This is a genomic window from Pseudomonas graminis (genome assembly GCF_900111735.1).
GTDB classification, from domain to species: domain Bacteria; phylum Pseudomonadota; class Gammaproteobacteria; order Pseudomonadales; family Pseudomonadaceae; genus Aquipseudomonas; species Aquipseudomonas graminis.
This window is the reverse complement of record NZ_FOHW01000021.1, coordinates 1-57671: the sequence shown is the minus strand read 5'-3', so window position 1 is coordinate 57671 and position 57671 is coordinate 1. Positions and strand designations below refer to the sequence as shown.

Sequence of the window (57671 nt, the reverse complement as noted above, 5' to 3'; positions counted from 1 at the left end):
CCTTCGGCTATCAGGCGCCGTTTTCGATGATTCTGCGTCGCGGGCGCAGCCGTGAGCCGCTGATCCAGACCTTTCGCGATCTGCTGAAAGCGCAGCTCAATCCACTGTAGGAAGCCGACGATGTCCCGTGCCCGCTGTGAACGCTGCCTGCGTCCGACCGATCATTGCCTGTGCGGACTGATTCCCGCGTTGGGCAGCCGGACGCGGGTGTTGATCCTGCAGCATCCCAGCGAAGTCAATCACGCACTCAACACCGCGCGCCTTGCAGCCCTTGGCCTGATGAACGCGGAGTTGCACGTGGGGGAGGTGTTCGAGGATCTGCCGAAGTGGCTGAGTCGGCCCGGTTACCGAGCGTGTTTGCTGTTCCCGGGGGAGGAGGCCATTGCGCTGACGGCCAGCAGTGGCGAGGACGTGCCGTTGCTGCTCGTCGTGCCCGATGGCACCTGGCGCAAGGCTCGCAAGCTGCTGCACCTGAATCCGTCGCTGGCGGCGCTGCCCAGAGTGGTGCTGACGAATGCGCCGCCGTCACGCTACCGATTGCGCAAGGCGCCGGGTCCCGATGCGCTGTCCACGCTGGAGGCCATCGTCCATGCGCTGCACACGCTGGAACCGGAGACGTCATTCGAGGGCTTGTTGCGTCCGTTCGATGCGCTGATCGACGGACAGATTGCGGCAATGGGCGAAGAGACGTTTCGCCGCAATCATTCGTAAAGGCGGGTTGAGTCAGCCGTTAAGCGAGGACGGCATGCCTGATTGATAAGGGCTGGCTGACTGCAGGCGGCGGATGTAAGCCTCGGTTTCCCGCGCGGCGTCTTCCTTGCTCATGAAGGGACCTTCCAGGGTATTTTCTCGCGTGCTGAAGAAATACAGGCCATTGACACGGGAAACGCGGTCGCTGCGAAAACGAACGGTGGGGGCTGGATCTTGTTCACGCTTGCTTAACATGGCCTTCTCCGGGCATTGGGTCGGTACGCGAATGATCTAAAGGGGCGACAGGCGTCGCCACAGCGTAAGTCAGAGCATTTGAATAGTAGCGTTCTTAACGGTTCCATCAACTTGCAAGCCCGCGCCGCGTTCCTGGCAGTGCGGGCACCGGATTTCAGCGTTTCCCCAGCGCCTCGGCCTGACGAATCCACTGCTGACGCTGCTCTTCGCTAGAAGTGCGCACCGGCGAGAACTCCGTCAGCCGTGTGGTCTTGATCCCGCAGAATTCAAGGATCGTTCTGACCATCTGCCGATGGGCCGGGGCTTTGAAGACCCAGCGGAAGTAGCGCGACGGCGTGTCCATCGTCACCAGCAGTTCGGCTGTCCGGCCCTTCAACAGCTCATTGGAAGGGTGGTGCCTGCCATGGGCCTTGAAGGCAAAACCGGGCATGAACACCCGGTCGAAGAATCCGCCGAGCAGGCTCGGCAAACCGCCCCACCACACGGGGTACACGAACACCAGATGCTGCGCCCAGTGCACCTCGCGCTGAGCTACAAGCAGATCGTGTTCCAGTGTCTGGGCTGACTCATAGCCACCGCGCAGCACCGGGTCAAACTCCATTTCGTCAAGCTTGAGCACCCGCACCACATGACCCTGACTGCGCGCGCCCTGGGCATAGGCCTCGCCCAGCGCGTGGCCGAGGCTGATGCTTTTCGGCGTGGCGATGATCATCAAAATGCGTTTGCCATAGCCTTCCAGTGGCGTGGCGCCGCTGATGGATTCAGCCATTGCTGCCGGCCTCGAGCATTTTTTCCGGGCGCACCCAGGCATCGAACTCGGCGTCGGTGAGGAAGCCCAGTTGCAGTGCCGCTTCGCGCAGGGTCAGGCCTTCGCTGTAGGCTTTTTTGGCGATCTGCGCTGATTTGTCGTAGCCGATGTGCGGGTTCAGCGCGGTCACCAGCATGAGGCCGCGTTCCAGATGCTCGGCCATCTTGGCGGCATCCGGTTCCATGCCGGCAATGCAGTGCTCGTTGAAGTTGCGGCAGCCATCGCCGAGCAAGCGGATCGATTGCAGCAGGTTGTGGATGATCACTGGCTTGAACACGTTCAACTGCAGGTGGCCCTGACTGGCGGCGAAGGTGATCGTGGTGTCATTGCCCATGACCTGACACGCCAGCATCGACAGCGCCTCGCACTGGGTCGGGTTGACTTTGCCCGGCATGATCGAACTGCCCGGCTCGTTGGCCGGCAGCTTTACTTCAGCCAGGCCCGCACGTGGGCCGGAACCCAGAAGGCGCAGGTCGTTGGCGATCTTCATCAGGGTCACGGCCAGGGTTTTCAGTGCGCCGGACAGCGCGGTCAGCGGCTCATGGCCGGCCAGCGCGGCAAACTTGTTCGGCGCGGTAACGAAGGGCAGGCCGGACAGCGCGGCCAGTTCGGCGGCGACTGCTTCGGCGAAGCCGTGGGGCGAGTTCAGACCGGTGCCGACGGCGGTGCCGCCCTGGGCCAGTTCGCACACCGCTGGCAATGCGGCGCGGATGCTTTTTTCGGCGTAATCGAGTTGAGCGACGTAGGCCGAGAGTTCTTGGCCGAAGGTGATCGGCGTGGCGTCCATCATGTGCGTGCGGCCGGTTTTCACCAGTTTCATGTGCCGCGAAGATTGCTCGGACAGACCGCTGGACAGTTCGGCGATTGCCGGCAGCAGTTGCTCTTTCACCGCCTGCACGGCCGCGATGTGCATCGCGGTGGGGAAGCAGTCGTTGGAGCTTTGCGAGCGATTGACGTGGTCGTTGGGGTGAACCGGCGACTTGCCGCCGCGAACTCCACCCGCCAGCTCGTTGGCACGGCCGGCGATGACTTCGTTGACGTTCATGTTGCTTTGCGTGCCGCTGCCGGTCTGCCAGACCACCAGGGGAAACTGGTCGTCGAGCTGGCCGTGCAGCACCTCGTCGGCGGACTGCTCGATCAGGTTGGCAATGTCGGCGGGCAAGTCGCCGTTGCGGTTATTGACCCGGGCGGCGGCTTTTTTGATCAATGCCAGCGCGTGCAGCACCGGCAGCGGCATGCGCTCCTGGCCAATGGCGAAATTGATCAGAGAGCGTTGCGTCTGCGCCCCCCAGTAAGCGTCTTCGGGGACTTCGATCGGACCTATGCTGTCGGTTTCGGTACGGCTCACTGGACTCTCTCCTTAAGATCGATTTGCGCAGTTTAGTAACCGGGGGAGCCGGTGGGTTCCCCGTGGCTGCTGTGCGGTCGGAACAGGTGCGGACAGTGTGCGACAAAAGGCCCGGGCCGGTCGCCCTAAACCTGCGTGTGGGGAAGTCCTTCAGGTCCTCGGGATAACCGCTCGTAGGTTCAGGGGTTGAGGGAAATGCGCAAAGCGGGGCAGAATGGCCGGCCTTGGGGTTCTGCCTCGCTTGCTAGATAAGGAAACTCGATGACCCGTCTTCGTGCCATTTGTGCTGCGGTTGCTCTGGTATGTGCCAGCGGCCAGGTTCTTGCCGATACCGCCAGCCATGAAGCCAGTGCTGTAGCGTTCCTCAAACTGGCTCACGCCGATCAACTGGGTGCGCCGGTCTACATGCAAGTCCAGCAGATGTTTGCTCAGCGTTTCGCTGAAACCAAAGCACCTGCGTCCAAGCAAGCCACCCTCGAAACCTATCAGGGCAAGGCCAACGCCGCGCTGGATCAGGTGATCAGCTGGCCAAAACTGCAGCCTGACATGGTCAAGCTGTACACCTCCAACTTCACCGAAAGCGAGCTGAAAGACCTGGTTGCCTTCTACCAGTCCCCACTGGGCCAGAAAGTCCAGGCCAAGATGCCGCAGATCAGCCAGCAGTCCTTCCAGCTGACCCAGAGCAAACTGGAAAGCGCGGTGCCTGTGGTCAACAAGCTGCTCGCCGACATGACCAAGGAACTGACCCCGGCCGGCGCCAAGCCTGCTGCACCGGCTGCTCCTGCCAAGAAGCCATAAGCGAAGCCTGACATGAGCATGCAACAGCGAATCGAATCCGCGTTGACGGTCTTTCAGCCCGAGTACCTTCAGGTGCTCAATGAAAGCCACATGCACAGTCGCGGCACGGACACTCACTACAAGGCGGTAGTGGTCAGCGAGCAGTTCGCTGGCCTCAACGCGGTCAAGCGTCACCAGAAGGTCTATGGCCTGCTCGGTGGCCTGATGGGTGAGTTCCACGCGCTGGCGCTGCACACCTACACCCCGGAAGAATGGGCGAAGCTCGGCGCCGCGCCGTCTTCCCCGACCTGTGCGGGTGGGCACGACTAAAGCGCGACCTTTGTAGGAGCGCGCTTGCCCGGGACTACGATTTGTCTGGTACATCTCGATGTCTGACACTCCGTGATCGCCGGCAAGCGCGCTCCTACAGGTTGGGTGTCGCTGCTAACTCTTTGATGACCCCGCCTCATTCACGCTGATCACGACCCTGAGTGCCCGTCGTCGATTCTTGATAGAATCCGCGCCGCGTTGCCCGGTCGGCACGCGTTCATCTGAATCATTCACCCGGTAGGCCCTTTGCGAGGGTCACCACCTGGAGACGCTACATGACCCAAACCGCCCCCATCGTCGTCGCGGCGCTGTACAAATTCGTCACCCTTTCCGATTACGTCGCGTTGCGCGAGCCGCTGTTGCAAGCCATGGTCGACAACGGCATCAAAGGTACGCTGCTGATCGCCGAAGAGGGTATCAACGGCACGGTCTCCGGCAGCCGCGAGGGCATCGACGGCTTGATGGCCTGGCTGAAGAACGATCCGCGAATGGTCGACATCGACCACAAGGAATCGTACTGCGACGAGCAGCCGTTCTATCGCACCAAGGTCAAACTGAAGAAAGAGATCGTGACCCTGGGCGTGCCGGGCGTTGACCCGAACAAGGCCGTTGGCACCTACGTCGATCCCAAGGACTGGAACGCGCTGATCGCCGACCCCGAAGTGCTGCTCATCGACACGCGCAACGATTACGAAGTGTCCATCGGCACCTTCGAAGGCGCGATCGACCCCAAGACCACTTCATTCCGTGAGTTTCCGGACTACATCAAAGCCCATTTCGATCCGGCGAAGCACAAGAAGGTCGCCATGTTCTGCACCGGCGGCATTCGCTGTGAAAAGGCGTCCAGCTACATGCTCGGCGAAGGCTTCGAGGAGGTCTATCACCTCAAGGGCGGCATTCTCAAATACCTGGAAGAAGTCCCTCAGGAAGAAACCCGCTGGCAGGGCGACTGCTTCGTGTTCGACAATCGCGTCACTGTGCGCCATGACCTGACCGAAGGCGACTACGATCAATGTCATGCCTGCCGCACGCCGATCAGCGCAGAGGACCGTGCCAGCGAGCATTATTCGCCCGGCGTCAGTTGCCCGCATTGCTGGGATTCGCTGAGTGAGAAAACCCGCCGCAGCGCCATCGACCGGCAGAAGCAGATCGACTTGGCGAAAGCACGCAATCAGCCGCACCCGATCGGTCGCAATTATCGCGCGCTTGACGGCCAGGCGACTGAAACCCCAAGCAACGAGGCCTGAACCATGTCCACCCGCCTGCTGTACGTGATGGACCCGATGTGTTCCTGGTGCTGGGGATTTTCTCCGGTGGCCGAAGCATTGGTCGAGCAGGCGGCAGCGGCGGGGGTGCCGTTGCATCTGGTGGTGGGCGGATTGCGCACCGGCAGTGGCGCAGCGCTGGAGCCGGCGACCAAACGCTACATTCTCGAACACTGGCAAGCGGTGCACGAGGCCACGGGCCAGGCTTTCCGTTTTGACGGCGCCTTGCCCGACGGTTTTGTCTACGACACCGCGCCCGCCTGCCGGGCCATCGTTGCGGCGCGCAGCCTGGCGCCGGACGTCGCCTGGCGGCTGGTCAAAGAAATCCAGCAGGCCTTTTACCTTCACGGCCGCGACGTCACCCACGGCTCGGTGCTGGCGGAGCTCGCCGAAAAAGCCGGCTTGCCGCGCATCGAGTTCGCCGAAGCCTTCGACAGTGTCGAGCAGCACACCGCGACCGCGTCGGATTTCTCCTGGGTTCAGGACCTCGGCATTGCCGGGTTTCCGACCCTGCTCGCCGAGAACAACGGCCAACTGGCGTTGCTGACCAACGGCTATCAACCCCTCGATGTCCTCGGGCCGCTGCTCGGTCGCTGGCTGGAGCGCAACGCCAGTGCCTGACGTCCCCGACCTGGAGCATCGCAATCCTGCCGCATCGGCCAATGAACGTCCTGCCGTTGATCGCCTGAACTGGGCGCAGATCCGCCGCCTTGCCCTGCAACACCGAAAATCGCTGTGGGTGGCCAACGGCTTCGCTGTGCTGGCCGTGCTCTGTTCGGTGCCGATTCCTCTATTGCTGCCCCTGCTGGTCGATGAAGTACTGCTGGGCAAAGGCAATTCGGCGCTGATCTTCATGAATCAGTTTTTGCCCGAAAGCTTGCACAAGCCCGTCGGCTATATCGGGCTGATGCTGTTGGCGACACTTTGTCTGCGACTGGGCGCGCTGGTGTTCAACGTCATTCAGGCGCGTCTGTTCGCCGGGCTCGCCAAGGACATCGTCTATCGCATCCGCACGCGGCTGATCGAGCGGCTCAAGCGCATCTCCCTGAGCGAATACGAGAGCCTCGGCACCGGCACGGTCACCGCGCATCTGGTGACGGATCTGGACACCGTTGACAAATTCGTCGGCGAGACGCTGAGCAAGTTTCTCGTGGCGATGCTCACCCTCACGGGGACCGCTGCCATTCTGATGTGGATGCACTGGCAACTGGCGCTGCTGATCCTGCTGTTCAACCCGCTGGTGGTGTTCGCCACGGTCAAGCTCGGCAAGCGTGTCAAACACCTCAAGAAACTGGAAAACGACAGCACCTCTCGCTTCACCCAGGCGCTCACCGAAACCCTCGAATCCATTCAGGAAATCCGTGCCAGTAATCGTCAGGGTTACTTCCTCGGATTGCTCGGCCTGCGCGCCCGGGAAGTGCGCGACTATGCGGTGTCGTCTCAATGGAAAAGCGACGCTTCGGGTCGGGCCAGCGGCTTGCTGTTCCAGTTCGGTATCGACATCTTCCGCGCTGCCGCCATGCTCACGGTGCTGTTCTCCGACCTGTCCATCGGCCACATGCTCGCGGTGTTCAGCTACCTGTGGTTCATGATCGGGCCGGTCGAGCAACTGCTGAATCTGCAGTACGCCTACTACGCGGCCGGCGGCGCACTGACCCGTATCAACGAACTGCTGGCCCGGGCGGACGAGCCTCAGTACCCGGGCCAAACCAATCCATTCGCGGGTCGGCAGACCGTGAGCATCGACGTGCGCGGCTTGAGCTTCGGCTATAACGACGAATTGGTCCTCGATCAACTGGATCTGTCGATCAATCCAGGGGAAAAAGTCGCGATTGTGGGCGCCAGCGGCGGCGGCAAAAGCACGCTGGTGCAATTGCTGCTTGGCCTGTACACCGCCCAGTCCGGGGTCATTCGTTTCGGTGGTTCAAGCGTGCAGGAGATCGGCCTGGACACTGTTCGCGAGAACGTCGCCGTGGTCTTGCAGCATCCGGCGTTGTTCAACGACACCGTCCGTGCCAACCTGCTGATGGGCCGCGAGCAGGACGACAAGGCCTGCTGGCAGGCGCTGGAAATCGCCCAGATGGATGCCACGATACGTGCGCTTCCGCTGGGGCTGGACAGCGTGGTCGGGCGCTCGGGGGTTCGCCTGTCCGGCGGCCAGCGCCAGCGGCTGGCCATCGCGCGCATGGTCCTGGCCGACCCCAGGGTGGTGATTCTCGATGAGGCCACTTCGGCGCTGGACGCTGCCACCGAGTACAACCTGCACCAGGCACTGAACCGTTTTCTCAGTGGCCGTACCACGCTGATCATTGCCCACCGCCTGTCGGCGGTTAAACAGGCGGACCGTGTATTGGTGTTCGATGGCGGTCGTATCGCCGAGGACGGTGACCATCAGCAACTGATTGCGGACGGCGGGCTGTACGCTAGGCTCTACGGACATCTGCAACAAGTGTGAGACAGCCTGTCATGTTGTGGAGGTCCGCGTCGAAATGGCTTATCGCCACTGAGCCACGTCAATTCTTGGGCTATGCTCTGCAGAGCCAATTGCTGGAAATGTGAGAAGCGTCATATTTACGTCTCTCGACCCAATTGGCTGGTTACGTCTTGTAAAAGATGTGAGAGATTGTCTGCCGCATCGTGGAAATTAGCGAAGTCTCTCAGGCTCCAGGAAGGTTGCCTGGCGTGGGGAGACTGAGTATCTGGTAGTGCTGATCAAAGGGACACCATGAAGCAAAAGCGGACTCTCGAGAAGCCTCGTCTTCTGGGCATCGTTTGGCCATTTATCGCCGTCGTGCTGTTACAGGCACTCCTTGGCTGCGTCAGCCTGTACATGATGTCGGCGGTGCGCAGCTACATTGGCGGCGAGAGCCTGTGGTCGAAAGGGCAGAAAGATGCCATCTATTACCTGAACCTCTACGCCAACAGCCGCGACGACATCGATTACCTCAGATACCAGAAAGCGATTGCCATTCCCCAGGGCGGGCATGATTTGCGTCTGGCGATGGATCAACCGGTGCCCGACATCGCCCGCGCCACTGCGGGGATTCTGCAGGGTGGCAACCATCCCGACGATGCGCAGAGCATCATCTGGCTCTACCTGAACTTCCAGCACTTCAGCTACCTGGAAAAGGCCATTGACCTGTGGAAGGTCGGTGACAATTACCTGGTGCAGCTCGATCAAGTCGCCCGCCAGATGCACGCAAGGATCCAGGAAGGCAACGTCAGCAACAGCGATGTCATGGGCTGGCGCCAGCGCATCAGCGCCATCAACGAAGGCGTCACGCCGGCGGCCATGGCCTTCAGCGACGCGCTCGGGGAGGGCTCGCGGGTCATCTTGCGGATTCTGCTGGTGGTCAACCTCGCCACCGCGCTGTTCCTGATCATCCTTGCACTGCTGCGCACCCATAAACTGCTGGAGCAGCGCCATGGTTTTGCGATTGCGCTGCAGATGGAAAAAGAGCGCGCTCAGATCACCCTCGAGTCCATCGGTGACGGCGTCATCACCACCGATGTCGACGGCTCCATCGTTTACATGAACCCTGCCGCCGAGCACATGACTCACTGGAAAAACGAGCAGGCAGCCGGTCTGCCGCTGGCCGCGCTGTTCAGTCTGCTCGACGAGAATGACCAGAAAGACACCTCAACCCTGATCGAGCGCATGCTCAGCGGCAATCTGGGCGGGGGCAGTGAATGCTCAAGATTGATTCAGCGCCTGGACGGCAGCACGGTTTCGGTTGCGCTGGTCGGTTCGCCCATCCGCACCGAAGGCGAGGTCAGTGGCGCGGTGCTGGTGCTGCATGACATGACCCAGGAGCGTCAGTACATCGCCAATCTGTCCTGGCAGGCGACCCACGATGCGCTGACCGGCCTGGCCAACCGCCGCGAGTTCGAATACCGCCTGGAACTGGCCCTCAACGGCCTGGCGGAGCAGCCTGCACGGCACGCGCTGATGTTCCTCGACCTCGATCAATTCAAGCTGGTCAACGACACCAGCGGGCATGCCGCAGGGGATGAACTGCTGCGGCACATTTGTACCCTGCTGCAACAGGGCGTGCGCGAAGGCGACACGCTCGCGCGCCTGGGCGGTGACGAGTTCGGCATCCTTCTGGAACATTGCGCGCCGGAGGCGGCCGAGCGGGTCGCCGAAAGCCTGCGCCAAACCGTGGAAAGCCTGCATTTTGTGTGGAAAGGCCGGCCGTTTGTCACCACCGTCAGCATCGGCCTGGTGCACATCGACGACGTCCCGACCACGCTCGAGACTTCGCTGCGCGCCGCCGACATGGCCTGCTACATGGCCAAGGAAAAAGGCCGCAACCGGGTTCAGGTCTACCACGACGACGACTCCGATCTGTCCACCCGCTTTGGTGAAATGGCCTGGATCCAGCGCCTGCACATGGCCCTCGAGGACAATCGCTTCTGCCTGTATTCCCAGGAAATTGCAGCCCTGGGCCGCAATACCGAGCAAAGCCACGGCCATATCGAGATTCTGTTGCGGCTGCGCGACGAGTCCGGGCGCATGATCCTGCCCGACAGTTTCATCCCCGCTGCCGAGCGCTACGGCATGATGACCACTCTGGATCGCTGGGTTGTGCAGCACGTCTTCATGATCATTGCCGACTGTCTGAAGTCCGGACACGGCAAAGGGCCGATGGCGGTGTGTGCGATCAATCTGTCCGGGACCAGCATCGGCGACGACGCTTTTCTCGAGTATTTGCGACAGCAGTTCCAGATCTACGCAATCCCCCCTGAACTTATCTGTTTTGAAATCACCGAAACCAGTGCGATCGCCAACCTGGGCAGCGCCATTCGGTTCATCAATGAACTTAAAAGTCTGGGATGCCGTTTCTCTCTGGATGACTTCTGTGCAGGCATGTCGTCATTCGCGTACTTGAAGCACTTGCCTGTGGACTTCCTGAAGATTGATGGCAGTTTCGTAAAGGACATGCTCGACGATCCGGTCAACCGGGCGATGGTAGAAGTGATCAACCATATCGGGCACGTAATGGGCAAACAGACGATCGCCGAGTTCGTCGAAAGCCCTCAGATAGAGCAGGCGTTATTGGAAATCGGTGTGGACTACGCTCAGGGGTACGTTATCGAGCGACCGCAATTATTCACCTGCGAATCTCTGCACGCACGGCCCGCGAGGCAGACCCCCCTGTTATTCAGCGCTCCCGGGACTTTTCGCTGAATACACCCTTAAGCCACTCACATAAGGAGCTACACAGTGATCGATATGTTCATTAGAACCGGTCCGCTGATGGATGCCAGCAGTTACCCCGCTTGGGCACAGCAATTGATTGATGATTGCAGTGACGCCAAGGCCAAGGTGGTAGGGCATGAACTTTATCAACGCATGCGTGACGGGCGGCTCAGTTCTAAGACCATGCGCCAGTACTTGATTGGTGGCTGGCCGGTCGTCGAACAGTTCGCGGTCTATATGGCGCACAACCTGACCAAAACCCGATTCGCCCGACACCCGGGTGAAGACATGGCGCGACGATGGTTGATGCGCAACATTCGGGTCGAACTCAACCACGCCGATTACTGGGTCAACTGGAGCGCCGCCCACGGGGTGACCCTGGAAGACCTGCAGGCCCAGCGCGTACCGTCTGAACTTCACGCGTTGAATCACTGGTGCTGGCACAGCTGTTCGTCTGATTCGCTGGTGGTGGCCATCGCGGCGACCAACTACGCCATCGAAGGCGCCACCGGTGAATGGTCGGCCGTTGTCTGCTCCCAGGACACTTACGCGGATATGTTCCCTTCGGAGACACGAAAGCGTGCGATGAAGTGGCTGAAGATGCATGCGCAGTACGACGACTCCCACCCCTGGGAAGCGCTGGAAATCATTTGCACCCTGGCCGGCAACAACCCCAGCGAACAATTGCAGAGCGACCTGCGAATGGCGATCTGCAAGAGTTACGAGTACATGTTCCTGTTCCTTGAGCGGTGCATGACGATGGAGCGATCGCAGGAAGGTAACGGCCCTGTCCGCGAGCACCGGGTCGCAGAGCGCGCCTGATCGTTCAGCCCGCCATTTCCAGGCGGTTGCGGCCCTTGCGCTTGGCGGCATAAAGGGCCGTGTCAGCACGGCGCAACATGCTGTCGGACGATTCGCCCGGCAGCAGCGTAGAGCAACCAAGGCTGACCGTCAGGTCCACAGCCCGTCCCTTTACCGGATAAGTGAGTTGCAGCGCGGCGCTGCGCAGGCGTTCGCCCACCAGGGCGGCTGATTCACGGCTGGTGTTAGTCAGCACGATGAGAAACTCCTCACCGCCAAACCTGAACACCTGATCGATGTTGCGCAGGCGATCCTTGACCACGTTGGTCAGGGCCCGCAGCACTTCATCGCCCGTGGCGTGGCCGTGGGTGTCGTTGATGCCTTTGAAGTGGTCGATGTCGAGCATCAGCACCGACAGCGGTTGCTGCTGACGGCGTGCGATGTCGAATTCGCGAACCAGCGACTGTTCCATGGCAATCCGGTTGCCGGCACCGGTCAGCGGGTCACGCAGCGCACTCAGGCTGGCGTGGCGGTACAGCAGGGCATTGCGCAGGGGATACAGCAGGCTCGACAGCGACGACTCGAGTTGCTCCAGCTCATGCTCGGCAAAACGGTGATCGCGCTGGAACGACAGCTCGCCCAACTGCTCGCCTTCATGGGTCATGCTGTAGGTGGCGTTATGTCGGGCCTGTTCGCCCAGTTCCAGGCGCAGATCGGTGGGCAGATGTTTATAGCTGAGGGCATTCAGCGGGATGAGCTGCTGAACACTCTGGAAAAGCATCGACAGGATCTTGTCCGCTTCGAGACTGGTCTGCAGTTGCAGATCGAGCTGACGCCTGAGCTGTTCGTAATCGAGGGCAGGCCGGGCGAGGCTGTGCTGCGGCGCGAAACCATGGCGTTGCAACCGGACGCTGTCGAAATCAATGGCATTGGTGGTGGTTGGAAAACTCATGGTTCCGCTCCTTCGCCTCTACGGGCTTGAAATGGAGAGAGCGAAACTCGTGCCAAGTCGACTGCCTGCGGTAAACGTATTGTCAATCAATAAGTTGCGGCGGATGGTGACAGGTTCGATACCTTTTCGCGCCTTGGATTTGACTAACGTATCGGATCCAACAGCATCGCGATACAGAGCATGACGGAAAACTGCCGAGTGGAGGGTGCCCGGAGCGGTCAGATATTCATTTGAGGGAACGCACTGTTCAGTGCGCTCGCCTTTTATGAGCCAACGCTGAAGGATCTGCAGGGTTCAGCGGGTCTGGGCATCCAGTGCCTGTCCGTTGATGCCTTTGCTGTCCGGGCCCATCAGGTACAGGTACACCGGCATGATCTCTTCCGGCGTCGGGTTGTTGGTCGGATCCTCCGCCGGGTACGCCTGGGCGCGCATGTCGGTGCGGGTTGCGCCCGGATTGATACTGTTGGCGCGCAGCGACCCAAGTCCGTCGATTTCATCGGCCAGCGTCTGCATTAGCCCTTCGGTGGCGAACTTGGACACGCCATAGGCGCCCCAGTACGCGCGGCCTTTGCGCCCGACGCTGCTGGAAGTGAAGGCAATGGATGCGTCACCCGACAGCTTGAGCAGCGGCAGCAACGCGGTGGTCAGCATAAAAGTGGCGTTGACGTTGACGTGCATCACCTGCATGAACTGCTCACCGGTGAGCTGTTCGACCGGTGTGCGCGGGCCAATGATGGAGGCGTTGTGCAATACGCCGTCAAGGCGGCCGAACTCGGCTTCGATCATCGCGGCGAGCTCGTCGTACTGACGGGGCAGGGCGGTCTCTAGATCGAACGGGATGACCACGGGCTGCGGATGCCCGGCGGCTTCGATTTCGTCATACAACGCGCTCAGGTTCGCTTCGGTCCGGCCCAGCAGCAAGACGGTCGCGCCATGGGCAGCGTAGGTTCTCGCGGCAGCGGCGCCAATCCCACGGCCGGCGCCGGTGACCAGAATGACCCGGTCCTTGAGCAGATCGGGGCGGGCGGAGTAATTGAACATGGCGGCTCCTTTGCAATTTCTAAATGGGCGCAGTGCAGGATTTGGTTGCGGACTGTCGCCTCAGCAACTGCACAACGCATCATCCAAGACCCGGCGCAGCTCCAGCGGGTGATTCACCACCACGTCCGCGCCCCAGTGATCGGGATTGTCTTGAGGATGGATGTAGCCGTAGCGCACGGCAGCGGTTTTGGTGCCGGCGTCGCGACCGGATTCGATGTCACGCAGGTCATCGCCCACGAACAGCACACTGGCGGGGTCCAGATCGAGCATCTTGCAGGCCAGCAAAAGTGGCTCGGGATCGGGTTTGCTCTTGGTCACGTGGTCCGGGCAGATCAGCACCGCGGAACGCTCCGATAAACCCAGTTGCTCCATGATCGGCCGAGCGAAGCGCACCGGTTTGTTGGTCACCACGCCCCATATCAGGTTGGCTTTTTCGATATCGGCCAGCAACTCGGCCATGCCATCGAACAGCGTGCTGTGCACCGCGCAATCGGTCTGATAGCGCTCCAGAAATTCCAGGCGCAGTGCCTCGAACTCAGGCGCTTCGGGGGACATCGCGAACGCCGCCGAGACCATGGCCCTGGCACCGCCGGAGATCTGGTCGCGAACCAGTTTGTCGTCCACCCGGGGCAGGCCGCGCTCGGCCAGCATTGCCTGGCAGATCGCGATGAAGTCCGGCGCGGTGTCGAGCAGCGTGCCGTCCATGTCGAAGAGAACTGCCCTCAAGCGCATGGCTCAGACCCCTCGCAGTGTCTGGATCATGTAATTGACGTCGACGTCGGACGCCAGCTTGTAGTGCTTGGTCAGCGGGTTGTAGGTCAGGCCGGTGATGTCCTTGACCTGCAGCCCGGCATCACGGCTCCACGCGCCCAGCTCGGAAGGGCGGATGAATTTCTTGAAGTCATGGGTGCCGCGGGGCAGCAGGTTCATGATGTATTCGGCGCCGATGATGGCGAACAGGTACGCCTTGGGATTCCGGTTGATGGTGGAGAAAAACACCTGACCGCCCGGCTTGACCATCTGGTAGCAGGCACGGATCACCGACGACGGGTCCGGGACGTGCTCCAGCATTTCCAGGCAGGTCACCACATCGAACTGCTCGGGCATTTCTTCGGCCAGGGCCTCGGCGGTGATCTGCCGGTATTCCACGCTCACGCCGGATTCCAGTTGGTGCAGTCGTGCCACGGCCAGCGGCGCTTCGCCCATGTCGATGCCGGTCACGGTAGCGCCGCGCAAGGCCATGGCCTCGCTCAGAATGCCGCCGCCGCAGCCGACGTCGAGTACCTTCTTGCCAGCCAGATTCACGCGTTCGTCAATCCAGTTCACCCGCAGCGGATTGATCTCGTGAAGCGGCTTGAACTCGCTGTTGCGGTCCCACCAGCGATGGGCGAGGGCCTCGAATTTGGCGATTTCGGCGTGGTCGACGTTGCTCATGTGTGATCCTCTAAAACTTGAATTCGGTGTCCGGCCACGGTATCTGACCGTGGCGGCGCTCAATGGGTCAGGCTTTATCTGCCGCGATGCGGTTGCCCCAGGCTTTGGCGGTTCGGGTCAGCGCTTCTTCGTCCATGCGGGTCAGGCGTTTGTCTTGCAGCAACTGCTTGCCGGCGACCCAGACGTGAGTCACGCAATCGCGACCCGTGGCATAAATAAGTTGTGACACCGGGTCGTAGACGGGCTGTTGCGCGAGCCCCGAGAGGTCGAACGCGACCATGTCGGCGGCCTTGCCGATCTGCAGCGAGCCGGTGTGATCGTCGATGCCCAGGGCGCGGGCGCCGTTAAGTGTGGCCATGCGCAGTGCACGGTGGGCGTCCAGCGCGGTGGCCGAGCCGGCAACGGCTTTCGCCAGCAGTGCAGCGGTGCGGGTTTCGCCGAGCAGGTCCAGGTCGTTGTTGCTGGCCGCGCCATCCGTGCCGATGGCGACGTTGACCCCGGCCTGCCAGAGGCGCTCGACCGGGCAGAAGCCGCTGGCCAGTTTCAGATTCGATTCGGGGCAGTGAATGACGCTGGAGTTGCTTTCGACCAGCATCGCGAGGTCGTCATCGCTGATCTGGGTCATGTGCACCGCCTGGAAACGCGGGCCCAGCAGGCCCAGGCGATGGAGTCGCGCAAGCGGACGTTCCTGACGTTGCTGAACGGCTTCGTGCACTTCAAAGGCGGTTTCGTGAACGTGCATCTGGATCATTGCGTCCAGCTCATCGGCGATGACCCGGATCTTCTCCAGGTTCTCGTCGCTGACGGTATAAGGCGCGTGGGGCCCCATGGCGATCTTGATGCGGTCATGGTGGGCAAGATCGTTGAACAGCTCGATGCCGATGTGCAGGGATTCGTCGCTGTTGCGCGCACCGGGTATCGGGAAGTCCAGCACCGGCACGGTGATCTGTGCGCGAATGCCACTGTTGTGCACCCGCTCGCAGGCGACCTTGGGAAAGAAATACATGTCGGAGAAGCAGGTGATCCCGCCCTTCAACTGTTCGGCGATAGCCAGATCGGTGCCGTCGCGGACGAAATCCTCATCGACCCATTTCGCCTCGGCCGGCCAGATATGATCCTGCAGCCAGGTCATCAGCGGCAGATCGTCCGCCAGCCCGCGGAACAGCGTCATCGCCGCATGGCCATGGGCGTTGATCAGCCCGGGGCTGAGCAGCATGCCCGGCAACTCGCGCACTTCGATGGCTGGCTGGCGCAGGGCCTCGGCGCGCGGGCCGATGTAAACGATCAGGCCATCGCGAATGCCGATCCCGTGCTGTTGCAACACAACGCCGGCAGGTTCGACCGGTACCAGCCAGTCCGGCAGCAACAACAGGTCGAGCGGGGCAGCGGAATGGGGCATGGGGCGGGCATCCAATGGCTTATTACAGGGACGGCGAAGTATACCCGAGCGTCTTCGCAGGCGGCTCGCTATAATCGGCGGCTTTTTAAGGTGCTGGCGATTTGCTTCTTTGCACCGTCGCTGTGGCGGCAGGCTTTTCAAAAATTCATCAAGTGGGGTGTGCAATGCGCGATCGATTACTGGCTGCTGAGAAGGTAAAGGCCATCGATTGGCGGGACGGCACGTTGTATCTGCTGGATCAGCGGGTCTTGCCCTTCGAAGAAACCTGGCATCCCTACACCAGCGCTGAAGGGGTGGCCGAAGCCATTCGCACGATGGTGGTACGCGGCGCGCCGGCCATTGGCATCAGTGCGGCTTACGGCATCGTCCTGGCAGTCATTGATCGTCTGGCCGAAGGCGGCGACTGGCAAATGGCTCTGGAAGAAGACTTCGACCTGCTGGCCAATTCCCGGCCCACAGCGGTCAACCTGTTCTGGGCGCTGAACCGCATGCGCGAGCGTCTGTATCGCCTCAAGGATCACGAAGATCCGCTGACGGTCATGGAAGCCGAAGCCGTGGCCATTCACTTGAGCGACCGCGAAGCCAACCTGACCATGGCGCAACTGGGTGCCGAGCTGATCCGCAAGCACCAGGGCAATCTGCAGACCGTGCTGACCCACTGCAACACCGGTGCACTGGCCACCGGCGGGTTTGGTACCGCCCTCGGCGTCATCCGCGCGGCTCACCTGGAAGGGATGATCGAGCGCGTGTACGCCGACGAAACCCGTCCCTGGCTGCAGGGCTCGCGCCTGACGGCATGGGAGCTGGTTAACGAAGGGATTCCGGTTACCCTCAACGCCGACTCCGCGGCCGCGCACCTGATGAAAACCAAAGGCATCACCTGGGTCATCGTCGGCGCCGACCGCATTACCGCCAACGGCGACGTCGCCAACAAGATCGGTACTTACCAGCTGGCGGTAGCGGCGATGCACCACGGCGTGCGCTTCATGGTGGTGGCGCCGAGCTCGACCATCGACATGAATCTCGCCAGTGGCGACGACATTCCCATTGAAGAGCGCGACGGCCGTGAACTGCTGGAAGTCGGCGGCAAGCGCGTGGGTGCCGAGGTCGACGCCTTCAACCCGGTGTTCGACGTGACGCCTGCCGATCTGATCGACGCCATCGTCACCGAGAAGGGCATCGTCGAGCGACCCGATACGGCGAAAATGGCCCTGCTGATGTGCCGCAAACGCCTGCATTGATCACCCCGCAGCCGATAATGCCATTCGTCGTCAAACGCGCTATCGGGCTCTGTGAGCGCTTCTCAGGCGTCTGCTGGCGAAACGGCGTGTTCGCGGCACCTGCAAACACTTCGTGCCTGACGGCGATTGTGGTACCATTCGGCGGTTTCCAAAGGGGCGCATGGCGACCCTTATGACTGCGCATATTCATGGCATAACTCGCTGATTTGTCGTAAGTCGTTGCCTGACAATCGTCGGCAGCGGCAAGCCTTGTTCATCCCGGATGGCTGAGCGAGGTTTCACCAGAAAAAGGAATCAGGCTTCTCATGGGCGAACTGGCCAAAGAAATCCTCCCGGTCAATATCGAAGACGAGCTGAAGCAGTCCTACCTCGACTACGCGATGAGCGTCATCGTCGGACGAGCTCTGCCCGATGCGCGCGACGGCTTGAAGCCCGTGCACCGGCGGGTACTGTTCGCGATGAGCGAACTGGGTAACGACTGGAACAAGCCGTACAAGAAATCCGCCCGTGTGGTCGGTGACGTTATCGGTAAGTACCACCCGCATGGCGACACCGCGGTCTACGACACCATTGTTCGTATGGCCCAACCCTTTTCCCTGCGCTACCTGCTGGTAGACGGCCAGGGCAACTTCGGTTCGGTGGACGGCGACAACGCGGCCGCCATGCGATACACCGAAGTGCGCATGACCAAGCTGGCCCACGAGCTGCTGGCCGACCTGCACAAGGAAACCGTGGACTGGGTGCCGAACTACGACGGCACCGAACAGATCCCTGCGGTCATGCCGACCCGTATTCCCAACCTGCTCGTCAACGGCTCGAGCGGCATCGCCGTGGGCATGGCAACCAACATTCCGCCGCACAACCTCGGTGAAGTCATCGACGGCTGTCTGGCGCTCATCGACAACGGCGACCTCACCGTCGACGAGTTGATGCAGTACATCCCCGGCCCAGACTTTCCGACTGCCGCGATCATCAATGGTCGTGCCGGCATCGTCGAAGCCTACAAGACCGGACGTGGCCGCATCTATATGCGCGCCCGCTCCATGGTCGAAGACATCGACAAAGTCGGTGGTCGCCAGCAGATCGTCATCACCGAACTGCCGTACCAGCTGAACAAGGCGCGTCTGATCGAGAAGATCGCCGAGCTGGTCAAAGAGAAGAAGCTTGAAGGCATCACTGAACTGCGCGACGAGTCCGACAAGGACGGCATGCGCGTGGTCATCGAGCTGCGTCGCGGCGAAGTGCCCGAGGTCATCCTCAACAATCTCTACGCCCAGACCCAGCTGCAAAGCGTCTTCGGCATCAACATCGTTGCGCTGATCGACGGCCGCCCACGCATCCTGAACCTCAAGGACCTGCTGGAAGCCTTCATCCGTCACCGTCGCGAAGTCGTTACCCGTCGCACCGTGTTCGAACTGCGCAAGGCCCGCGAGCGTGGTCACATCCTCGAAGGTCAGGCCGTTGCCCTGTCGAACATCGATCCGGTCATCGCCCTCATCAAAGCCTCGCCGACCCCGGCTGAAGCCAAAGAAGGCCTGATCAGCACGCCGTGGGAATCCAGCGCCGTGGTCGAGATGGTCGAGCGCGCAGGCGCCGAATCGTCCCGCCCGGAAAACCTCGATCCTCAGTACGGCATGCGTGACGGCAAGTATTTCCTGTCGCCGGAACAGGCTCAGGCGATCCTTGAACTGCGTCTGCACCGCCTGACCGGTCTGGAACACGAGAAGCTGCTGACCGAGTACCAGGAAATCCTGACTCAGATCGGCGAGCTGCTGCGCATCCTCAACAGCGCCACGCGCCTGATGGAAGTCATCCGCGAAGAACTCGAGCTGATCCGCGCCGAGTACGGCGATGTGCGTCGCACCGAGATCCTCGATGCGCGCCTGGATTTGACCCTTGGCGACATGATCCCGGAAGAAGAGCGCGTCGTGACCATCTCCCACGGTGGCTACGCCAAGACTCAACCGCTGGCCGTTTATCAGGCCCAGCGTCGCGGCGGCAAAGGCAAATCGGCCACCGGCGTTAAGGATGAGGACTACATCGCTCACCTGCTGGTCGCCAATAGCCACACCACGCTGCTGATGTTCTCCAGCAAAGGCAAGGTGTACTGGCTCAAGACCTACGAGATCCCGGAAGCGTCCCGCGCTGCCCGTGGCCGTCCACTGGTCAACCTGTTGCCGCTGAGCGAAGGTGAGTACATCACGACCATGCTGCCGGTCGATCTCGAAGCCATGCGCAAGCGTGCCGACGAAGAAGAAGCCGAAGGCGTGGACGCCGAGGCCGAAGACCTCGAAAACAGCAACGAGACCGAAGAACAGCGCAAGGCGCGCATCAAGGCCGCCGACAAGAAGAAGGCGCCGTTCATCTTCATGTCGACCGCCAACGGTACCGTCAAGAAGACCCCGCTGGTGGCGTTCAGTCGTCAACGCAGCGTCGGCCTGATTGCGCTGGAGCTGGACGAAGGCGACATCCTGATTTCGGCGGCTGTCACCGATGGCGAGCAGGAAATCATGCTGTTCTCCGACGGCGGCAAGGTCACCCGCTTCAAGGAATCCGATGTGCGCGCCATGGGCCGTACGGCTCGCGGTGTGCGCGGCATGCGTCTACCGGAAGGTCAGAAACTGATTTCCATGTTGATCCCGGAGCAGGGCAGCCAGATCCTCACTGCTTCGGAGCGTGGCTACGGCAAGCGTACCGCGATCACCGAATTCCCTGAGTACAAGCGTGGCGGTCAGGGCGTTATCGCCATGGTCAGCAACGAGCGCAACGGCCGCCTGGTCGGCGCGGTTCAGGTGCAGGAAGGCGAGGAAATCATGCTGATTTCCGACCAGGGCACGCTGGTGCGTACCCGTGTTGGCGAAGTCTCGAGTCTGGGCCGTAACACCCAGGGCGTGACCCTGATCAAGCTGGCCAAGGACGAGAAACTGGTCGGTCTGGAGCGTGTTCAGGAGCCATCGGAAGTCGAGGGCGAAGAGCTGGAAGGCGAAGCGTTCGAGGGAGAAGAGGTTAATGGTGACGTGACTGGCGCCGTCGACACCGACGAGTCCGCTGACGATGTGCAAGCGGATCCCGCGGCTGACGAAGAAGAGCCTCAGGAGTAACGCTGGAAAGGGGGCTGGTGATCCGGCCCCTTTCCTGGAATGACGGGACAGATGTTGTCAGGCAGGGCGCTTTCGTGACCGTCGCAAGCTCCGGTTGCTCCCACAGTCGATCTCGGTGACCGAGTGCATAACCTCTGTGGGAGCCATCGGAGGTAACGACAGTCGCGATTCGGTTCCTCTGACACGATGCCGTCCCTGTTCCGCACTTCCCCGCATTTCACCCGTTCCAAATTAATTCAGTGACACGACGAGAGTGGATATGAGCAAGCGAGCCTTTAACTTCTGCGCAGGTCCTGCCGCGCTCCCTGAAGCTGTTCTGCTGCGTGCCCAGGCCGAACTCCTGGACTGGCATGGCAAAGGCCTGTCCGTCATGGAAATGAGCCATCGCAGCGACGAGTTCGTCTCCATCGCCACCAAGGCGGAGCAGGATTTTCGCGACCTGCTGTCCATCCCCTCTAACTACAAAGTGCTGTTTCTTCAAGGCGGCGGCAGCCAGCAATTCGCTCAGGTTCCATTGAACCTGCTGCCGGAAAACGGCACGGCCGACTACATCGACACCGGCATTTGGTCGCAGAAAGCCATTGAAGAAGCATCTCGCTACGGCAACATCAATGTGGCCGCCAGCGCAAAACCCGCCGATTACTTCGCCATTCCCGGCCAGAGTGAGTGGAAGCTGTCGAAAGACGCGGCCTACGTTCACTACGTCCCCAACGAGACCATTGGCGGTCTGCAATTCAACTGGATTCCGGAAACCGGCGACGTGCCGCTGGTCGCCGACATGTCTTCGGACATCCTCTCGCGCCCTCTCGACGTCTCGCGTTTCGGCATGATCTTCGCGGGCGCCCAGAAGAACATCGGCCCGAGCGGCATTGTCGTGGCGATCATCCGCGAGGACCTGCTGGGTCGCGCGCGTTCCCTGTGCCCGACGATGCTCAACTACAAGGTCGCGGCCGACAACGGCTCCATGTACAACACGCCGCCAACGCTGGCCTGGTACTTGTCCGGCCTGGTCTTCGAATGGCTGAAAGAGCAGGGCGGCGTCGAGGCCATGGCCACGCGCAATGAACTCAAGCAGCGCACGCTGTATGACTTCATCGACGCCAGCGGCCTGTACAGCAACCCGATCAACCCGTCCGACCGCTCGTGGATGAACGTGCCGTTCCGTCTGGCCGATGATCGCCTGGACAAGCCGTTCCTCGCGGGTGCCGAAGCGCGCAACCTGCTCAACCTCAAAGGCCACCGCTCGGTCGGTGGCATGCGCGCGTCCATCTACAATGCCATCGACCTCAGTGCGGTCAACGCCCTGACCACGTACATGGCAGCGTTCGAGAAGGAACACGGCTAATGTCTGAACAAGAGCTCAAGGCCCTGCGGGTCCGCATCGACAGCCTGGACGAAAAGGTCCTGGAACTGATCAGCGAGCGCGCCCGCTGCGCCCAGGAAGTGGCGCGGGTGAAGATGGCCGACCTGCCGGCAGGCGAGGTTCCGGTGTTTTATCGCCCAGAGCGTGAAGCTGCAGTGCTCAGGCGTGTCATGGATCGTAACCGTGGCCCGTTGAGCAACGAAGAGATGGCGCGCCTGTTCCGCGAAATCATGTCCTCGTGCCTGGCGCTGGAGCAGCCGCTCAAGGTCGCTTATCTCGGCCCTGAAGGCACGTTTACCCAGGCTGCCGCGCTGAAGCATTTCGGCCACGCGGTGATCAGCAAACCGATGGCAGCCATCGATGAAGTGTTCCGTGAAGTGGCCGCCGGTGCGGTGAATTTCGGCGTCGTCCCGGTGGAGAACTCCACCGAAGGTGCGGTCAACCACACGCTGGACAGCTTCCTTGAGCACGACATGGTCATCTGCGGCGAAGTCGAGCTGCGCATTCACCATCATCTGCTGGTGGGCGAAAGCACCAAGACCGACAGCATCAGCCGCATTTATTCCCACGCCCAGTCCCTGGCGCAATGCCGCAAGTGGCTGGACGCGCACTACCCGAACGTGGAGCGTGTCGCTGTTGCCAGCAACGCCGATGCGGCCAAACGGGTCAAGGGCGAGTGGAACTCGGCAGCGATTGCCGGTGATATGGCGGCGGGCCTTTATGGTCTGACGCGAATTGCCGAGAAGATCGAAGACCGTCCGGACAACTCCACGCGTTTCCTCATGATCGGCAATCAGGAAGTGCCGCCGACCGGCGACGACAAGACGTCGATCATCGTGTCGATGAGCAACAAGCCGGGTGCGCTGCATGAACTGCTGGTGCCTTTCCACGAGAACGGCATCGACCTGACGCGCATCGAGACGCGTCCCTCGCGAAGCGGTAAGTGGACCTACGTGTTCTTCATCGATTTCGTCGGCCACCACCGCGACCCGCTGATCAAGGCCGTTCTCGAACAGATCAGCCAGGAAGCCGTGGCGCTCAAGGTGTTGGGTTCCTATCCGAAAGCAGTGCTTTGATCCTGCGTCCGGACTTGTAGCCCTACGGGTTTCACTGAAGAGGTAAAGCGGTACATGAGTGGCGACTTCCTCGCGCTGGCACAGCCCGGCGTGCAAAAACTATCGCCTTACGTTCCCGGCAAGCCGGTGGACGAACTGGCGCGTGAGCTGGATATCGATCCGGCGCGCATCATCAAGCTGGCGAGCAACGAAAACCCGATGGGCGCCAGCCCCAAGGCGTTGAAGGCGATCAAAGACGCACTGGCGGAATTGACCCGCTACCCCGATGGCAACGGTTTCGAGCTCAAGCAACGGCTGTCGCAGGCTTGCGGCGTGCAGCCCGAGCAAGTGACGCTGGGCAACGGCTCCAATGACATTCTGGAAATCGTCGCCCGTGCCTATCTGGCGCCGGGGCTCAATGCAGTGTTCAGCGAACATGCGTTCGCGATCTATCCGATCGTCACCCAAGCCGTGGGCGCCACTGCTCACGTCGCCAGGGCAAAGGATTGGGGGCACGACCTGCCGGCCATGCTCGCCGCCATCGACAGCAATACCCGGGTCGTCTTCATCGCCAACCCGAACAACCCCACCGGGACCTGGTTCGGGCCAGGCGCCTTGGCGGATTTCCTCGCACAGGTGCCTCAGGACGTGCTGGTTGTGCTGGACGAGGCCTACATTGAATACGCCGAAGGCGCCGATCTGCCTGACGGGCTCAACTTCCTGAGTGCCTATCCAAACCTGCTGGTGTCGCGGACGTTCTCCAAGGCCTATGGCCTGGCGTCGCTGCGGGTCGGCTATGCGTTGTCCTCGAAGGTTGTCGCCGACGTGCTGAACCGCGTGCGTCAGCCGTTCAACGTCAACAGCCTCGCGCTGGCCGCCGCCTGCGCTGCGCTGGATGACGCTGACTATGTTGCGCGAAGCCGTCAGCTCAATGAAGCCGGCATGCAGCAGCTCGAGGAAGGGCTTGCCCAGATGGGTCTGAACTGGATTCCCTCCAAAGCCAACTTCATCGCCGTTGACCTGGGCCGCGAGGCCGCGTCGGTTTACGACGGGCTGTTGCGCGAAGGCGTGATCGTTCGCCCGATCGGTGGTTACGGCATGCCCGATCACCTGCGGGTGAGCATCGGTCTGCCGGGCGAAAACAGTCGTTTTCTCGAGGCGTTGAGCAAGGTTCTGGCGCGTGGTTGATGTCACGTCGCTGCAACCCGCTGCGCCTATGATCGGCCGCCTGGTGGTGGTCGGCCTTGGATTGATCGGAGGATCGTTCGCCAAAGGTTTGAAGGAAAGTGGCCTGTGCCGCGAAGTCGTGGGCGTCGATCTCGACCCGCAATCGCGCACGCTTGCCGTGGAACTGGGCGTGGTGGATCGCTGTGAAGACAATCTCGCTGCCGCCTGCGTGGGGGCCGACGTCATTCAGTTGGCCGTGCCGATCCTGGCCATGGAAAAACTCCTCGGCGTGCTGGCTGGGCTGGACCTGGGCAATGCCGTGCTGACCGACGTCGGCAGCGCCAAGGGCAATGTGGTCCGCGCAGCGCGTGAAGCGTTCGGCGTAATGCCGGCGCGCTTCGTGCCCGGCCATCCGATTGCCGGCTCCGAGCAGAGCGGGGTGGAAGCCTCCAACGCCGAGCTGTTCAAACGGCACAAAGTCATCCTCACGCCCCTGGCCGAAACCGATCCCTCGGCACTGGCGCTGGTCGACCGTATCTGGTCGGCTTTGGGCGCGGATGTCGAGCACATGCAGGTCGAGCGCCACGATGAAGTGCTGGCGGCGACCAGCCATCTGCCGCACCTTCTGGCGTTCGGTCTGGTGGATTCGCTGGCCAAACGCAACGAAAACCTCGACATCTTCCGTTATGCGGCGGGCGGCTTTCGCGACTTCACGCGCATCGCCGGCAGTGATCCGGTGATGTGGCATGACATCTTCCTGGCGAACCGCGAGGCGGTGCTGCGCACCCTCGACACTTTCCGCAGCGACCTTGATGCGTTGCGTGATGCCGTGGACGCAGGCGATGGACATCAATTGCTCGGCGTGTTCACCCGCGCACGGGTCGCCCGTGAGCATTTCGGCAAGATCCTCGCCCGTCGTGCATACGTTGAAAAAGCAGCGTGCGACGAACTGACGTTTATTGCGAAGCCTGGCGGCGTTGTCCGAGGGCGGGTTCGCGTGCCGGGTGACAAGTCGATTTCCCACCGGGCGATCATGCTCGGGTCCCTGGCCCAAGGCACTAGCGTTGTCGAAGGTTTTCTCGAAAGTGAAGACGCGCTGGCGACGCTGCAGGCGTTCCGCGACATGGGCGTGGTCATCGAAGGGCCGCACCACGGTCGAGTGACGATTCACGGCGTCGGGCTCAACGGGCTTAAACCTGCGCCGGGGCCTCTTTATCTCGGTAGCTCGGGCACGTCGATGCGTCTGCTCTGTGGCGTGTTGGCTGCGCAGCGCTTTGACAGCGTGCTGACCGGCGACGCCTCGCTGTCCCGGCGATCGATGACGAGTGTCGTCGAGCCGCTGCGCCAGATGGGCGCGGTGATCGAAACCGCAGAAGACGGCCGGCCGCCGCTGACCCTTCGCGGCGGGCAGGGTCTTAAGGCTATCCGCTACGACATGCCGTTGCCCAGCGCTCAGGTGAAATCCGCGCTGTTGCTCGCCGGTCTTTACGCAAATGGCACAACGATGGTGCATGAGGCAGCGCCGACCCGGGACCACACCGAGCGCATGCTTAAAGGGTTCGGACATTCGGTTTCCGCTCATGACGCGATGGTGACACTGCAGTCAGGGATTGAGCTCAAGGCCGCACCCATCGAAGTGCCCGCCGATATCTCCTCGGCAGCGTTTTTCCTGGTGGCTGCGTCCATCGCTGAGGGCTCCGATCTAATTCTCGAAGGCGTGGGTATCAACCCGACGCGATCGGGCGTTATCGATATCCTGCGGTTGATGGGCGCGGACATCACGCTGCACAACCCACGCGACGCGGGCGGTGAGCCGGTGGCTGATCTGCACGTGCGCCATGCTCCGCTCAGGGGTATGGACATCCCCGAGGCGCTTGTGCCGCTGGCCATGGACGAGTTTCCGGCGCTCTTCATCGCTGCCGCGTGCGCCGAAGGGCGGACGGTGCTTCAGGGCGCTGGGGCCTTGCGCGCCAGGGAATCCGACCGCCTTCTCGCCATGGCCGACGGTCTGGCTACGCTCGGCATAAACGTTGAATCGACCGCAGATGGCATCATTATTGATGGTGGAACCGTCAGCGGTGGTGAAATCGATGCGCAGGGTGATCACCGCATCGCCATGGCATTCAGTATCGCGTCGCTGCGCGCGGCCAGCCCGATCCACATCCGGGACTGCGCCAATGTGGCGACTTCATTTCCCAGTTTCCTGACGCTGTGTGCTCAGGTGGGTATTCGTGTAACGCAAGAGGGGCAATCGTGAAAGTTCAAGCTCCGGTCATTACGATCGACGGACCCAGCGGTTCAGGGAAGGGCACGGTGGCCGGCAAGCTGGCCAAACGTCTGGGCTGGTCCCTGCTGGATTCCGGTGCGCTGTATCGGCTGTTGGCCTTCGCGGCCGTCAACCATGGCGTCGACCTGACCAATGAGGAAGCATTGAAGCTGTTGGCTGCGCATCTGGACGTGCAGTTCATGGCAGCGACCGACGACCATGGTCAGCGCATTATTCTGGAAGGGGAGGACGTGACGCTGGCCATCCGCAATGAGCATGTCGGCAGTGGCGCATCGCAGGTGGCGTCGTTGCCGGCGGTTCGCGAGGCACTGCTGCAGCGCCAGCGGGCGTTTCAGGAGTTTCCGGGCCTGATCGCCGACGGCCGCGACATGGGCACGGTGGTCTTTCCTGGCGCGCCATTGAAGATTTTTCTGACGGCCAGCGTCGACGAGCGTGCCCGTCGGCGATATTTGCAGTTGAAGGCCAAGGGTGACGATGTTAGTCTGCCGAGTCTGCTAGATGAGATCCGTGTCCGCGACGAGCGCGACACCCAGCGAGCGGTAGCCCCGCTCAAGCCGGCGCATGACGCCATTCAGCTGGATTCCACCGAATTGTCCATCGAGCAGGTGCTTGAACGCATCCTGAGTGAAGTCGCACTCCGCGATCTCGCCGGATGACCAGAAAGCCATGTGGGAGACCAGTCATAGTCCCGCAGGCTTTCTTTCATATGAACGAAACCCACGTTGTCTGGAGCGTGGCAGATGGGCGTATTCTTCGCCCTTATCAACAGGAATTAAAATGAGCGAAAGCTTTGCTGAACTTTTCGAAGAAAGCCTAAAGACTCTTAACCTTCAGGCCGGTTCGATCATCACCGCGATCATCGTCGATATCGATTACCAGGCTGGTTGGGTCACCGTTCACGCTGGTCTGAAGTCCGAAGGCCTCATCCCGCTGGAGCAGTTCCACAACGATGCTGGCGAGCTGACCATCAAGATCGGCGATGAAGTCCACGTTGCGCTGGACGCGGTCGAAGACGGCTTTGGCGAAACCAAGCTGTCCCGCGAAAAAGCCAAGCGTGCCGAGTGCTGGATCGTTCTGGAAGCGGCTTTCGCAGCTGAGGAAGTGGTCAAGGGCGTTATCAACGGTAAGGTTAAAGGCGGCTTCACAGTCGACGTTAACGGCATCCGTGCGTTCCTGCCAGGTTCTCTGGTTGACGTCCGTCCAGTGCGCGACACCACGCACCTGGAAGGCAAAGAGCTGGAATTCAAGGTCATCAAGCTGGACCAGAAGCGCAACAACGTTGTCGTTTCCCGTCGCAGTGTCCTGGAAGCCGAAAACAGCGCCGAGCGCGAAGCTCTGCTGGAATCGCTGCAGGAAGGCCAGCAGGTCAAGGGTATCGTCAAGAACCTCACCGATTACGGCGCATTCGTCGATCTGGGTGGCGTCGATGGCCTGCTGCACATCACCGACATGGCCTGGAAGCGTATCAAGCATCCATCGGAAATCGTCAACGTTGGCGATGAGATCGATGTGAAGGTCCTGAAGTACGATCGCGAGCGCAATCGTGTTTCCCTGGGTCTGAAGCAACTGGGTGAAGATCCATGGGTTGCTATCAAGGCTCGTTACCCGGAAGGCACTCGCGTTACCGCGCGTGTTACCAACCTGACCGACTACGGCTGCTTCGCAGAGCTGGAAGAAGGCGTGGAAGGCCTGGTACACGTTTCCGAAATGGACTGGACCAACAAGAACATCCACCCGTCCAAAGTCGTTCAGGTTGGCGACGAAGTGGAAGTCATGGTTCTGGACATCGACGAAGAGCGTCGTCGTATCTCCCTCGGCATCAAACAGTGCAAATCTAACCCGTGGGAAGATTTCTCTGGCCAGTTCAACAAGGGCGACAAGATCTCCGGCACCATCAAGTCGATCACCGATTTCGGTATCTTCATTGGTCTGGACGGCGGCATCGACGGCCTGGTTCACCTGTCCGACATTTCCTGGAACGAAGTGGGCGAAGAAGCCGTACGTCGTTTCAAGAAGGGCGACGAGCTTGACACCGTGATCCTGTCGGTTGATCCAGAGCGTGAGCGCATCTCGCTGGGTATCAAGCAGCTGGAAAGCGATCCGTTCTCCGAGTACGTCACTGTCAATGACAAAGGCGCTATCGTTCGCGGTATCGTTAAAGAAGTTGACGCCAAAGGCGCCATCATCACTCTGGCCGACGACATCGAAGCGACCCTCAAAGCCTCCGAAATCAGCCGTGACCGCGTTGAAGACGCGCGTAACGTTCTGAAAGAAGGCGAAGAGATCGAAGCCAAGATCATCAGCGTTGACCGCAAGAGCCGCGTGATCAGCTTGTCCATCAAGTCGAAAGACGTTGAAGACGAGAAAGAAGCGATTCAGAGCCTGCGTAGCAAGCCTGAAACCGCTGAAAGCACTGGTCCTACCACTCTGGGTGACCTGCTGCGTGCTCAAATGGAAAAACAGAACTGAGTTCTGTCTGACCATTGAAAAAGGGCGACTTCGGTCGCCCTTTTTTGTGGGCGGGTATTTTTGCGGCGCCTTCGGCCAATGCCCTGTTGACAATCTTCAAGCCCGGCTCATTTAAGTCTGGACATACTCTGTTCAAATGCTTCAGGTCATGCTAAAACCTTCCAAGCGCTTTACCTAGCTGCTTGAAAAAGAAGGGAAAAATATGACGAAGTCGGAGTTGATCGAACGAATTGTCACCCATCAAGGCTTGCTCTCATCCAAAGATGTGGAGCTGGCCATCAAGACCATGCTTGAGCAGATGTCGCAGTGCCTTGCGACGGGCGACCGTATTGAAATACGCGGCTTCGGCAGCTTTTCCCTGCACTATCGCGCGCCTCGTGTAGGCCGTAACCCAAAGACAGGTCAGTCTGTCAGCCTCGACGGCAAGTTCGTTCCTCACTTCAAGCCAGGCAAAGAGCTCCGCGACCGGGTGAACGAAGAAGAGGAGCATGAGCTCCAATAGCTCTTTGAGGGGTTCTCATGCGAAATGTGAAGCGTCTGATCTTTTTGGTTATCGCCCTGTTGATCGCAGCGGCGATCGTCGTGTTTGTGCTGGAAAACCAGCAGGCTGTTGCGCTGGTATTCTTTGGCTGGAATGCGCCCGAGCTGCCTGTCGCCGTGCCGGTGATCTTTGCACTGCTGGTGGGCATGTTGATAGGCCCGCTCCTGGTTTCCGTCGCGCGTCTGCGCAGGAAGCCCAAAGCGTCACGTCTGCCCTGATAGAATCCCCGCGCGCCAGACACCTCAACGCTTGCGTTGAAGATAATTACAAGCGCACCTATAACTAATCTCCTTTTTCAATGCCTAACCCACGCCTCAAGCTTTCAGGCGCGAGGGTTGCGTGCAGTTCGCCATTCGAGCTGCTTCTACTGAACAGAGGAACCTTCGGGTTTTTTTCGTCGCATAGGTTTTTACACATGAATTCCGACTATCCCGCTCTTCAGACTCGCTGTTTCAAGGCTTACGACATCCGTGGCCAGGTGCCCAATGACCTTGACGACGACATCGCGTACCGCATCGGGCGGTCCATGGTGGTTGAACTGGGTGCCAAAAATATCGTGGTGGGCCGAGACATGCGTCTTGAAAGCCCGGCCTTGGCTCAAGCGTTGATCAAAGGCATTCAGGAAGCCGGCGCGGATGTCATCGACATTGGTCTGTGCGGCACTGAAGAAGTCTACTTCGCCACCAGTCACTACGAAGCAGACGGCGGCGTGATGGTCACGGCCAGTCATAACCCGAAGGGTTATAACGGTATGAAGCTGGTCCAGAAGTCGTCCCGTCCCATCAGCGGTGACACCGGCCTTGATGCCATCCGCCAGCGCGTCGATGCGGGCGATTTCGGTCAGGTTGCCGCTCAGCACGGTAGCGTTGAGTCCAAGCCGGACAAGACTGCCTACATTCAGCACCTGCTGACCTACGTCAAAGACGCCGATCTTCGTCCACTGAAGATCCTCGCTGACCCGGGCAATGGCGCTGTCGGTCCAGCCCTCGAAGCGATCCGCTCCCAGCTGCCGTTCGAGTGGGTAATCATCAACGCTGAGCCGGACGGCAACTTCCCTAACGGCGTGCCGAACCCGCTGCTACCGGAAAACCGCAGCATCACCCGCGACGCGCTGCTCAAGCACGGTTGCGACCTAGGCCTGGCCTGGGACGGCGATTTCGATCGCTGCTTCTTCTTTGACGAGCAAGGCCGTTTTGTCGAGGGTTACTACCTGGTGGGCCTGCTGGCAGAGATGCTGCTCAAGCAACACCCGGGCTCGAAAATCATTCACGACCCGCGCCTGACCTGGAACACCATCGATCAGGTCGAGCAGGCAGGCGGTACGCCGGTGCTGTGCAAAACCGGCCACGCGTTCATCAAGGAGCGCATGCGCCTGGAAGACGCCGTGTATGGCGGCGAGATGAGTGCTCACCACTACTTCCGCGATTTTGCCTACTGCGACAGCGGCATGATCCCGTGGCTGCTGGTCGCTGCACTGATGTCCGTCTCCGGCAAGAAGTTCTCGCAGCTGGTCGATGAGCGCATGGCGGCCTACCCGTGCAGTGGCGAAATCAACTACAAGGTCGACGACGTCAAATCCATCATCGCCAAGATCCTGGAGCACTACACGCCGTCTTGCTCGAACATCGACAGGACCGACGGCATCAGCCTCGAGTTCGCCGAATGGCGCTTCAACCTGCGTGGCTCGAACACTGAGCCCTTGCTGCGTCTGAACGTCGAGAGCCGTCGTGATCCAGCCCTGGTAGAAGCCAAGGTCAAAGAGATCGAAGCGCTGATCAACGGCAAGTGATGCACTGGGCGCGCGGTTCTGCTGACTGAATGGCAGGGCCGTGAGCCAATCGTCTACAATGGCGCCGCTGCCTCGCAGCGGCCGTCTTGATTGACGACGAATTCTTAAGTGCATGGATCGGATATGACCAGAAAAATCCTGGTGACAGGGAGTTCGGGATTTTTAGGGACAGCGCTGGTTGACCACCTTGCACACCTGCCTGACGCGGACATTGTCGCGGTAAGCCGACAGGCAATGCCCCATTCTTCTCCAACCGTCACGACAACCACTGTTGCCGGGCTGACTGCCGACACCCCATGGCAGGCAGTGTTGCACGACGTCGATACGGTCGTTCACGCCGCAGCGCGGGTGCATGTCATGCACGACACCGCGGCTGACCCACTTTCGCTGTACCGGGAGGTCAACACCCTCGGCACGCTGAATCTGGCCGAGCAGGCCGCCGCAGCAGGCGTCCGGCGTTTCATCTTCATCAGCACGATCAAGGTCAACGGCGAGTCCACCGCGCGGGGCGAATGCTTTCGTGCGGACGACGCCCCCAATCCGAGCGATCCCTACGCCGTTTCCAAGCACGAAGCAGAACAGGGCCTTCTGGCGCTGGCGAAGACCTGTGCGATGGAAGTGGTGATCATCCGCCCGGTGCTGGTTTACGGGCCCGGCGTCAAAGCGAACTTCCTGCAACTGATGCGCACGTTGCGCAAAGGCGTGCCGTTACCGCTCGGTTCAGTGAACAATGCGCGCAGCCTGGTCTCGCTGGACAACCTGATCGACCTGATCCGCGTCTGCATCGATCATCCTGCCGCCGCGAACCAGGTCTTTCTGGTCAGCGATGGCCGGGACCTGTCGACGACCGAACTGGCCAGCCGGCTCAAGGCGCAGATGCGTGCATCGGGTTGGCTTATTCCCGTCCCCGAATCCCTTATCATGCTCGGTGCCACGTTGTTGGGCCGCAAATCGGCGGCCGAGCGGGTGTTGGGATCGCTGCGCGTGGATATCAGCAAAAACCGCGAACGGTTGCAGTGGCAGCCCCCGGTGTCGGTAGAGGACGGCCTGAAGAAGACCGTCGAGCATTTTCTGGTTACGGATCAAGCATGAATTATTGGTGGGTCGCGGTTGCTGTTGTGGTGTTTTCATTTGCGCTGACGCATTTATTGCGCCGGTATGCGCTGCATAAGAGCCTGCTCGATATTCCCAACGGCAGAAGCTCCCATACGATTCCGACGCCACGTGGCGGCGGTGTGGCGATTGTCATCAGTTACCTGGCTGCGCTGGTCTGGATGATTTCTGCAGGGCTGATAGGGCGCGACCCGTTCCTGGCCATGTTCGGGGCGGGCGCATTGATCGCGGCACTGGGGTTTCTCGACGATCACGGCCACATCGCCGCTCGCTGGCGCTTGCTGGGGCATTTCTTCGCCGCAGCGTGGGCGTTGTTCTGGCTGGGTGGTCTTCCGGCGATCAGCGTGTTCGGCATGACGCTCGCGCCGGGGCTGATCGTTAACGTGCTGGCGGCGTTCTACCTCGTCTGGCTGCTCAACCTGTACAACTTCATGGACGGCATCGACGGCATTGCCAGCGTAGAGGCGATCTGTGTCTGCGTCGGCGCGGCGATCATCTACGCCCTGAGCGGTTTTGCCACTCTGGTGTGGTTGCCGGTGCTGCTGGCATGCGCAGTCGCGGGGTTTCTATTCTGGAATTTCCCCCCGGCAAAGATCTTCATGGGCGATGCCGGCAGCGGATTTCTTGGCATCATGCTTGGTTGCCTGTCACTGCAGGGCGCGTGGATTTCCTCGCAGTTCTTGTGGGTATGGCTTATTCTCCTCGGGGTTTTCATCGTAGACGCTACAGTAACCCTCATCCGTCGGCTCGTTCGGGGCGACAAGGTCTATGAGGCTCACAGAAGTCACGCTTATCAATTCGCCTCGCGGCGCTTTGGCAAGCACCTTCCGGTGACGTCCGCAGTCGGTGTAATCAATCTGTGCTGGCTGTTGCCGGTCGCTGTGTGTGTCACCCGTTTCGGGCTGGACGGGGCACTCGGCGTGATCATTGCTTACGCTCCATTGCTCGCCCTGGCATTCATCTTCAAGGCAGGGGCGCTTGAAAAGAGCTGAGCATGGACATTGGCTCTGAGGCTGTTGGTCCGATTCCCTTGCGCAACAGGAATCAAACGCCAGCCCAGGGGTCGACTGAAAGGAGTTAGAACGCGTGCTTGAGGGGACAATGGGGAAAATTCGCACTTCGCTGCTGGGGCTGCCTCGCCGGCACAAGCGGATCTTGCAGGTCGCTGCAGACGTCTGTCTGATCTGGTTTGCGTTGTGGATGGCGTTCGTCGTCCGCCTGGGCATTGATGAACTGATCAATCCCCTGGAAATCCATACCTGGCTGTTTGCAAGCGCGCCCGTAGTGGCGATCCCGTTGTTCATTCGTTTCGGCATGTACCGCGCGGTCATGCGCTATTTCGGCAACGACGCCCTGATCGCGATCATCAAGGCCGTCAGCCTCTCCGCCCTGATACTTGGGGTCGTGGTCTACCTCTACAGCAACCACCAGCATGTGGTGCCGCGATCGGTGATGTTCAATTACTGGTGGCTGAGCATGGTCATGATTGGTGGCCTGCGCCTGGCGATGCGTCAGTACTTCCTCGGCGACTGGTTTTCCGCCGCTCGCCATGTGCCGTTCGCCACCCGTGACGATGGCCTGCCTAAAGTCGCCATCTACGGCGCCGGCGCGGCGGGCAATCAATTGGTCGCTGCACTGCGCATGGGTCGCTCGATGCGTCCTGTTGCGTTCATCGATGACGACGACTCGATCTCCAACCGGGTCATCTCCGGGCTGCAGGTCTACAAGCCCAAGCACATTCAGCAGATGATCGACGTGACCGGCGCTCAGGAAATCCTGCTGGCGATTCCGTCGTCCGCCCGTGCGCGCCGCCGGGAAATCCTTGGTTTCCTCGAAGGCTTCCCGCTGCATGTTCGCAGCGTGCCGAACTTCTCCGATCTGGCCGCCGGCCGAGTGAAGGTCGACGATCTTCAGGAAGTCGACATCGCCGACCTGCTCGGCCGCGACGCCGTACCTGCCCAGGAAGAATTGCTCGAGCACTGCATCAAGAACCAGTGTGTGCTGGTGACCGGGGCAGGGGGCTCGATCGGCTCGGAGCTGTGCCGGCAGATCCTGCTGTTGAAGCCGACCACCCTGTTGCTGCTCGATCACAGCGAATTCAATCTGTACACGATCCTCACCGAGCTGGAGCGGCGGGTGGCTCGCGAGTCGCTCAAGGTCAAGTTGCTGCCGATTCTTGGTTCGATCCGTAATCACGCCAAGCTGCTGGACGTGATGAAGACCTGGCAGGTCAATACGGTTTACCACGCGGCGGCCTACAAGCACGTGCCGATGGTCGAGCACAACATCGCCGAGGGCGTGCTCAACAACGTGGTCGGTACGCTGAATGCCGCTCAGGCGGCGCTGCAGGCGGGCGTTGCGAACTTCGTGTTGATCTCCACCGACAAGGCTGTGCGCCCGACCAATGTCATGGGCAGCACCAAGCGCCTGGCCGAGCTGACGTTGCAGGCGCTGAGCCGGGAAACCGCGCCGGTGATGTTCGGCGACCGCTCCAATGTGCATCAGGTCAACAAAACGCGGTTCATCATGGTGCGATTCGGCAACGTGCTGGGGTCGTCCGGTTCGGTGATTCCGTTGTTCCATCAGCAGATCAAATCCGGTGGGCCGCTGACGGTCACGCACCCGAAAATCACCCGCTACTTCATGACCATTCCTGAAGCGGCGCAGCTGGTGATCCAGGCCGGTTCCATGGGGCAGGGCGGCGACGTGTTCGTGCTCGACATGGGTGAGCCGGTGCGCATTATCGAGCTGGCCGAGAAGATGGTGCATCTGTCGGGCCTGAGCATCCGCTCGGAACACAACCCCCAGGGCGACATCGCCATCGAGTTCACCGGGCTGCGGCCTGGCGAGAAGCTCTACGAGGAGCTGCTGATCGGCAACAACGTGGCGGCGACTCGCCACCCGATGATCATGAGCGCCCAGGAAGACTTCCTCGCGTGGGATGTCTTCAAGCAAAGTCTCTCGCAGTTGCTCAAGGCGCTGGACGATGACGATTACACCCGCGTTCGGCAGATCCTTGGCGACACGGTGAGCGGTTACGCGCCCGAGGGCGATATCGTCGACTGGATTCATCAGCAGCGTCGCCGCGAACCCTGAGCGCGAGCCCGCTGAAACCTTTTCTTACGCAGCCAAATGGACGTTGAAACGGGCGCGAAGCCCGTCTCCACAGGGCCTGCGAGTCGGTACATATCCGGTCACCGATCCCGGCGTTGACTCCCTGCCGCCATCGGCTAGGTTTGGGAAGCAGCTCAGGAATGCTGCTTCCACTTACGATGCCCATGGAGCATGACTCATGCGTACTTCTTATCTCTCCTCCCTGATCTTCGCGCTGCTGGCGGGTACGTCCCTCGCCGTGACTGCCGCGACTCCTGCCGCCCCTGGCGCCCCTGCCGCCACCCCGGCAGACGCCACCAAACCTGCCATCTCCGCGCCGGCGGGTGTGCAGGGATCCAAGGTCAACCTCAACGCCGCCAGTGCTGAAACCCTTCAGAAAGAGCTGTCCGGCATTGGCGCCGCGAAGGCCAACGCCATCGTCGCTTACCGTGAAGAACACGGCGGTTTCACAGCCGTGGACGAGTTGATCGAAGTGAAGGGCATCGGCAAGGCGCTGCTGGACAAGAACCGCGACAAGCTGTCAATTGACTGAAACCCATGAGCCAAGGCCGATCACTGATCGGCCTTTTTTTATGCCTGGGATAAATCTGTGATCACTCTGAGGGCGTTGGACAGAAAAATGTCGACTGACATATTAATTTTCAGATGACGGGCGTAATATCAGTTCGCGCAATCTTACTGAACGGCTGGCGCCCAAGGGTGCCGGCGACTGCCAAGAATGAGGAAAGGTGAACCCATGAGTGAGCGTCGCATTGTAGTGACGGGTATGGGGCTGGTGACGCCATTGGGCACCGGCGTTGAAGCGGTATGGAAGCGATTGCTGGAAGGCCGCTCCGGGATTGTGCAGTTGCCTGAGCAGACGGTGGCTGATCTGGCAGGCAAAGTCGGCGGCCCGGTGCCGACCCTGGAGCAAGACCCTGAAGCCGGGTTCGATGCTGACGCCGCCGCGCCGCCCAAGGAGCAGAAGAAGATGGACCGCTTCATCCTGTTTGCCCTGGGCGCTGCGCAACAGGCGGTCAAGCAGGCAGGCTGGGCGCCATCGACTGAGGAGGAGCGCGAGCGTACCGCGACCATCATCGGTGCCGGCGTGGGTGGTTTTGGCGCCATCGCCGAAGCCGTGCGCATCACGGACAGCCGTGGGCCGCGGCGCTTGTCGCCGTTCACCATTCCGTCGTTCCTGGTCAATCTGGCGGCCGGGCATGTGTCGATCCAGCACGGTTTCAAAGGCCCGCTGGGTGCGCCGGTGACCGCGTGTGCGGCGGGGGTTCAGGCGATCGGCGATGCGGCGCGACTGATTCGCAACGGGGAGGCGGACGTGGCCATCTGCGGTGGCGCCGAAGCCTGTATCGATCGCGTCGCCCTGGGTGGTTTTGCTGCCGCCCGTGCGCTCTCCCATGGCTTCAACGACGCGCCGGAGCGCGCCTCACGGCCCTTCGACCGTGACCGCGACGGCTTCGTCATGGGTGAAGGCGCGGGGATCATCGTCATTGAAACCCTGGAACACGCGCTCGCCCGCGGAGCAACGCCCATCGTCGAACTGGTCGGCTACGGCACCAGCGCGGACGCCTATCACCTGACCGCCGGGCCAGAAGATGGCAGCGGCGCGCGTCGAGCGATGCAGACAGCGATTCGCCAGGCCGGCATCCAGCCTGCCGACGTGCAGCACGTCAACGCCCACGCCACGTCCACGCCGGTGGGCGACAGGGGCGAAATGGCCGCGATCAAAACGGTGTTTGGTGACCAGAATGGCGTGGCCGTCACGTCGACCAAATCCGCAACCGGGCACTTGCTCGGCGCAGCGGGGGGCATTGAGGCGATTTTCACGGCATTGGCGATCCGCGATCAGATCGCGCCGATGACCCTCAATCTGGAGAACCCCGACGAGGCGGCTGCGGGCATCGACATCGTCCACGGCAAGGCGCGTCCCATGAACATCGAGTACGCATTGTCGAACGGTTTCGGCTTCGGGGGTGTGAACGCCAGCGTGCTGTTCCGTCGCTGGCATCCCTGAGAGGCATCAGTGAAACAAGCGTGACGCATCCCCGCCGAGAAAGGGCAGGGAAGTGAGCGTCAGCCTTCGATCAGCTGCTTGAGCTGATCGCGGGTGGTCTCCAGAATCCGCTCGGCCAGCGCCGGATCCTTTGCGCTGCGCGCCAGCACCATCGCCCCCACCAGCCCGGACATGAGCATCACACTCTTGTCGCTGCTTTGCCCATCGGCCGGCATTCCGGCTTCGAGGGTGGCGAGCATGCGGTTGATCAACTCGTCGGTAATCTCGCTCGGTTGCCCGCGCTGGCCCAGTTCGGACGCCATGGTTGGCAACGGGCAGCCCTTTTCCGGGTGATCGCGATGGGCGGTCGACAGGTACGAGTCGATGAACGCCTGGGTCGAGCTGTCTTCGGCCATTTTCTCGGCCCGTGAGGCCTGCAGTTGGTCGACGGCGCAGCGCAGGGATTTCTCGACCAGGTCGTCCTTGGATTTGAAGTGGGCATAAAAACCACCGTGGGTCAGGCCCAGCGCCTTCATCAACGGCTGCAACCCGGTGGCGCCGATGCCGTCACGGCGAAAGCGCGCGGCGGCTTCCTGAAGGATGCGCTGGTGGGTCTGGGCTTTGTGGTCTTCGGCGTAACGCATGGAGCGAGCCTCCCGGGCGTGGCTCTTGAAATGGTGGTCGACATTTTTACACGGATGACACGCCGGTGCAGTACCCGCGTTGAAACGCGTGCCGCCAACGGTCAGAGCGCTCCGTCCACCACTGACCGCTCGCGACAGCGCATATCCGGCTATTTCGGGCCCATCATTTTCGCCAGCGCCTCAGGCCCGGGCGCGCCTTGTTGCTGCTGAAGGTGACCCGCCTCGTCCTTGTAGAAAATCGACGGTGTGGCGGACAGGCCCATGTCTTCCATCAATTTCATGTTGGCGTCGAGTTTTGCCTGGATGTCTTTGGGGATGTTCTGCATGGCCTTGAGTGTGCTGGCTTTGCCCGCCTGCTCGTGGGTCTGCAGGGCCACTTCCGGGTTCGCGTCGGCCAGCAGGCTCGCGGCCTTGGCGGCGCTGTCCTCGCGGATCACGCCGACCATGATGTGGCGCAACTGCACTTTCCCCGATTTGACCCATGGCCGCGCCTGCTCCCAGAACAGGTTGCAGTAAGGGCAGTTGGCGTCGCTGAACAGGTAGATGACTTTCGGCGCAGTCTTGGCGCCGTCGGCAATCCAGGTGCTGTTTTCCATGCGGCTCCACATCGCCTCGGCCATCGGCCCATAGACAAGCTTTTGCAGGGGCGCGGTGCTCAGGTCCTCGCCCTTTTCATTGAACAGATTGCCGGCCAGCACATGCTTGCCGTCCGGGGTCAGGTACAGCGCCATGCCTTGATTCTGGTACTCGGCGGCGTAGCCCTTCAGTCCTGCCGGCGCGTCGAAGCTGCCTTTGATGGTCGCGCCCTTGGCTTGCAGCGCCTTGATCGGGGCGGGCAGGTCTTCGGCGTGGACCAGCGCGCCTGGCAGGGAGAGCGAAACGGCGGCGGCGAAGAGCGCAGGGCGGATGAAGTTCATGGGGTGGTCCCTTATTTTGAAGAAGGCTGTGAGGACGGCGGGAAAGAAGTCGGCGAAGAAGCGTTCGGCGGCTGGCTCAAACCGTCCAGATAATGGGTGAGGCTGGCGCTGGACAGTTCGCCCAGATGCCCGTCCCGTTGGCGGCCGTTTACGCCGTAAAACAGCGTGGTGGGCAGGGCGGCTGAGCCGGCACGGCGACCCAGTTCGCCGCTGTCGTCGAACAACACGTTGTCCAGTTGCAACCCCTGGCTGCCGAGAAAGGTCGCCACTTCACGTGGGCTCTCTCCCTGATTGACGAACAGAAACACGACGTCGGGATTGGTCTTTTGCGCGGCTTGCAGAACGGGCATTTCCCGCCGGCACGGCGGGCACCACGTCGCCCACAGGTTGATCACCAGTTTGCGGCCTGTGTAATCGCGCAATTGCACGCGTTCGCCCGCGCCATTGCGCAGGGCCAGATCCGGCAGCGGAACATCCCGACGGACGCTTTCGACGGCCAGACTGCTCAGCCACCAGAACAGCAACCCGCTGGCAACGCCCAACCCCAGTGGCCTGCGCTGCAACGGCCGCCGCCACGCCGTGATGGCGGCACCGGCCACAACGGCGACGACACCGGGCCAGGCACTGAAGCCGCCGTCGCGGATATCAACGATGCGCAGCAGGTCGCTTTCGTATTGCCGCCAGTAGCGCGCAACGAACGCCAGACGCGCCACCAGCAGTCCGAGCATGAACAGGCCGGAGACGGCGCGTTCCGGGTTGATTCGTTGCTTGCGGCCACTGTTCCAGCCGACCAACGTCGCCAGTGCGAGGGCAACGAGCAGCAGTAGATGGTTGAGCGACAGGGCGAACGGCCCCACGGAAAAACTCAGCATCAGCCATCCTCCCGGGTCGTCTGCCAGTGCTTCAAAAAGGATTCGAGGTCTACTTCTCCGGTGATACGCCGGTCGCGTCGTTCGCTGCGGTCCGGCGCGATCCACACCAGTGTCGGCGGGCCCGGCACGCTGAAACGACCGAGCAGCGCGCGGCTGGCGTCGTTGTCGGCCGTGACATCGAGGCGCAGCAGGCGCACGCCGTTCAAAGCTTGCAGGGTTTCCGCTTTGGCGAACACGTTCTTCTCCATGATCTTGCAGGACACGCACCAGTCGGCGTAGTAGTCGACCAGCACCCACTGGCCGGCAGTTGTGGCGGCGGCGAGTTCCCGGTCCAGCGCCAACGGGTCCTTGATCGTGATAAACGCGTCGTGGCCCTCGCTGGCGGCAATTGTCTTCGATCCGCTGTAGACCTTGAGCGGTTGCCAGGGATCGTCGCCGCCTGCCGCCGCGCCGATCACCATCGCCACGCCCCACAGCCCAACGACCATACCGACTGGGGCGCAGAGGCGTGAGGCGCGTTGCAGCGACCGGGTCTGCACGACGGCGCTGTAGGCAAAGATGATCAGCAGTGCCCCGAACAACCCCAACCACAACACGTCGGCGAGCAACGGCCGAAGCATGATCAACGCAGTGCCCAGCAGCAGGAAGCCGAAGAGGCCTTTGACCAGGTTCATCCAGGCCCCCGGTTTTGGCAGAAAGCGCGTGCCGACCGTGACCAGCAGCAACAACGGCAGGCCCATGCCCAGCCCCATGACGAATAACACCAGCGCGCCGTGCAGCGCGTTACCGCTCTGGGCGATGTACAGCAGCGCGCCGGCCAGAGGCGCCGTCATGCACGGGCCGATCATCAGTCCAGACAGGGCGCCGAGCGCCGATGCGCCCAACAGACTGCCGCCGGGGCGCTGACGCCCGGCCTTCTCCAGACGGTCGCGCAGGAAGCCCGGCAACTGCAGCTCGAAGAGGCCGAACATCGGCAGCGCCAGCACCCCAAACAGCACCGCGAAACTGCCCAGCAGCCACGGCTGTTGCAGGGTCGATTGCAGGTTGCTGCCCAACAGTGCGGCGACCACGCCCAGCCCGGCGTAGATCAGGGCCATGCTCAACACGTAAATACTGGCCAGCGCAAAACCCCGAGCGGGTCTTGCGCCGCTGCCGACCACCACGCCGGCAAGAATCGGCAGCATCGGCAGTGAGCACGGCGTGAACGCCAGCAGCAGACCCAGCCCGAAAAACGCCAGCAGGCTCAGGGCCAGAGAACGTTGCGCCAGGCCGCTGGCCAGTGCCTGGTCCTCGGCCTGATTGCCGACGTCATTTCCTTTCTCAAAGCTGGCCGGTTCCGCGTCGCCGCTGGCCACAGTGACGAGCTGGCTTTGCGGTGGATAACACAAGCCGGCATCGGCGCAGCCTTGCCAGCTCACGTTGATTTGACCGTAGGCCGAAGCGGGGATTGTCAGTTCAAGGCCCTGCCGATAGACCTGCTGCTGGCCGAAATACTCGTCGTGATGATCCTCGCCCTTCGGCAGCACGGGTTGCTGTTGCTGGCTCAGTCCTTCGAACTTGAGCCGTTGCTGATACAGGTAATAACCGTCCGCAATCTGCCAGTACAGGCGGGTTTCGCCGGACACCAGGTGTTCCGAGGTGAAGATGAAGGCGTCCTTCGCCGACAGAAAGTCGGCCTTCTCGCTGAGGAGTGAGGGGCCGGACTTTGCCAGGAAGGGGTCTCCACCGGGCACGGCCTGCGCCAGCAGCGGGACCAGCATCAGAACCATCAGCCACACCTTGCCCATGCACACCTTCCCGCCACTGTGAATGGGGCGAATCCTGCGCAGTGGCGATTAACTGTCGATTAACGCTCGGGGGCGCGTCGTGCCTGCGGCGGCTCGTGCATAATCCGCCGTTAATCCCTCTGCGCTTCAATCGCCTTTTTTTCGGGGCCGACCATGCACGTACTGCTTTGTGAAGACGACGACCTGATCGCCAGCGGCATCGTCGCAGGCCTTGATGCCCAGGGCCTGACGGTGGATCGCGTGGCCACGGCCTCCTCCGCGCGGGCGATGCTCGCGGCTGCGCATTTCGACGTGATGATTCTGGACCTCGGCCTGCCCGATGAAGATGGTCTGAAGCTGTTGCGCCAGATTCGCCAGCAGGGCGTGGAAATCCCGGTGCTGATTCTTACCGCTCGCGACACGGTGACCGACCGCGTCGACGGCTTGCAGGCCGGCGCTGACGATTACCTGCTCAAGCCCTTCGACCTGCGTGAACTCAGCGCGCGCCTGCACACCCTGGTGCGTCGCATGGCCGGGCGCAGCGTCAATGTGATCGAACATGGCGTGCTCAGCTATGACCCGAGCAGCCGGGAAACCCGCCTTGCCGGTCAGCCGGTCGATCTGTCCCGCCGCGAGCAGGCCCTGCTGCAAGCGCTGCTGAACAACAGTGGCCGCGTGCTTTCGGGCGAGCAGTTGAAGGACTGTGTGTACGGCTTCGGCGACGAGGTCGAGAGCAACGCCCTCAACGTTCACATCCATCACCTGCGGCGCAAGCTGGGCGGTCGCATCATCGAAACCGTCCGCGGGCTCGGTTATCGCCTCGGCCCGGCCGGCCATGATTCGGAGCCCACGCCATGATGAGCCTGCGCACGCGGCTGAGTCTGATTCTGGGCTCGGCGTTCATTCTGATCTGGGTGTTGGCGGCGGCGTGGATGCTGCGCGACTTGCGCACGCAGATGATGCAGTCCCTCGATCAACGCCTTGAGGCCTCGGCGCGGATGGTGGCCGGGTTGCTCGAACAGATGCAGATGCCCACCGGCAGCGACACCCGCTCGCTGCGGGCGGACGATCCGGCGTTGCCCAACGGCATGGCGTGTCAGTTGAGCTCCCTGCGCGGGCAGGTGCTGGCCCGCACCGACAGCTCGCCGAGCGAACCGCTGAAGGCTGACGCCAGCGGCTTCCATGACCAGATGATCAACGGCGACCACTGGCGCGTGTACACGATGATGCATGGCAACGTGCGGGTGAGCACTGCCGACCGCCAGATTGAACGCGACGTGCTCGGGCACTCGGTGTTGCTGGCGGCGTCGGTGCCGGTGCTGGTCGCGCTGTTCGGCAGCCTGGTGCTGGTCTGGTTCGGCATCGGCCGCGGGCTGGCGCCGCTCAATCGCATGCGCGATGCCTTGAATCGGCACAGCGCAGACTCGGTCGAGCCGCTGGACGTGCCCAATTTGCCCAGCGAGTTGCAGCCGCTGCTGAAAAGCCAGAACCAGCTGTTTCAGCGCATCGCCCAGACCCTGGAGCGCGAGCGGCGGCTGACCGGCGACGCCGCCCATGAACTGCGCAGCCCGCTCACCGCCATCAAGACCCATCTGCAGGTGGCGCGCATGACCGACGGCCAGAAACGCGACACGGCGCTGGCCCATGCGGAGGAGGGCGCCGACCGCATGCATCGCACCCTTGAACAGCTGCTTTTGTTGGCGCGGGTCGAGGGCAGCCTGTCGTTCGATGACGGTGTGCAGTGTGACGCCGAGCAGGTCGCGCGGCTGGCCATTCACGACGCCAGTCACGGCGACGAGCAGCGCATCGAACTGATCCTGCCGTCGCAGTTGTCGAGCGCCGCCGTGCAGATGCCTGCGGCGCTGGCGGTGGCCGCGTTGCGCAATCTGCTGGACAACGCCTTGCGCCACAGCCAGGCCGCAGCGCAAGTCGAGCTGAGTGTCGAAACCTTCGACGGGCAGGCGCATTTCCGCGTTCGCGATCATGGCCCGGGGATTCCCGAGCCGGACCTGGACAAGCTCACCCAACGCTTCTGGCGCAACGGCAAAAGCCCCGGCGCGGGCCTGGGGCTGGCAATTGTTCAGGCCATCGTTCAACGCTGCGCGTGCTCGCTGCGCTTCGACAGCCGTCAGGACGGTTTGCGGGTGGAGCTGAGCATGCCGTTGCGGCGCGATGTCGCAGGCGAGTGACGTGTGGGACGGGTCTGAAAGTTGAGTCGGCCCGGAGTTGGACGTCAGGCCGACTGTTGGCTGAATGTCCGTTACTCCGGCATGGCTGAAGAGTGGTGCGATGTAATCAACCACTGGTTGTCGACGAATGCATAAGTGAAGGTGTAACGCGCGCTGACGGCTGAGTTATCGCTGAAACGGAACGTGTAAGTGCCGGTATCGATTGCGCTGTTGCAACTTGTCATAACAGTGCTGCTATCGACAGTGCCGACCGGCTTGTTCTTGAGAAACTTGTTGAAGTAGTCGAGTTTGCCAGCAAGGTCTGTTCTGGGCTGGTTGGAGAGGGTCGGCAGCAGCACGGCATCGGCCGCGTAGTTCGCCGCAACCTTGCCTGGGTCGCCGGTTTGCAAGGCTGTGTTCCAGCGTTCGAACAGGATTTTCGCCTGTTGCTTGTCAAGTGTTGCGCATTGAGCGGAGACGTTGTTTGCACTTGCGATAGCGCTGGCAGTGAGCAATGTGATAACAGCGAAAGTCTTGAGCATGAGTTGCCTTCCATGGGCGATTGAATGTGGGTCGAGAGCCTAATGGAGGAGGATAGAAAGTTGTACGGTCTTGAATTTACAATTCGTTTCGCGAATTGGTTCGTCCGTTTCCGATGTAGGAAGTGTCCCGTTTGATAAGTACGAAGCGTTGTTGGTTTGTGCAGGAAGTTGAGTCGGTTTCAATCTTTCATCATCCGGCCCCGCGAGCTTTTGGTCCGACAAGCCTTTGATTCTGCTCTCCAATCCCGGACAATCGCGCCCCTTTCCCTGTAGAGAACCGGTCAGGGGCGCCGACTGCCACGTTTTTCGACGCGCTTTTGACCATGTAGCTATCACCGGCAACGGAGAATCGACCGGATGAATGATCAGGCCAACAGCGTCGAACGCACCGTCGACGCAGCACCCGCGAGCGTAACGACCTGGAACCGCAACGACACCACCTGGATGCTCGGGCTGTTCGGCACCGCCATCGGCGCGGGCACGTTGTTTCTGCCTATCAACGCAGGTATTGGCGGGTTCTGGCCGCTGGTGATTCTGGCCGTGCTGGCCTTCCCGATGACCTTCTATGCGCACCGCGGGCTGACCCGTTTCGTGCTGTCGGGCCGCAACGGCGCGGACATCACCGAGGTGGTCGAGCAGCATTTCGGCAAGAAAGCCGGTGCCTTGATCACGCTGCTGTATTTCTTCGCCGTGTTTCCGATCCTGCTGATCTACAGCGTGGCGCTGACCAACACCGTGGGCAGTTTCATGGAGCACCAACTGCATGTACAGCCGCCGCCCCGGGCGCTGCTGGCGTTCGTGCTGATCCTTGGCTTGCTGGCGGTGGTGCGGTGCGGAGAGCAGATCATTGTCAAGGCCATGAGCCTGATGGTGTACCCGTTCATCGTGGCCTTGCTGTTCCTCGCGGTGTTTCTGATTCCCCACTGGAACGGCGGCATCCTCACCACCGCGAGCAGCCTTCCGGCACCGTCGGCGCTGCTGCACACGCTGTGGCTGGCGATTCCGGTGATGGTCTTCTCGTTCAACCATTCGCCCATCATTTCAGCGTTTGCCGTCGACCAGAAGCGTCAATATGGCGAGCAGGCCGAACCGCGCAGCGCGCAGATCCTGGCCCGCGCCCATCTGCTGATGGTGGTCATGGTGCTGTTCTTCGTTTTCAGCTGCGTGCTGACCCTGGCGCCGGAGCAACTGGCGGAAGCGAAGGCGCAGAACCTGTCGATCCTGTCCTATCTGGCCAACCATTTCAGCAACCCGACCATCGCGTTTGCCGCGCCGTTGATTGCTTTCGTGGCGATCACCAAGTCGTTCCTGGGCCACTACATCGGCGCCAGTGAAGGCCTCAAAGGTCTGGTGATGAAGACCGGCCGCCGCCCTTCGCCACGTGCGCTCGATCGCCTGACCGCAGGCTTCATGCTGATGGTCTGCTGGCTGGTGGCGACACTCAACCCAAGCATTCTGGGCATGATCGAAACCCTCGGCGGCCCGGTCATTGCCGCGCTGCTATTCCTCATGCCGATGTACGCCGTGCGCAAAGTACCGGCCATGCGCCGTTATGCGGGGAAACTGTCCAACGTGTTTGTCGTTGTGATCGGACTGATCTCGATCTCGGCGCTGGTGTATTCGTTGTTGCAGTGATGTCGGTTCCGGGTTAGGCGGGCTGGCGCGGACGGTGTAGGAGCGCGCTTGCCCGCGAAGGCATTCTGGCTGCAACGAATCGATTGCCTGACACACTGCTTTCGCGGGCAAGCGCGCTCTCACAGTTGATCGCATTCAAACCGTAGATTTGCATTGATTGCGGTCAACCCGGTTACCTGGCTTGAATGAGTGACGCGTTTACTTCCAGGCAGTCCAGACATTCATCACTCGCACTCAAGGAAGCGGCGAACATGGCCCACAGCGACAACTTCGAATTCACCCTGCGTCCAGCCACGCCAGCGGATGTGCTGACGATTGCGGTGTTGGGCATGCAGGTGTTCATGGACACCTATGCAACCGAGGGCGTTCGCGACGCCATCGCTCGTGAAGCCCTCGAATCGTTTGCGCCCCAAACCATTGCCGCGTTTATCGAGCGTCCGGACACGCTGTTCCTGCTGGCGGAAGCCAATCAGCACCTGGTCGGTTTTGCTCAGGTCTGCCTGCAAGCCGATCACGCCATGGTCGGCGATCAGCACGCCGCTGAGCTGAATCGCCTCTACGTACAGGAGCGTTTTACCGGGCGCGGCCTGGGCTGGCAGTTGCTGCAGCGCGCCGAAATTGAAGCATCGGCCCGAGGCGCTTCGAAGCTCTGGGCGACCGTCTGGGTGGGTAATCCCCGTGCCTTGCTTTTCTACCCTCGCCAGGGCTACGAAAACGCCGGGTCGCCGGTGCATCGCCTGCAAGCTGAAACCCATCAAAACGTTCTGTTCTGCAAGTCGCTCAAGCCCATGGAACTCGATACAGCCCGGGTTTGACAGGACGCCTGAGTGCGTCCCATGATCCTGCTCGTTTATGATCGATTCAGCCCTTTACCGAGGCCTCATGTCTGCCAATCCTGAAGCATTTCCCGGCGAGCGCCAGCGGTTGATCACCGAGCGTCTTGCCGCGCACGGTCGGGTGATTGCGGCGGAGCTGGCGGCCGAATTCAATGTATCCGAGCATTCCATTCGCCGCGATCTGGGCGCTCTGGCGGGCGCCGGGCTGTGCAAGCGCGTATATGGCGGGGCGATTTCGTTGGCGTCGGACGGGCCGCTGGCCGTGCGTGTCGAGCATGAGCCCGGGCGCAAGCGTCAGTTAGGCGTGGCGGCTGCGGGTCTGATCAGCGCCGGGCAGCACGTGTTTATCGACGGCGGCTCGACCAACCTGGCGATCGCCAAAGCCCTTGATCCGCACATGCCGTTGACCGTCACCACCAACGCGCCACTGATCGCCGTCGAGCTGATGAAGCTGCCGTCGGTGGAGGTGATTCTGCTCGGCGGACGCCTGAGTCCCGTTGCGGGTAGCACTTACGGCTTCACCACGATTCAACAGCTCGCCCACTTCAATTTCGATCTGTGCTTTCTCGGCGCCTGTGCACTGGATGCACTGAAAGGCGTGACGGCGTTCGACATGGATGTCGCCGAGTTCAAGCGTGCCGTGGTGGCGCGCAGCGGTCAGGTGGCGGTGGCGGTGATCAACGAGAAGCTTTCCAGCATCGCCCACTACCAGGTGGCGCAGTGCGAGGAAGTCGGTGCGCTGGTGGTCGAACACGACGCGCCGGCTGACCGGCTGGAGTTGTTTCGCAGCAAGGTCGCGCAGATCGTTATGGCGCGGGCAGCGCACTGAGCAGCGTTGACTCCTGCCAGGCCACGGTGCGATTGCGGCCCTGATGCTTGGCGGCATACAGCGCCGCATCCGCGCGTTTGACGAAGTCCTCCAGGGTCGGGCATTCCTGCGCTTTACAGCCATAGACCCCCAGGCTGATGCTGACGATGCCGATCGGATTGCCATGGTGTTCAAGGGCACGGGTAAGCACGGCCAACCGGATCTTCTCCGCCAGACTCACCGCGCCTTGCCTGTCGCTGTAGGGCAGGAACACGGCCATTTCTTCCCCGCCGTAGCGCACCGCAAGGTCGCCGGTGCGGTTGAGGGTGCTGCGAATGCACTCGGCCACGGCGATGATGCATTTGTCGCCGGCGACGTGGCCGTAGTTGTCGTTGTAGCTCTTGAATAAATCGATGTCGATCATGATCAGGCTCAGCGGATGCAGGTTCGGCTGCCCGTTGCCGAACTCCAGACCGAGAATCTCCTGAAAATGCCGACGATTGGCCAGCCCGGTCAGACTGTCTTGCAGCGCGAGCTTTTCCAGCGAGTGGCTGGCAATGCGCAGCTGTGATTCGGCGTTGAGGCCGAAGCGAATTTGCTGGAAGAGCAAGACGCCAAACAGCAGGTTGGCAACCACCACGCAGATGATGATCGCCAGCGAGCGCCACGCGTACTGCCTCCACTCGTCGAGCACCTCGCGCTCGGACAGACCGGCGAGTACCACCATGGGGTAGCGATCCAGTTTCTTGTAGCCGTACAGGCGCTGCTCGTGGTCGAGCATCGACACGACGTTCGCCGTGCCTTCGTAGTGTTCCCTGACGTAAAGACGAAATAACTCGCCGTCGCCGATGGAAGTGCCGCGCACGTTTTCAATGAACGGACGTCGCGCCAACACGGTGCCGTCGGCCATGGCCAGTGTGATGACGCCATGCTTGCCGATGTCGAAGCGCTCGAAAAACCGTTCGAAGTAGTTCAGTTCGACGGTGGCCAGCACCACGCCGGCGAAGTTGCCCATTTCATCGTCCACCCGTCGCGACACCGGGATGATCCAGTCGCCGGTGGTGCGGCTCTGGATGGCGGGGCCGACGTGGGGCAGGTTGCTGGCGATGGATTGGTGAAAACGGAAATACTCGCGGTCTGCATTGTTCGCGTTGGCCGGCATGTGGTTGAGGGAGGTGGCAGCCCAGTTGCCGTCCTTGTCGTAGATGAACAGGCCCTGGATCTGCTCGACGCTGGCGGCAGTGGCGCGCAGATAGTCGTGCATGCGCGAACCACTCGCGGCACCGAAGCCGTCGAACGAGAGCCGCTCGACCACCGACGACACGGCGATGTGCGCCTGATCGAAGGCGTCATCGGCGTGCTGCGCCATTGAGCGCGAGAGGTTGGTGACGTTGGTGTTGGCGATTTCCAGCTCGTGAATGCGCGTCTGGCGCAATTGCCAGACGTTGATGCTGGTGATGGAGATGCACACCAACAAGGTAAACAGCCCCGCCAGCCACAACACAGGCATGCGTTTGAGTCGTCGGTTTCTGACGCCGAACTCCGATCCTTCTACCTGTCTCAAACCCCACCCTCGCTGACTGCCACGATTTCAGACCCGCCACTGTGACGAACAATCCATTCGTTCGGACACGCAGCATCGCAACAGCGACCCCTCTGACTCACAGCGTAGGACAAGTGCGGGATTTTGAAGGGAAAATTAAGGCTTATAAATCATCTGCGGGAGAATTCTCGCAGTCCCGGCAGCAGCTTATTACAAGCAGGTACAACCTTTGTAGGAGTGAGCTTGCTCGCGAAGAGGCCGGTACATCCGCTAAATCTTCAGCGGTCAAGATGCCGTCTTCGCGTGCAAGGTGGAGCGCCACCCCGGTCGCTCCCACAAATAAAGCCTCTGCAGCGGTATTGCATCGATCGATCAGGCGTTGCTCTGCCGATCAAACCCGACGCCCTTGGACCTCATCCAGATTCGCCTGCCAGTCCTTCTGTGCGCGGGTGCTGTGTTCCGGGATCGGCGCCTTGAGCAGCACGAAATAGGCGACCGCCGACAGCAATGCCACGATGGCGCTGACCGCAAAGGCCGTCGCAAAGGTGCCGGAATATTGCACGCTGAACCCGGTGACGATCGGCGCGATGGAGCCAGCGATGTAGCCGCCGAAATTCTGGATCGAACCCAGAGACGCCACGCGCTTGCTGTCGACCACGGTATTGACCACCATCCACGCCGTGGCGCTGGACAGGTTGATGCCGAACAGCGCCAGGCAGAGCAGGGCGACGCAACCGCTCAGGCCGGTGACGAAGGTCAACGGCAGGGTAAACACCGCGGCAAACACCAGCCCGCCAATCACCGTGTATTTGCGGCTGTTGAGCACGCCGACGCCGCGCTCGACCAGCCGGTCGCAGATGCGTCCGGCGGCGATGGTGCCAATCGCGCCGAACACATACGCGAACGACACCACCCAGGCGGTTTGATAGGGGTCCAGGCCGTGTTCGCGCTGGAAGTAGCCGGGCAGCCAGGTCAGGTGCAGCCAGAGCATGTAGATTACGCCCATGAAACCGAGGAACGTGCCCCAGGTGCTGCGGTGCTTGAACAGGTCCAGCCAGCCGGCGAAGAACGAAGCCTTCGGCGCGGCATTGGCTTGAACCACCTGAACACTCGGTTCGCGACCTTCACCCGCCAGTTCCTTCAGGTACTGCGCGCGGCTTTTGTAGAACATCAGCCAGCACAGCGACAGGACGATGCCGAGCACGCCGGTGACGATGAACATGCCGCGCCAGCTGAAGTTGACCATGAACAGCGTCAGCAGCGGCGGTGCCAGGCACGGCCCGATGCAGGTCGCCGACCAGACGATGCCCGTCGGCGTGCCGCGCTCGTGCTCTTCGAACCATTCGTTGAGGGTTTTGGCGGCCGACGGAAACATCGGTGCTTCGCCGATCCCCAACAACACGCGCAGGGCAAAGAAGCCGCTGAAGCTGTTGACGAAGCCCGACGCCGTCTGGGCGATGGACCACACCATCAGCGCGCCGCCCAGCGCGATCTTGCTGCCGAGCTTGTCGATGAGCATGCCCATCGGCAACTGCGCGAAGGCATAGGCCAGCGAGAACGCCGACAACAGAATGCCCATCTCCGAAGGGCTGATGAGCATGTCTTTCTGGATCGTCGTGTTGGCGATGGACAGCGCGCTGCGGTCCAGATAATTGACCACGCCGAACAGCATCAGAAAGACGATGGTGATCGTCTGATAGGTCTTGAGGGATTTCATTGCGCACCTTTCTTATTGTTGTAAGGGCTTAAAAAGCTTCCCGGCTGAAGCCGGTCCTACCAGAAAAACGCGTTCCAGCAGACGACGCATTTCCCAGTGGGACCGGCTTCAGCCAGGAAGAGGCCAGTGTGGGCACCATCCATATTGCGGTGTGACGTTTGAAAAGCTTCCCGGCTAAAGCAGGTCCTACCAGAAAAACGCGTTCCAGCAGACGACGCATTTCCCCTGTGGGACCGGCTTCAGCCGGGAAGAGGCCGGTTTGGGCGCCATCGATCTTGCGGTGTGACGCTTGAAAAGCTTCCCGGCTGAAGGCGGTCCTACCAGGAAAACGCGCTCCAGCAGACGACGCATTTCCCAGTGGGACCGGCTTCAGCCGGGAAGGGGCCGGTGTGGGCGCCATCGATCTTGCGGTGTGACGCTTGAAAAGCTTCCCGGCTAAAGCCGGTCCTACCCGAAAAACGCGTTCCAGCAGACGACGCATTTCCCAGTGGGACCGGCTTCAGCCGGGAAGAGGCCGGTCTGGGCACCATCGATCTTGCGGTGTGACGTTTGAAAAGCTTCCCGGCTGAAGGCGGTCCTACAAAAAGCATGCGTCGCTCGGCAAAACCTTAAGTCACTGCACCGATGTGCCATGGAACAAATTCGTTCTGCCCGTAACCGTGCTGCTCGCTTTTGCTGCGGGCGCCGGAGGCGATGTCGAGCATCATCTGGAACACATACGCGCCGCGCTCTTCGATTGTCGTCGTGCCATCGGCGATGCCGCCACAATTGACGTCCATGTCCTCCTGCTGAAATTCGAACACGCGGTTGTTGGTCGCCAGCTTGATCGACGGCGTGGGCGCGCAGCCGTAGGCAGAACCTCGCCCGGTCGTGAATGCGATCAGGTTGGCGCCGCCCGCCACTTGCCCTGTCGCGGAGACCGGGTCGTAACCGGGGGTGTCCATGAACACCAGGCCCTGGGCGCGGACGGCTTCGGCGTATTCATAAACGCCCATCAGGTTGGTCGAGCCGGCCTTGGCCACGGCCCCCAGGGATTTCTCAAGAATGGTCGTCAGCCCGCCTGCCTTGTTGCCGGCGGAAGGGTTGTTGTTCAGCTCGGCGTTCATCCGCTGGCAATAGTCTTCCCACCAATGGATGCGCTGAATGAGCTTTTCGCCGATGGCCTGACTGGCGGCCCGCCGCGTCAGCAAATGCTCGGCGCCATAAATTTCCGGGGTCTCCGACAGAATCGCTGTGCCGCCCGCCGCCACCAGCCGGTCCACCGCATTGCCCAGCGCCGGGTTGGCGGTGATGCCGGAATAGCCGTCGGAGCCGCCACATTGCAGACCGACGATCAGGTGCCGGGCGCTGACGGTTTCGCGGGTGATCTTGTTGGCCTGGGGCAGAAGCGATTGCACTTGAGCGATGCCGCTGGCGATGGTCTTCGAGGTGCCACCGGTGCCTTGAATGGTAAAGGCGCGCAACTGGTCACTGGCTTTCAGGCCCTGGCTGTCGAGCATGTCCTGAATCTGGTTGGTCTCGCAGCCCAGACCCACCACCAGCACCGCCGCAAAGTTCGGGTGCACGGCATAGCCCGCCAGGGTGCGGCGCAGCAGGTCGATGGCCTCGCCCTTGGAATCGATGGCGCAGCCGGAGCCGTGGGTCAGCGCGACCACGCCGTCAATGTTCGGGTAGTCCGCGAGGGCTTCCGGGAAGATATCGCGACGGAAACGGTCGGCGATGGCCCGTGCCACGGTGGCCGAACAATTCACCGAGGTGAGAATGCCGATGTAGTTGCGCGTCGCCACGCGGCCGTCGGCGCGCACGATGCCCTGAAAGAACGCCTCGGTTTTCGGCGATTCGTGGGCATCGACGCCAAAGGCGTAGTCGCGGGAGAAGTCGCCCATCTCGACGTTGTGCACATGCACGTGCTGCCCGGCCTCAATGGGCTGTGACGCGAAGCCGATGATCTGACCGTAACGCCGCAGCGGCTGACCCTGCTCTACCCGCACCGCGGCAACCTTGTGCCCGGAAGGAATGGGCTGAGACACCGTGATGTTTTCTTCGTCCAGGTACGTGCCTTCGCTCAGCGCCTGGCGAGCGATAAGCACGTTATCAAGGGGGTTCAGTCGGATGAACAGCGCACTGCTGTCGAACGCGGGGGTTTTTGCGATGAGTTCCATGCGGCCTCTCAAGACGGTTGCGGCCTGGTTCAGCGGTGCGGGACGACGGCTTCCATCAAGGAGCGGCACCGTGGCTGGCCGGTTATTGTTATTCACGACGCATCAAACAGCCGCCCCATCAGCGCGGCGTAGTGGGCCGATTTTCAGCCACTCTATGAAGCCAGTTGATAATTTCCCAATGAAAGGTTTCGATTGAGCGATAACTCAGGGTTATCGACTCACGGTGCCGCCTGAAACGTTGGAAAGGAGCCTGCACCCGCAAACCCCGCACACACACACTCAGAATCGGGCGCTTAGATTGGCAAGCAGCGCTTTCACCGCCGCTGACATCGGCCGGGCTTTCGACGTCATCAGCCCGAGATTGGCCATGCTCAGCGGCAGCTCGACCGGCAGAATGGCGATCATGCCGTAACGCGCGTAGTGCTGGGCGACGTCATTGGGCACAACGGCAATCATGTCCGAGGATTCGAGCATCGAAGTGGTCGCCAAAATCGAACGGGTTTCGATGATGTCCAGCGGCTCAATCAATTGCGCCGTCTGCAATGCGTTCTCGACCTGGCGCCGCATGGGGCTGCCGATGGGGTGGAGGATCCAGGTCAGCGGCGCCAGCTCCGTCAGGGTCAGGCTCGTCTGGGTGGGGCCAGCGCGATCCACCAGCGGGTGCTGCGGCCGGGCGATGATGCGCATACTTTCGCCCTGCTCGAACAGCTGAATGTCGAGGCTCTGGCCGTCGAGCTGATCGGGCAACCGGCCCAGCACCACATCGAAATCGCCGCGAATCAGCGCCGGCAGCAGCTCATCACTGGTGCCGACTTCCAGCGCGATGCGCACTTTCGGGTGAGCAGCCTTGAACGCCAGCACGCCGCGAGTGAGCAGCGTCGGCACCGGGCCCATGACCGTGCCGATGCGCACCATCCCCGTCGCCCCGCGTGCCAGCTCGGCCAACTGCGCTTCGGCGTATTCGAACTCATGCAGCGCGCCCTGGGCGTAGCGAATCATCACCTCGCCGAACAGCGTCGGCTGCATGCCGCGCGGCAAACGCTCGAACAGTTGCACGCCGAGCCGCGCTTCCAGCTGTTGCAGCAACAGACTGGCGGCGGGCTGGGTGGTGTGGATGGCGGTGGCGGCCTTGCGCAGATTGCCCAGCTCGCCCAGCGCGTTGAGCAACGCGATCTGCCGGCTGGAGATTTTCAGCGACGGGAAGGTGCCAGGCAGGTAAGGATTTTTTGCTGACATATCGAATTGGGTATCGATGATTAGGATTTGGCGATTATGCCTGTATCGCGGATCGGCCTACAGTCGGGGGTAAGAAGGCATACATCCTGTGGGAGCGCGCTTGCCCGCGAAGGCGTCGGGTCAGCACCCATGTCCTCGCTGACCCGCCCCGTTCGTGGCCAAGGTGAAATGCCACTCCGATCGCTCCTGCACCGTTAGCGTCGTCGCCACGCTTTTCCAAGAGTAAGAGAGCCCACCATGCAGATCACGTCCATATCCGTTCGCGACATCCGCTTCCCCACCTCCCTGTCCCTCGACGGCTCCGACGCAATGAACAGCGCCCCGGATTATTCCGCTGCCTACGTCGTGCTGCACACCGATTCGCCGGACGGGCTGGAAGGCCACGGGCTGACGTTCACCATCGGCCGCGGCAACGAGATCTGCGCCGCCGCGATTCACTCCCTGGCGCCCAGCGTGGTGGGGCTGAGCCTGGAATCGATCACGGCGGACATGGGCGCGTTCTGGCACACCATCACGGCAGGCGACAGCCAGTTGCGCTGGCTGGGGCCGGAAAAAGGCGTGATCCATCTGGCCACCGCCGCGCTGGTCAATGCCGTCTGGGACCTGTGGGCCAAGGTGGAGGGCAAGCCGGTCTGGAAACTACTGGCCGACATGACTCCCGAGCAGTTGGTGAAGTGCCTGGACTTCAGCTACGTCACCGACGCCATCACGCCCGAAGAAGCCATCGCCTTGCTCCGTCGGCAAGTGCCGGGCAAAGCAACGCGTGAGGCGCAACTTCTGGAGGAGGGCTATCCGGGCTACACCACCGCGCCGGGCTGGCTGGGTTATTCGGAAGAGAAGATGCGTCGACTGGCCCGCGAAGCCGTGGCCGAAGGCTGGACCCACATCAAGCAGAAGATCGGCTCGGACATCGAAGAAGACATGCGCCGTGCCGCGATCCTGCGCGACGAACTGGGCTGGGAACGCACGCTGATGATGGACGCCAATCAGGTCTGGAGCGTCGAGCAATCGATCAGCAACATGCGCCGGCTGGCGGCGTTCGAGCCCTGGTGGATCGAAGAGCCGACCCACCCCGATGACATCCTCGGCCACGCGACGATTCGTCAGCGCATCGCACCGATTGGTGTGGCCACCGGCGAGCATTGCCACAACCGGGTGATGTTCAAGCAGATGTTCCAGGCCGGCGCGCTGGATTTCTGCCAGCTCGACGCGGCACGGCTGGGCGGGCTGAACGAGGTGCTGATCGTGCTGCTGATGGCGGCCAAGTTCGACATCCCGGTGTGCCCCCACGGTGGCGGCGTCGGGTTGTGCGAATACGTGCAGAACATCTCGATGTTCGATTACATCGCGGTGTCCGGCTCGCTGGACAAGCGGGTGCTGGAATACGTCGATCACCTGCACGAGCATTTCCTCGATCCGGTGGTCATCCGTCGCGGCCGGTATATGCCTCCACAACGGCCGGGGTACAGCATCGAAATGCACGCCGAGACGCTGGAGCGCTATCAATATCCCAAGGGCTCGGTGTGGGTGGAACTGGCGAACCGATAATCTGACGGTAGGAGCGTGGCTTGTTCCGCGATCGGCGGGGAACCCGTCGTCACCCGGCGAACGCGTTTTTCCAGACACAGCGCGTTGTCAGGGTTTACGGGGACTGCGTCCCCGATCGCGGGACAAGCCACGCTCCTACAGGTTATGCGCGCTGCGCCATCAGACAGTCGCATGTCGCTGTGGACACGCGCCTTTCCCGGGCATGACCGGTATGATCCGTCGCATCTACCCGACCACGGTGCGACATGAATTCCCCCGAGCCCGGCAACGTCATTCCTCCCGGCACCCCTGCCGCCAGCGCCCCCGTCACGCCGCCGGAGCGTGATCGCCTGTCGGCTTCGCTGCTCGGCGGCGGCTGCGAGCCTGACCCGCGCTTCACCTTGGCCAATGAACGCACGTTTCTCGCCTGGATCCGCACGGCATTGGCCTTTCTGGCCGGTGGGATTGCGGTCGAAGCCTTCACCAGCGACGTGTTCAGCCCCGGTCTGCGTCGGGCCGTGGCTTTGTCGTTGCTGGTGCTGGCCTTGTTGGTCAGCGCCAGTGCCTGCGTGCGCTGGCTGAAAGTCGAACGGGCGATGCGTCAGCGCAAGCCATTGCCGTTGCCGGTGCTGGTGCCGATTCTGTCGTTGGGCGGCGCGTTGGTGGCGGCGGGGCTGATCGTCTTTCTGATTTACGGCGCGTCGTGAACCGGCGCGGTCATGCCGTGCCGTCGACGCCATTGCGCCACGACGATCCCGGTCTGCAACCCGAACGCACACTGCTGGCCTGGCGCCGGACGCTGCTGACGTTGATCGGCGTGTGCACTCTGTTTTTACGCTGGATTCCGCCGTTTGGGTGGGTGGCCCTGTTGCCGGTCATTTTCTCGTTGATGGCCGGCCTCCTGATCCAGATCGGCCTCAACGCCCGCTACCGCAAAAGCGCCCGTGGCATCACCCACGAGCGGATTCCGCCGCCTCTGCGTGAAGTGGCGGTGCTGGGTTGCACGGTGATGGTGTTGAGTCTGGTGGGGATTGTTGCGGTGGTGTCTGGCTAACCTGGCAGGCAAGGCTCACACCGATTCCGAGCCGGCTTGCTGGCGAACAGATTGTGTCAGTCGACATCTGCAGTGACTGGCCTACCGCGTACGCCAGCAAGCCGGCCCCGGATTTGCGTGGGTTGATCAATAGGTGTCGTGTCAGGCGTGGAGGCCGGCGCGCCGGACAACGCCTTCGCGGGCAAGCGCGCTCCTACGCCCTGCGGGCAGAAGCAGACCGTGATCCTGCCATTTCATCTCGGGACTTTAGACCTGTGGGATGGTCATCAAACGCGGATTACCTGAGGGAACGCAGATTGATGGACGGCGCAAATCAACTGTAGGAGCGCGCTTGCCCGCGAAGGCGGTGTGTCAGTCGACAGTGATGTCACAGACCGCCGCTTTCGCGACCGTCGTAACCTCCGATTGCTCCTACAGGGGATTTGCGTTCGACGCGGATTTGGGTGCGGGTACATAAAACCGTTCGCCGCGGATGTGGAGGCGGGTACGTAAAACCGTTCGCCGCGGATTTGGATGCGGGTATTTAAAATCGTTCAACGCGGATTTGGAGCCGGGTACTTAAAACCGTTCGCCGCGGATGTGGGTGCGGGTACATAAAACCGTTCGACGCGGATTCGGAGGCGGGTACAAAAATTGTAGGAGTGAGCTTGCTCGCGAAGCGGTGTTTCAGGCACTTTTCTGTGAGCCGACAGGGCGCATTCGCCAGCAACG

General features: G+C 61.5%; 50 protein-coding genes (1 of these 50 running past the window's edge). 33 read left to right on the top strand and 17 right to left on the bottom strand.

The annotated features are described in order from the left end of the window. Together BMY98_RS16400 and BMY98_RS16395 are read left to right on the top strand one after the other, a co-directional pair. Positions 1-110 carry the final stretch of a LysR family transcriptional regulator gene (locus BMY98_RS16400; RefSeq protein ID WP_074890920.1) on the top strand. It extends 784 nt beyond the left edge of the window, so the window shows 110 of its 894 coding nt (coding positions 785-894); its start codon lies off the left edge, out of view; the stop codon is at positions 108-110. 10 nt (positions 111-120) lie between these two features. Further along, positions 121-711, top strand: coding sequence for a tRNA-uridine aminocarboxypropyltransferase (locus tag BMY98_RS16395; RefSeq protein ID WP_074890918.1), 591 nt, complete (start codon positions 121-123; stop codon positions 709-711). Positions 712-723: 12 nt separating this feature from the next. Here BMY98_RS16395 and BMY98_RS16390 read toward each other — a convergent pair whose 3' ends face one another. From BMY98_RS16390 to BMY98_RS16380, 3 genes are all read right to left on the bottom strand, one after another. Further along, the gene (locus tag BMY98_RS16390; protein ID WP_074890917.1) at positions 724-945 is read right to left on the bottom strand and encodes a DUF6316 family protein; all 222 of its coding nucleotides are present in this window, start codon (positions 943-945) and stop codon (positions 724-726) included. A gap of 154 nt (positions 946-1099) precedes the next feature. After that, entirely contained in the window at positions 1100-1714 is a 615-nt protein-coding gene (locus tag BMY98_RS16385; RefSeq protein WP_074890915.1) for an NAD(P)H-dependent oxidoreductase, read from the bottom strand. Further along, positions 1707-3101, bottom strand: a complete 1395-nt coding sequence (locus BMY98_RS16380) for a class II fumarate hydratase (RefSeq protein WP_074890914.1) — start codon at positions 3099-3101, stop codon at positions 1707-1709. The genes BMY98_RS16385 and BMY98_RS16380 overlap by 8 nt, the downstream gene beginning before the upstream one ends. A 261-nt stretch (positions 3102-3362) precedes the next feature. Between BMY98_RS16380 and BMY98_RS16375 the strand changes: the two genes are divergently transcribed. The 7 genes from BMY98_RS16375 (at position 3363) to BMY98_RS16345 (ending at position 11498) form a co-directional block, all read left to right on the top strand. Further along, a complete protein-coding gene (locus tag BMY98_RS16375; protein ID WP_065992947.1) occupies positions 3363-3899 on the top strand; it encodes a DUF2059 domain-containing protein in 537 nt (178 codons plus the stop codon). A 12-nt stretch (positions 3900-3911) separates the two neighbouring features. Further along, positions 3912-4208, top strand: coding sequence for a BolA family protein (locus tag BMY98_RS16370; RefSeq protein WP_065992949.1), 297 nt, complete (start codon positions 3912-3914; stop codon positions 4206-4208). A gap of 275 nt (positions 4209-4483) precedes the next feature. Then, positions 4484-5455, top strand: a complete 972-nt coding sequence (trhO, locus tag BMY98_RS16365) for an oxygen-dependent tRNA uridine(34) hydroxylase TrhO (protein ID WP_074890912.1) — start codon at positions 4484-4486, stop codon at positions 5453-5455. 36 nt (positions 5456-5491) lie between these two features. After that, positions 5492-6094 (top strand): DsbA family protein, encoded by a 603-nt coding sequence (locus BMY98_RS16360; protein WP_175514177.1) that lies wholly within the window; start codon positions 5492-5494, stop codon positions 6092-6094. Next, entirely contained in the window at positions 6042-7928 is a 1887-nt protein-coding gene (locus tag BMY98_RS16355; RefSeq protein WP_083398805.1) for an ABC transporter ATP-binding protein, read from the top strand. Before BMY98_RS16360 ends, BMY98_RS16355 begins: the two co-directional genes overlap by 53 nt. A gap of 270 nt (positions 7929-8198) precedes the next feature. Next, positions 8199-10664, top strand: a complete 2466-nt coding sequence (locus tag BMY98_RS16350) for an EAL domain-containing protein (RefSeq protein ID WP_074890908.1) — start codon at positions 8199-8201, stop codon at positions 10662-10664. Positions 10665-10700: 36 nt separating this feature from the next. Next, positions 10701-11498: an iron-containing redox enzyme family protein gene (locus tag BMY98_RS16345; RefSeq protein ID WP_074890906.1), complete on the top strand. Its 798-nt coding sequence runs from the start codon at positions 10701-10703 to the stop codon at positions 11496-11498. Positions 11499-11502: 4 nt separating this feature from the next. Here the strand turns inward: BMY98_RS16345 and BMY98_RS16340 are convergent, their stop codons facing one another. The 5 genes from BMY98_RS16340 to BMY98_RS16320 form a co-directional block, all read right to left on the bottom strand. Beyond that, on the bottom strand, positions 11503-12429 hold the full coding sequence (locus tag BMY98_RS16340) for a GGDEF domain-containing protein (RefSeq protein WP_074890904.1): 927 nt from the start codon (positions 12427-12429) through the stop codon (positions 11503-11505). A 294-nt stretch (positions 12430-12723) separates the two neighbouring features. After that, a complete protein-coding gene (locus BMY98_RS16335; RefSeq protein WP_074890903.1) occupies positions 12724-13470 on the bottom strand; it encodes a YciK family oxidoreductase in 747 nt (248 codons plus the stop codon). A 60-nt stretch (positions 13471-13530) separates the two neighbouring features. Then, positions 13531-14202, bottom strand: a complete 672-nt coding sequence (gene mupP, locus BMY98_RS16330) for an N-acetylmuramic acid 6-phosphate phosphatase MupP (RefSeq protein ID WP_074890901.1) — start codon at positions 14200-14202, stop codon at positions 13531-13533. Positions 14203-14205: 3 nt separating this feature from the next. Then, positions 14206-14904: a bifunctional 2-polyprenyl-6-hydroxyphenol methylase/3-demethylubiquinol 3-O-methyltransferase UbiG gene (ubiG, locus tag BMY98_RS16325; protein ID WP_074890900.1), complete on the bottom strand. Its 699-nt coding sequence runs from the start codon at positions 14902-14904 to the stop codon at positions 14206-14208. A 67-nt stretch (positions 14905-14971) separates the two neighbouring features. Continuing rightward, the gene (locus BMY98_RS16320; protein ID WP_074890898.1) at positions 14972-16303 is read right to left on the bottom strand and encodes a TRZ/ATZ family hydrolase; all 1332 of its coding nucleotides are present in this window, start codon (positions 16301-16303) and stop codon (positions 14972-14974) included. Positions 16304-16467: 164 nt separating this feature from the next. Between BMY98_RS16320 and mtnA the strand changes: the two genes are divergently transcribed. From mtnA to fabF, 16 genes are all read left to right on the top strand, one after another. After that, positions 16468-17544 (top strand): S-methyl-5-thioribose-1-phosphate isomerase, encoded by a 1077-nt coding sequence (gene mtnA, locus BMY98_RS16315; RefSeq protein ID WP_074890897.1) that lies wholly within the window; start codon positions 16468-16470, stop codon positions 17542-17544. Positions 17545-17849: 305 nt separating this feature from the next. Beyond that, positions 17850-20645: a DNA gyrase subunit A gene (gene gyrA / locus BMY98_RS16310; RefSeq protein ID WP_074890895.1), complete on the top strand. Its 2796-nt coding sequence runs from the start codon at positions 17850-17852 to the stop codon at positions 20643-20645. Positions 20646-20904: 259 nt separating this feature from the next. Continuing rightward, positions 20905-21990, top strand: coding sequence for a 3-phosphoserine/phosphohydroxythreonine transaminase (gene serC, locus BMY98_RS16305; RefSeq protein WP_074890894.1), 1086 nt, complete (start codon positions 20905-20907; stop codon positions 21988-21990). After that, positions 21990-23084, top strand: a complete 1095-nt coding sequence (pheA, locus tag BMY98_RS16300) for a prephenate dehydratase (protein ID WP_074890892.1) — start codon at positions 21990-21992, stop codon at positions 23082-23084. The genes serC and pheA overlap by 1 nt, the downstream gene beginning before the upstream one ends. A 54-nt stretch (positions 23085-23138) precedes the next feature. Further along, on the top strand, positions 23139-24251 hold the full coding sequence (gene hisC, locus BMY98_RS16295) for a histidinol-phosphate transaminase (protein ID WP_074890890.1): 1113 nt from the start codon (positions 23139-23141) through the stop codon (positions 24249-24251). Positions 24252-24279: 28 nt separating this feature from the next. Further along, positions 24280-26487, top strand: a complete 2208-nt coding sequence (locus BMY98_RS16290) for a bifunctional prephenate dehydrogenase/3-phosphoshikimate 1-carboxyvinyltransferase (protein WP_245760080.1) — start codon at positions 24280-24282, stop codon at positions 26485-26487. Further along, a complete protein-coding gene (cmk, locus tag BMY98_RS16285; RefSeq protein WP_074890887.1) occupies positions 26484-27173 on the top strand; it encodes a (d)CMP kinase in 690 nt (229 codons plus the stop codon). Before BMY98_RS16290 ends, cmk begins: the two co-directional genes overlap by 4 nt. A 121-nt stretch (positions 27174-27294) precedes the next feature. Next, the gene (gene rpsA, locus BMY98_RS16280) at positions 27295-28986 is read left to right on the top strand and encodes a 30S ribosomal protein S1 (RefSeq protein ID WP_065992985.1); all 1692 of its coding nucleotides are present in this window, start codon (positions 27295-27297) and stop codon (positions 28984-28986) included. A gap of 202 nt (positions 28987-29188) precedes the next feature. Then, on the top strand, positions 29189-29488 hold the full coding sequence (ihfB, locus tag BMY98_RS16275; RefSeq protein ID WP_037011901.1) for an integration host factor subunit beta: 300 nt from the start codon (positions 29189-29191) through the stop codon (positions 29486-29488). A 17-nt stretch (positions 29489-29505) separates the two neighbouring features. Next, positions 29506-29745 (top strand): lipopolysaccharide assembly protein LapA domain-containing protein, encoded by a 240-nt coding sequence (locus tag BMY98_RS16270; RefSeq protein WP_074890886.1) that lies wholly within the window; start codon positions 29506-29508, stop codon positions 29743-29745. Between the two features lie 197 nt (positions 29746-29942). Further along, positions 29943-31316: a phosphohexomutase domain-containing protein gene (locus BMY98_RS16265; RefSeq protein ID WP_074890884.1), complete on the top strand. Its 1374-nt coding sequence runs from the start codon at positions 29943-29945 to the stop codon at positions 31314-31316. A 123-nt stretch (positions 31317-31439) separates the two neighbouring features. Further along, entirely contained in the window at positions 31440-32408 is a 969-nt protein-coding gene (locus BMY98_RS16260) for a UDP-glucose 4-epimerase family protein (protein WP_074890882.1), read from the top strand. Further along, positions 32405-33421 carry an MraY family glycosyltransferase gene (locus BMY98_RS16255; RefSeq protein ID WP_074890880.1) on the top strand — a complete coding sequence of 339 codons (1017 nt, stop codon included), beginning with the start codon at positions 32405-32407 and terminating at the stop codon, positions 33419-33421. The genes BMY98_RS16260 and BMY98_RS16255 overlap by 4 nt, the downstream gene beginning before the upstream one ends. Before the next feature lie 109 nt (positions 33422-33530). Continuing rightward, positions 33531-35525, top strand: coding sequence for a polysaccharide biosynthesis protein (locus BMY98_RS16250; protein ID WP_074890878.1), 1995 nt, complete (start codon positions 33531-33533; stop codon positions 35523-35525). Positions 35526-35721: 196 nt separating this feature from the next. Beyond that, positions 35722-36075 carry a ComEA family DNA-binding protein gene (locus BMY98_RS16245; RefSeq protein ID WP_074890876.1) on the top strand — a complete coding sequence of 118 codons (354 nt, stop codon included), beginning with the start codon at positions 35722-35724 and terminating at the stop codon, positions 36073-36075. Positions 36076-36279: 204 nt separating this feature from the next. Further along, positions 36280-37554: a beta-ketoacyl-ACP synthase II gene (fabF, locus tag BMY98_RS16240; RefSeq protein ID WP_074890874.1), complete on the top strand. Its 1275-nt coding sequence runs from the start codon at positions 36280-36282 to the stop codon at positions 37552-37554. Between the two features lie 59 nt (positions 37555-37613). On the opposite strand, the gene BMY98_RS16235 is transcribed toward fabF, so the two are convergent. The 4 genes from BMY98_RS16235 to dsbD form a co-directional block, all read right to left on the bottom strand. Continuing rightward, the gene (locus tag BMY98_RS16235; RefSeq protein ID WP_074890872.1) at positions 37614-38177 is read right to left on the bottom strand and encodes a TetR/AcrR family transcriptional regulator; all 564 of its coding nucleotides are present in this window, start codon (positions 38175-38177) and stop codon (positions 37614-37616) included. Between the two features lie 149 nt (positions 38178-38326). Then, a complete protein-coding gene (gene dsbG / locus BMY98_RS16230) occupies positions 38327-39094 on the bottom strand; it encodes a thiol:disulfide interchange protein DsbG (RefSeq protein WP_074890870.1) in 768 nt (255 codons plus the stop codon). A gap of 11 nt (positions 39095-39105) precedes the next feature. Next, complete coding sequence (locus BMY98_RS16225; protein WP_074890869.1) at positions 39106-39966, bottom strand: TlpA family protein disulfide reductase; 861 nt, start codon at positions 39964-39966, stop codon at positions 39106-39108. Next, the gene (gene dsbD, locus BMY98_RS16220; protein ID WP_074890867.1) at positions 39966-41753 is read right to left on the bottom strand and encodes a protein-disulfide reductase DsbD; all 1788 of its coding nucleotides are present in this window, start codon (positions 41751-41753) and stop codon (positions 39966-39968) included. The genes BMY98_RS16225 and dsbD overlap by 1 nt, the downstream gene beginning before the upstream one ends. A 153-nt stretch (positions 41754-41906) precedes the next feature. Between dsbD and BMY98_RS16215 the strand changes: the two genes are divergently transcribed. Then, entirely contained in the window at positions 41907-42590 is a 684-nt protein-coding gene (locus tag BMY98_RS16215; protein ID WP_074890866.1) for a response regulator, read from the top strand. After that, positions 42587-43921: an ATP-binding protein gene (locus BMY98_RS16210; RefSeq protein ID WP_074890864.1), complete on the top strand. Its 1335-nt coding sequence runs from the start codon at positions 42587-42589 to the stop codon at positions 43919-43921. The genes BMY98_RS16215 and BMY98_RS16210 overlap by 4 nt, the downstream gene beginning before the upstream one ends. A 71-nt stretch (positions 43922-43992) precedes the next feature. Here the strand turns inward: BMY98_RS16210 and BMY98_RS16205 are convergent, their stop codons facing one another. Further along, positions 43993-44442, bottom strand: coding sequence for an SgcJ/EcaC family oxidoreductase (locus BMY98_RS16205; protein ID WP_074890863.1), 450 nt, complete (start codon positions 44440-44442; stop codon positions 43993-43995). 357 nt (positions 44443-44799) lie between these two features. Here BMY98_RS16205 and BMY98_RS16200 point away from each other — a divergent pair, with 357 nt between their 5' ends. The 3 genes from BMY98_RS16200 (at position 44800) to BMY98_RS16190 (ending at position 47742) form a co-directional block, all read left to right on the top strand. After that, positions 44800-46077: a serine/threonine transporter gene (locus BMY98_RS16200; RefSeq protein ID WP_074890861.1), complete on the top strand. Its 1278-nt coding sequence runs from the start codon at positions 44800-44802 to the stop codon at positions 46075-46077. A gap of 251 nt (positions 46078-46328) precedes the next feature. Then, positions 46329-46892 carry a GNAT family N-acetyltransferase gene (locus BMY98_RS16195; protein WP_074890860.1) on the top strand — a complete coding sequence of 188 codons (564 nt, stop codon included), beginning with the start codon at positions 46329-46331 and terminating at the stop codon, positions 46890-46892. A 67-nt stretch (positions 46893-46959) separates the two neighbouring features. Beyond that, positions 46960-47742: a DeoR/GlpR family DNA-binding transcription regulator gene (locus BMY98_RS16190; protein ID WP_074890975.1), complete on the top strand. Its 783-nt coding sequence runs from the start codon at positions 46960-46962 to the stop codon at positions 47740-47742. Here BMY98_RS16190 and BMY98_RS16185 read toward each other — a convergent pair. From BMY98_RS16185 to BMY98_RS16170, 4 genes are all read right to left on the bottom strand, one after another. Then, the gene (locus tag BMY98_RS16185) at positions 47720-49231 is read right to left on the bottom strand and encodes a sensor domain-containing diguanylate cyclase (RefSeq protein ID WP_074890858.1); all 1512 of its coding nucleotides are present in this window, start codon (positions 49229-49231) and stop codon (positions 47720-47722) included. The two genes, BMY98_RS16190 and BMY98_RS16185, sit on opposite strands and share 23 nt — an antisense overlap. A gap of 424 nt (positions 49232-49655) precedes the next feature. Continuing rightward, positions 49656-50981, bottom strand: coding sequence for an MFS transporter (locus BMY98_RS16180; protein WP_074890856.1), 1326 nt, complete (start codon positions 50979-50981; stop codon positions 49656-49658). Between the two features lie 608 nt (positions 50982-51589). Further along, positions 51590-53143, bottom strand: a complete 1554-nt coding sequence (locus tag BMY98_RS16175) for a UxaA family hydrolase (protein WP_074890854.1) — start codon at positions 53141-53143, stop codon at positions 51590-51592. A gap of 279 nt (positions 53144-53422) precedes the next feature. Next, positions 53423-54379, bottom strand: a complete 957-nt coding sequence (locus tag BMY98_RS16170) for a LysR family transcriptional regulator (RefSeq protein ID WP_074890852.1) — start codon at positions 54377-54379, stop codon at positions 53423-53425. Between the two features lie 237 nt (positions 54380-54616). Between BMY98_RS16170 and BMY98_RS16165 the strand changes: the two genes are divergently transcribed. The 3 genes from BMY98_RS16165 (at position 54617) to BMY98_RS16155 (ending at position 56960) form a co-directional block, all read left to right on the top strand. Further along, positions 54617-55927, top strand: a complete 1311-nt coding sequence (locus BMY98_RS16165; protein WP_074890851.1) for an L-fuconate dehydratase — start codon at positions 54617-54619, stop codon at positions 55925-55927. A gap of 245 nt (positions 55928-56172) precedes the next feature. Beyond that, positions 56173-56613, top strand: coding sequence for a YidH family protein (locus BMY98_RS16160; RefSeq protein ID WP_074890849.1), 441 nt, complete (start codon positions 56173-56175; stop codon positions 56611-56613). Next, positions 56610-56960 carry a DUF202 domain-containing protein gene (locus BMY98_RS16155; protein WP_139214515.1) on the top strand — a complete coding sequence of 117 codons (351 nt, stop codon included), beginning with the start codon at positions 56610-56612 and terminating at the stop codon, positions 56958-56960. Before BMY98_RS16160 ends, BMY98_RS16155 begins: the two co-directional genes overlap by 4 nt. Positions 56961-57671: the final 711 nt, after the last annotated feature.

Coding starts and splice junctions, on each gene's coding strand:
- BMY98_RS16395 (WP_074890918.1), top strand. CDS start 121: ATGTCCCGTGCCCGCTGTGAACGCTGCCTGCGTCCGACCGATCATTGC.
- BMY98_RS16390 (WP_074890917.1), bottom strand. CDS start 945: ATGTTAAGCAAGCGTGAACAAGATCCAGCCCCCACCGTTCGTTTTCGC.
- BMY98_RS16385 (WP_074890915.1), bottom strand. CDS start 1,714: ATGGCTGAATCCATCAGCGGCGCCACGCCACTGGAAGGCTATGGCAAA.
- BMY98_RS16375 (WP_065992947.1), top strand. CDS start 3,363: ATGACCCGTCTTCGTGCCATTTGTGCTGCGGTTGCTCTGGTATGTGCC.
- BMY98_RS16370 (WP_065992949.1), top strand. CDS start 3,912: ATGAGCATGCAACAGCGAATCGAATCCGCGTTGACGGTCTTTCAGCCC.
- trhO (WP_074890912.1), top strand. CDS start 4,484: ATGACCCAAACCGCCCCCATCGTCGTCGCGGCGCTGTACAAATTCGTC.
- BMY98_RS16360 (WP_175514177.1), top strand. CDS start 5,492: ATGTGTTCCTGGTGCTGGGGATTTTCTCCGGTGGCCGAAGCATTGGTC.
- BMY98_RS16355 (WP_083398805.1), top strand. CDS start 6,042: ATGTCCTCGGGCCGCTGCTCGGTCGCTGGCTGGAGCGCAACGCCAGTG.
- BMY98_RS16350 (WP_074890908.1), top strand. CDS start 8,199: ATGAAGCAAAAGCGGACTCTCGAGAAGCCTCGTCTTCTGGGCATCGTT.
- BMY98_RS16340 (WP_074890904.1), bottom strand. CDS start 12,429: ATGAGTTTTCCAACCACCACCAATGCCATTGATTTCGACAGCGTCCGG.
- BMY98_RS16335 (WP_074890903.1), bottom strand. CDS start 13,470: ATGTTCAATTACTCCGCCCGCCCCGATCTGCTCAAGGACCGGGTCATT.
- mupP (WP_074890901.1), bottom strand. CDS start 14,202: ATGCGCTTGAGGGCAGTTCTCTTCGACATGGACGGCACGCTGCTCGAC.
- ubiG (WP_074890900.1), bottom strand. CDS start 14,904: ATGAGCAACGTCGACCACGCCGAAATCGCCAAATTCGAGGCCCTCGCC.
- BMY98_RS16320 (WP_074890898.1), bottom strand. CDS start 16,303: ATGCCCCATTCCGCTGCCCCGCTCGACCTGTTGTTGCTGCCGGACTGG.
- mtnA (WP_074890897.1), top strand. CDS start 16,468: ATGCGCGATCGATTACTGGCTGCTGAGAAGGTAAAGGCCATCGATTGG.
- gyrA (WP_074890895.1), top strand. CDS start 17,850: ATGGGCGAACTGGCCAAAGAAATCCTCCCGGTCAATATCGAAGACGAG.
- serC (WP_074890894.1), top strand. CDS start 20,905: ATGAGCAAGCGAGCCTTTAACTTCTGCGCAGGTCCTGCCGCGCTCCCT.
- pheA (WP_074890892.1), top strand. CDS start 21,990: ATGTCTGAACAAGAGCTCAAGGCCCTGCGGGTCCGCATCGACAGCCTG.
- hisC (WP_074890890.1), top strand. CDS start 23,139: ATGAGTGGCGACTTCCTCGCGCTGGCACAGCCCGGCGTGCAAAAACTA.
- BMY98_RS16290 (WP_245760080.1), top strand. CDS start 24,280: ATGATCGGCCGCCTGGTGGTGGTCGGCCTTGGATTGATCGGAGGATCG.
- rpsA (WP_065992985.1), top strand. CDS start 27,295: ATGAGCGAAAGCTTTGCTGAACTTTTCGAAGAAAGCCTAAAGACTCTT.
- ihfB (WP_037011901.1), top strand. CDS start 29,189: ATGACGAAGTCGGAGTTGATCGAACGAATTGTCACCCATCAAGGCTTG.
- BMY98_RS16270 (WP_074890886.1), top strand. CDS start 29,506: ATGCGAAATGTGAAGCGTCTGATCTTTTTGGTTATCGCCCTGTTGATC.
- BMY98_RS16265 (WP_074890884.1), top strand. CDS start 29,943: ATGAATTCCGACTATCCCGCTCTTCAGACTCGCTGTTTCAAGGCTTAC.
- BMY98_RS16260 (WP_074890882.1), top strand. CDS start 31,440: ATGACCAGAAAAATCCTGGTGACAGGGAGTTCGGGATTTTTAGGGACA.
- BMY98_RS16255 (WP_074890880.1), top strand. CDS start 32,405: ATGAATTATTGGTGGGTCGCGGTTGCTGTTGTGGTGTTTTCATTTGCG.
- BMY98_RS16250 (WP_074890878.1), top strand. CDS start 33,531: ATGGGGAAAATTCGCACTTCGCTGCTGGGGCTGCCTCGCCGGCACAAG.
- BMY98_RS16245 (WP_074890876.1), top strand. CDS start 35,722: ATGCGTACTTCTTATCTCTCCTCCCTGATCTTCGCGCTGCTGGCGGGT.
- fabF (WP_074890874.1), top strand. CDS start 36,280: ATGAGTGAGCGTCGCATTGTAGTGACGGGTATGGGGCTGGTGACGCCA.
- BMY98_RS16235 (WP_074890872.1), bottom strand. CDS start 38,177: ATGCGTTACGCCGAAGACCACAAAGCCCAGACCCACCAGCGCATCCTT.
- dsbG (WP_074890870.1), bottom strand. CDS start 39,094: ATGAACTTCATCCGCCCTGCGCTCTTCGCCGCCGCCGTTTCGCTCTCC.
- BMY98_RS16225 (WP_074890869.1), bottom strand. CDS start 39,966: ATGCTGAGTTTTTCCGTGGGGCCGTTCGCCCTGTCGCTCAACCATCTA.
- dsbD (WP_074890867.1), bottom strand. CDS start 41,753: ATGGGCAAGGTGTGGCTGATGGTTCTGATGCTGGTCCCGCTGCTGGCG.
- BMY98_RS16215 (WP_074890866.1), top strand. CDS start 41,907: ATGCACGTACTGCTTTGTGAAGACGACGACCTGATCGCCAGCGGCATC.
- BMY98_RS16210 (WP_074890864.1), top strand. CDS start 42,587: ATGATGAGCCTGCGCACGCGGCTGAGTCTGATTCTGGGCTCGGCGTTC.
- BMY98_RS16205 (WP_074890863.1), bottom strand. CDS start 44,442: ATGCTCAAGACTTTCGCTGTTATCACATTGCTCACTGCCAGCGCTATC.
- BMY98_RS16200 (WP_074890861.1), top strand. CDS start 44,800: ATGAATGATCAGGCCAACAGCGTCGAACGCACCGTCGACGCAGCACCC.
- BMY98_RS16195 (WP_074890860.1), top strand. CDS start 46,329: ATGGCCCACAGCGACAACTTCGAATTCACCCTGCGTCCAGCCACGCCA.
- BMY98_RS16190 (WP_074890975.1), top strand. CDS start 46,960: ATGTCTGCCAATCCTGAAGCATTTCCCGGCGAGCGCCAGCGGTTGATC.
- BMY98_RS16185 (WP_074890858.1), bottom strand. CDS start 49,231: ATGCCTGTGTTGTGGCTGGCGGGGCTGTTTACCTTGTTGGTGTGCATC.
- BMY98_RS16180 (WP_074890856.1), bottom strand. CDS start 50,981: ATGAAATCCCTCAAGACCTATCAGACGATCACCATCGTCTTTCTGATG.
- BMY98_RS16175 (WP_074890854.1), bottom strand. CDS start 53,143: ATGGAACTCATCGCAAAAACCCCCGCGTTCGACAGCAGTGCGCTGTTC.
- BMY98_RS16170 (WP_074890852.1), bottom strand. CDS start 54,379: ATGTCAGCAAAAAATCCTTACCTGCCTGGCACCTTCCCGTCGCTGAAA.
- BMY98_RS16165 (WP_074890851.1), top strand. CDS start 54,617: ATGCAGATCACGTCCATATCCGTTCGCGACATCCGCTTCCCCACCTCC.
- BMY98_RS16160 (WP_074890849.1), top strand. CDS start 56,173: ATGAATTCCCCCGAGCCCGGCAACGTCATTCCTCCCGGCACCCCTGCC.